A 55820-nucleotide genomic window follows, 5' to 3' on the forward strand; every position below is an offset into this window, starting at 1 on the left:
CGGCGCGGCCGCCTCGGCCGGCGCGTCGCCGCGCGCGGCTGCTTCCGCCGCGCGGATCATCGTGGCGGAAGCCGGGTGCTCGCGCCCGGGCAGGAACACCCAGGCCGGCGGGGTGAGGTAGGGAACCGCGCGGGCGGCGGAGGCGGGCACGCGGAACTCTGCCATCCGCCGCGTCGCCCGGCCGGACAGTGCAGGCCGCGTCCACCCAGGGCGTGGGAACACCACCACGGGCACCATGCCGAAGATGCGCGTCCAGCCCTGCCAGCGGGGGATCTGAACCTGGTTGTCGGCGCCCATCAGCCAGACGAGTCGCGCATAGCGGAAGCGCCGCTGCAGCACGGCCAGCGTCTGGCGGGTGTAGCGGGTGCCGATGCGCGCCTCGATGTCGGTCGGCACGATGCGGGGGTTGCCATCGGCGATCACCGCGGCGGAGGCGAGCCGGTCCAGGAACGCGCCCATGCCGTTGGCCGATTTCAACGGGTTGCCCGGGCTCACCATCAGCCACACGGCCGAGAGGCCGAGCCGCTTCAGCGCGGCGAGCGCGATGTGGCGGTGGCCCTCATGGCCCGGGTTGAACGAGCCACCGAGGATGCCGATCGTCCCGCGCCGGCCGTCGCCCCAGGTCGGGAGGCGGGCGACACGCGGAACGGTCTTGGCCACGGGGGTTGCAGCCGCCATGGCCGCGGGCTGTGCAACCGCCTTGGCGGCGGGAGGCGGCGTTGGCTTCGGTCGTGTCGTCACGCGGCTCGGGATGGGTAGCACTCCACAATTTGCCGGCGCACCCTAGAGCAGCACCCGACCCGATGGAACCGGCTTCGGTTTCGTCGGATCCGCGTCTGCGGCCAGTTCAGAACGGGGAGAGCGACCAGGGCCTCGCCTGCCGCTCGATCCGGGGCGCCCTGTCGGCCACGGGCTGCTGCCCGCCATAGGGGTTGGTCACCGTCCAGCAATCGACGTCTGCGAGGCTGCGGGTGCAGAACGGCGTCGGCTGTTCCGCGGGGTCGGTGCGGCAATACTCGCCCCGCCGCTCGACATGGACGATCGAGCAGTCCTTGCCCGTGACGAGGGAGTAGGCGACGTCGAACAGCCCCCGCTCGAACACGACGAGCGAACCGATCGAGGCGCCGGCCATCGCGACGGGCACCGGCGTTCCCCAGATCTTCTCGTTGGCGAACGGCGGCGAGCACGCGGCCAGCCCCCCCGCCATGCCGGCGAGGGCGAGCGCAAGGGAAAGCCGCTTCGGGGTGGTGCGAGCCATGGCGCAGCATACCCCGCCCCTCGCCTAAGGAAGCGTGAAGGCCGCCTCCTTCCCGTTGTTTGCACGGGGTGGCCGCCATCGCTATTCTCCGCCCCCTTTCAGACAGGGCATGACGGTCTGGGACTGCCGGCGGACGGCAGGCTCGATCGCGGCAGCCCGGAGGAGCGCGTTGACCGACATCTTCACCGAGGTCGAGGAGGACCTTCGCCGCGAGAAGGCGAAGCGCCTGTGGGACCGATACGGATGGATCGCGACCACGCTGGTGGTGGCAATCGTTCTCGGCACCGGCGCCTTCCAGGGCTGGCGCTGGTATGAGGCCCGCGAGGCAGCAGCGGCGGCGGACCGCTTCCTTGCCGCCACGCGCGCGGCCGAGGCGAACGACACCGAGGGCGCCCTCGCCGGCCTCGCCCCGCTCGCCTCGTCGGGCCCAGGCGGCTATCGGCTGCTCGCGCGGATGCAGGAGGCGGGCCTCCGCGCCCGCGCCGGCGAGCGCGAGGCCGCCATCAGGCTGTGGGAGGGGATCGCCGCCGATGCAGCGACGCCCTCGCCCTACCGTGACCTCGCCGTGCTGCTCTCGGTGCTGCACAGCATCGATGTCGGCGACGCGGCGGCGATGACCGCCCGCCTCGTGCCGCTCGACCGGCCCGACGGGGCCTTCCGCTACTCCGCGCGCGAGCTGCTGGCCGCGATCGCGGTGAAGCAGGGCGAACGCGAGAGGGCGATCACCATCCTGCGCGGCCTTGCGGCCGCGGAGGACGCCCCGAACGCGTTGCGCAGCCGCGCGGCGGAGACGCTGGGCGCCCTTGGCAGCCCGGCGCCGGCGGGAAGCTAGCGGGATGGCCGGAATCCCGCGCAGCCCCTCGCGCCGCCTCGCGCTCACGATGCTGCCCCTCTCCCTGGGCGGCTGCTCCGTCTGGGATGGCATCTTCGGCGAGAGCAAGAAGCCCCTGCCCGGCGAGCGGCGCTCCGTGCTGCCGGGCGAGACGGCACTCGAGGCCGACCCCTCCATCGCCAATGTGGAGATCGCCCTGCCGCCGCCGGCCCGCAACGCCGACTGGCCGGTGGCAGGCGGCAGTGCTTCGAACGTGATGGGGCACCTCGAGGCAGCCGACCAGCTTTCGGTGGTGTGGCGCACGGGGATCGGCGCCGGTGCGACCTCGCGCCGGCGGCTGATGGCCCCACCCGTTGCCATGGACGGCCGCGTCTACGTCGCCGATGCCGATGCCCGCGTCACCGCGCTCGACCTCGCCAGCGGCGCAACCATCTGGCGCACCAGCGCGCGGCCCGAGAACGCCTCCGGCCCCCTGCTCGGCGCCGGGGTCGCGACCGATGGCAGGCGCGTCTATGTCGCGACCGGCATGGCGGAGGTGGTCGCCCTCGATGTCGGCACCGGGGCGGTGCTGTGGCGGAAGGCGCTGCCCGGGCCCTCGCGCGGCGCGATCACGGTGGCGGAGAACCGCGTCATCGTCCTCTGCATCGAGGGCCAGGTGCTGGCGCTGTCGCCCGAGGACGGCACGCAGGGATGGCAGTATCGCGGGCCGTCGGAGGCAACCACGCTGCTTGCCGCCCCCGCGCCCGCCGTCGACCAGGGCCTCGTTCTCGCCGGTTTCGGCAATGGCGACGTGGTGGCGATCAGGCTCGACACCGGCCGCATCGCCTGGGCGGAGGCGCTCGCAGGCGGGCGCGGCAGGCCATCGATCGCCGATCTCGCCGCGGTGCGCGGCAGGCCGGCGATCGACCGTGGCCGCGGCATCGTCACCGGTGCGGGCGCGGTGACGATGGCGCTCGACATGCGCTCGGGCAGGCGGATCTGGGAGCGTGAGCTCGCTGGCCGCGAAAGCCCGTGGGTGGCCGGCGACTGGGTGTTCATGATCAGCGCGGCCGAGGACATCGTCTGCCTCAGCCGGGCCGATGGACGCGCGCGCTGGGTGACGCCGCTGCCCCGCTTCCGCGACGAGCAGCGCCGCCGCGACCAGATCCTCTGGACCGGCCCCGTGCTGATCGGCGACCGCCTGGTCGCTGCCGGATCGCTCGGCCAGGCGATCGCCGTCTCGCCCTACACGGGCGAGATCATCGGCCGCCAGCGCCTGCCCGATGGCGTGAGCGTGCCTCCGATCGTCGCCGCCGGCACGCTGCTGGTGCTGACCGACGATGCGACCATCGTGGCGCTTCGCTGAGCCGATGACGCCCACCATCGTCATCGTCGGCCGGCCCAATGTCGGCAAGTCGACGCTGTTCAACAGGCTGGCCCGCCGCCGCCTCGCGATCGTGCACGACAAGCCCGGCGTGACGCGCGACCGCAAGGAGGCGCCCGCCGTCATCGGCAGCCGCGACGTGACGCTGATCGATACCGCCGGCCTCGAGGAGGCGCCGCCCGACACGATCGCCGCGCGGATGACGACGGGCAGCGAGCGCGCCGTCGACCTCGCCGACCTCGTTCTGTTCGTGATCGATGGCCGCGCCGGCCTCACGCCATCGGACGAGCATTTCGCCGCCTGGCTGCGGCGGAAGGGCAGGCCCGTGATCCTCGTCGTCAACAAGGCGGAGGGAAAGGGCGGGGCTGGCGGCGTGTCGGATGCGTTCTCCCTCGGCCTCGGCGACCCGATCCCCGTCTCGGCAGAGCATGGCGAGGGGTTCGGTGACCTGCACGAGGCGGTGGAAGCCGCCCTCGGCCCAGCGCCCGAGACCGACGAGGCCGAGACGGAGGGCGAGGCGGGAACCGAACGGCCGCTCAGGCTCGCCATCATCGGCCGGCCCAACGCGGGCAAGTCCACCCTCGTGAACCGCCTGCTCGGCGAGGAGCGGATGTTGACGGGGCCGGAGCCGGGCATCACCCGCGATTCCATCGCGACCCCCTGGCGCGATGCCGAGGGACGGCTCGTGCGGCTGGTCGACACGGCGGGGTTGCGCAAGCGCGCGCGGGTGGTCGACAGCCTCGAGAAGATGTCGACCGGCGAGACGGTCCAGGCGCTGAAGGAGGCCGAGATCGTCGTCCTCGTGCTCGATGCGCTCGCCCCGATGGAGGGGCAGGACCTGTCGATCGCGACGCTGGCCGAACGCGAGGGGCGTGCCATCGTGCTCGCGCTCAACAAGTGGGACCTCGTTCCGGCCAAGGAACGTGATGCCGCAAGGCGCGTGCTGACCGACCGGCTGCAGACCTCGCTCGCCCAGCTCAAAGGCATTCCGATCGTGACGCTCTCCGCCCTCTCGGGCATGGGCGTCGAGAAGCTGATGCCGGCGGTGTGGAAGACCTACGCGGCGTGGAACACCCGGATCGCGACGGGCGCGCTGAACCGCTGGTTCGAGGGGGCCACCACGCGCCACCCCCCGCCCCTGGTCGAGGGGCGACGCCTCAAGCTGCGCTACATCACCCAGGCCAAGGCACGGCCGCCGACCTTCGTGATCTTCGGGACGCGCAGCGAGCAACTGCCCGATGGGTACGCGCGGTACCTGCTGAACTCGATCCGCGACGATTTCGACCTCCAGGGCGTGCCGATCCGGCTGAACCTGCGCGGCACCAAGAACCCCTACGCCGACGGCGACGGCGGCGGCTGAGCCCTGCCACCCGCATCGCCGGCGATGCGCGATGGGATCGGGGGGCTTGAAACCTCACGACGCCGAGAGCATCTGCCCTCGATCTCGAAGCCCGCGCCAAGCGGGCAGGGTGGCAATCTGGGAATTGGAGGCTTGTCGTGAAGGTTCTTTCCATCGTCGCCGCAGCCGCGGCGACGTTCGTGCTTTCGGCTGAGCCGGCCCTGGCCGGCCGCGACCTCGATCAGATCAAGCAGCGTGGCACGGTCCGCTGCGGCGTGCAGGGCCCGTCGAACCCCGGCTTCGGCGTGCCGGACAGCCAGGGCCGCTGGGGCGGCTTCAACGTCGAGATCTGCCGCGCGATCGCGATCACGATCTTCAACGATCCCGCGAAGGTCGAGTTCGTGCCGGTGACGACGCAGAGCCGCTTCCCGGCTCTCTCGGCCGGCGAGGTGGACGTGCTGTCCAACAACACGACCTGGACGCTGACGCGCGACACCAACGTGAACCGCTTCAACTTCCCGGCCATCGTATTCTACGACGGCCAGGCGATCATGATCCCCCGGCGCCTGAACGTCGCGAGCGCGCGCCAGCTCGACGGCGCGACGGTGTGCGTGCAGCCCGGCACCACGACCGAGCTGAACATCGCCGACTTCTTCCGTGCCAACAACCTGCGCTTCACGCCGGTGGTGATCGCCGATCTCGACGAGCTCCGCCGCGCCTATGACAGCGGCCGCTGCGACGTGTTCACCAACGACTTCGCCGCACTCGCCGCCCAGCGCACGCTGCTCACCCGCCCCGCCGACCACGTGATCCTGCCCGAGCGCCTCTCCAAGGAGCCGCTCGCCGTCACGATCCGCCAGGGCGACGAGGAGCTGACCAACCTGGTGGCCTGGACCGTCTTCGCCCTGATCGATGCCGAGGAAATGGGCATCACCCAGGCGAATGTTGAGCAGCTCGCCGGCTCGTCGACCGACCCGCGCATCCGTCGCCTCCTCGGCGTCGAGGGCAACATGGGCGAGAGCATCGGTGCGGCGCGCGGCGACTATGCCCGCACCATCATCCGCAGCTTCGGCAACTACGGCGAGATCTTCGAGCGCCACATCGGCGTGAACACGCCGCTCGCCCTCGAGCGCGGCCAGAACGCCATCTGGACGCGCGGCGGGCTGCTCTACGCTCCGCCGGCGCGCTGACCGGCACGGCTGGACGGGGGGCCGCGGCGCGGCCCCCCGTTTGCTTGTCCGCCCTGGCATGACCACCCTCACCGCACGCTCCGCCGCCCCCCCCGCCCTGCAGGAGCGCCTGCTGTCGCGCGGGGTGCTGATCCAGGGTGGGCTCCTCCTCTTCGTCGTCTGGCTCGGCTGGTCGATCGTCGGCAACGCCCAGACCAACATGGCCGCGCGCGGCCTGCAGTTCGGCTTCGGCTTCCTCGACCGGCCCGCCGGCATTCCGATCGGCGAGGCGATGGTCGCCTACACGCCCGCCAACACCTATGCACGGGCGCTGTTCGTCGGCCTCCTGAACACGCTGCGCGTCGCGATCGTCGGCTGCATCCTCTGCACCATCCTCGGCGTGCTGCTCGGCGTCGCGCGGCTCTCGTCGAACCCGCTGCTGCGCGTGCTCGTCGGCGGCTACATCGAGGTCATCCGCAACACCCCGCTCGTGCTGCAGCTCGTGTTCTGGCATGCGATCGTGCTGCAGATGCCGCCGGTGCGCCAGGCGCTGAGCCCGCTGCCCGGGGTGTTCCTGAGCCAGCGCGGCATGAAGATTCCCGGGCTGATCGTCGACACGACGTTCTGGGTCATGCTCGCCACCCTCGCCGCCGGCATCGTCGGCTGGATCATGCTGGTCCGGCATGAGCGCGCCCGCCAGGCAGCGACCGGCGAGCGGCGCTCGACCCTCGCCAAGGGCCTCGGCCTCGTCATCGTGCTGCCGGGCGCCGTCACCGCCGCCCTCGGCGGCATCGCCATCGAGTGGCCGGAGCTCAGGGGCTTCAACTTCCAGGGCGGGCTGACGATGTCGCCCGAGTTCGTGGCGCTGCTCGTCGGCCTCACCGTCTACACCTCCGCCTTCGTGGCCGAGATCGTGCGCGGCGGCATCCAGAGCGTGGCGAAGGGCCAGTGGGAGGCGGCGCACGCGCTCGGCCTCGGGCCGGGGCGGATCATGCGCCTCGTCATCCTGCCGCAGGCGCTGCGCGTGATCATCCCGCCGCAGACCTCGCAGTACCTGAACCTGACCAAGAACTCCTCGCTCGCCGTCGTCATCGGCTACCCCGACCTCGTCTCGATCGCCAACACCTCGATCAACCAGACGGGCCAGGCGGTCGAGGTCATCACCATCTTCATGACGGTCTACCTGCTGATCAGCCTCGTCACCTCGGCGGGGATGAACGCCTACAACCGCTCCGTCGCGCTCAGGGAGCGGTGAGGATGGACAGGATCGCCCCCGCGCTGCCCTCCTTCGCCGTGCGCGCCGCGGGCTTTGCGCGCGCCTGCGTCTCCGGGCCGGTCAACATCGGCATCACGGTCGCGGTGATCGCGCTGCTCGCCTGGGCGGTGCCGCCCTTCGTGCAGTGGGCGGTCATCGACGCGACGTTCTCTGGCAACGCGCAGGCGTGCCGCGCCGCGGGCGGCGCCTGCTGGGCCTTCATCCGGGAGAAGTTCTGGTTCTCGGTGTTCGGCCTCTACCCGTACGAGGAGCGGTGGCGGCCCGCCCTCATGCTGGTGATGCTCGTGGCCCTGGTGGTCGTGAGCACCTTCCGGCAGTTCTGGAACCGCAACCTGCTGATCGCGTGGGCGGTCGCCGCACCGGCGATGCTCCTGCTGATGGCCGGCGGCGTGCTCGGCCTCACCCCGGTCGCGACCAGGCTCTGGGGTGGCATGGCGGTGTCGGGGCTGATCGCGGTGTTCGGGCTCGCCACCGGCTATCCGCTTGCGATCCTGCTCGCACTCGGCCGGCGGAGCGACCTGCCGTTGGTGCGCTGGTTCTCGACGGCGCTGATCGAGGTGGTGCGCGGCGTGCCGCTGATCAGCCTGCTGTTCATGGCAGCGATCATGCTGCCGCTGTTCCTGCCGCAGGGCGTGTCGCTTGATCGGCTGGTCAGGATCATCCTCGCCTACACGATCTTCTCGGCCGCCTACATGGCGGAGGTGATCCGCGGCGGGCTGCAGGCGATGCCGCGCGGGCAGTACGAGGCGGCGGAGGCGATCGGCCTGTCCTACGGGCAGCGGATGCGGCTCGTGATCCTGCCGCAGGCGCTGACCATCACCATCCCGGCGCAGGTCAACACCTTCATCGGCCTGTTCAAGGACACGACCCTGGTCGTGGTGATCGGCGTGTTCGACTTCTTCACCACGCTGCGCGCCGCCCTCGGCGACCCGCAATGGCTCGGCTTCCCGACGGAGGCCTATCTCTACGCGGCGTTCGTCTACTTCGTGCTCTGCTTCACGATGAGCCGCTACTCGATGCGGCTCGAGAAGTCGTTCAAGCCCGAAGGGGCGCGCTGAGCCCGTAGAAGGCGAGCGCATCCGCCGCCGCCGCCGCGAGATCGAAGCGCGGGGCGTAGCCTGTCGCGCCCGCCAGCCGTGAGATGTCGAGGGCGGGGCGGCTGAACGGGACGTGGGTGATGACGTTCGCCGCCTCGCCTTGGGCAGCGACGCGCCAGCGGAACCCGGGCTTCACGGCGGCAAGGGCTTCGCAGAAATCGGCTGCGCTGGTCGCGACACCGCTGCCGAGGTTGAACACGGCGTGTGAGAGCGCGGGCGCGTCGAGCAGGCCGATCAGCCCGGCCGCGACGTCGCGCACATAGATGTGGTCGCCGCGCGTCGGCGTATTCAGCACCGCCTCGCGCCCCGCCACGGCGGCGACGAGCGCCGCGTGGTGCGGCGAGAGCGTGTCGCGCAGTCCCGTGTCGCGCTCCCACGGCCCGAACACCGAGCCGAGGCGTGCTGCGGCAAAGGAAAGGCCGTTGACGAGGGCAAGCCGCGCGAGCGCCTGTTCGGCGGCGAGCTTGGTGATGCCGTAGAGCATCACCGGCCGCGGCCAGGTGCCATCCTCGGTGAACGGGGGCGCACCCTCCGGCTGCTGGCCGTACACCGCGACGGAGGAGGGATAGACGAAGCGCGCGATGCCATGCGCCAGGGCCGCGCGCTGCACCGCGAGCGCGCCCTGCAGGTTCACCGCGACGATGGTCTCGGCATCGGTCTTCTCGCGCGCGGGCCCAGCCGTAATCACGGCCGCATGCAGCACGCGCGTGACGGGTGCAGCAGCGAAGCCGGAGATGAGATCGGACTCGGAACGGATATCGCCCTGCACAGGAACGATCCGCCCAGGCAACGCCGCGAAGCGCGCGGTGGCATCCGCCGGCACGGCGGCGCGGTCGAACGCCACCACGGTGCCGCCGCGCGCGAGCAGCGCCTCTGTCACGGCAAGTCCCACGAAGCCGCAGGCGCCGGTGATCAGCGTGACATCAGACACCGATGATCTCCCCGGTCCGCATCTCCGACGGCAGGCAGAGGGGAAACAGCTTCGCCGCCACCTCGGCCGGCGTCGGCACGGTCATGGGGTCCTCGCCAGGCATGGCGGCGGCGCGCATGCGGGTGCGCACGATTCCGGGGTCGAACACGTTGGCCTTGGCTGGCGAGGTCGCGAGTTCCTGCGCCCAGGTGACGACGAGATGCTCGAGTGCGGCCTTCGACGCGCCATACGGCCCCCAATAGGCCTTCGGCCGTGCCGCGCGGCCCGAGGTGACGAATACCGCGCGGCCGGCATCGGAGGCGCGCAGCAGGGGTTCGGTCGTGCGCATCAGGTGCCAGTTGGCGGTGAGGTTCACCGCCAGCACGTCCGCCCAGTCCTTCGCCGGCAGGTGGGTGATCGGCCCGAGGCGGCCAAGCACGCCGGCATTGCCGATGACGATGTCGAGCCGCCCGAAGCGCTGCGCGATCGTCGGCCCCAGCATGTCGACGTCATCGCCCTTCTTGAGGTCGAGCGGCACGAGGCTCGCAGGCAGGCCGCCCGCGGCGCGGATCGCATCGTCGGTCTCCTCGAGCCCGCCGGCGTTGCGGCCCGTGGCGACGACCTGCGCGCCTGCGGCCCCGAGCGCGATGGCGATCGCAGCACCAAGGCCGCGCGAGGCGCCCGTGACGAGCGCCACGCGCCCCGTCAGCTCCTTGCCCATCATCCTTCGGCGAGCAGCGAGAGCTGGCGGTCGTTGGTGGGGGAGGCGAAGTCGGTCAACGGGATCGGGTATTCGCCGGTGAAGCAGGCATCGCAGTATTGCGGGCGATCCGGGTTGCGTCCCTCGGCGCCGACGGCGCGGTAGAGCCCGTCGATCGAGATGAAGGCGAGGCTGTCCACCCCGATGATCCGCGCCATCGCAGCGACGTCGTTGCGCGCGGCCAACAGCTTGTCGCGCTCCGGTGTGTCGATGCCGTAGAAGCAGGAATGCGTCGTCGGCGGCGAGGAGATGCGCATGTGCACCTCCGCCGCACCGGCCGCGCGCACCATCTCGACGATCTTGCGGCTCGTGGTGCCGCGCACGATCGAGTCATCAACCAGAACGACGCGCTTGCCCTCGATCAGCGCGCGGTTGGCGCTGTGCTTCAGCTTCACGCCGAGGTTGCGGATGCTGTCGGTCGGCTCGATGAAGGTTCGGCCGACGTAATGGTTGCGGATGATGCCGAGCTCGAACGGCAGCCCCGCTTCCGCCGCGTAGCCGATCGCCGCCGGCACGCCGCTGTCGGGCACGGGCACCACGACATCGGCCGCAGGGTGGCTCTCGCGGGCAAGCTCCGCGCCGATGCGCTTCCTTACGTCGTACACCGGCGTTCCCTCGACCACGCTGTCGGGGCGGGCGAAGTAGATGTACTCGAAGATGCAGAAGCGCGAGGGTTGCTTCGCCCAGGGCTTGATGCTGCGCACGCCGCTGTCGTCGATCACCACGATCTCGCCAGGCTCGACATCGCGCACGAACTCGGCGCCGACGATGTCGAGCGCGCAGGTCTCCGACGCAAGCACCCAGCCGCCATCCTTCGCCGGCGTCGGCAGCCGGCCGAGGATCAGCGGGCGAACGCCGAACGGATCGCGCACGCCGATCAGCGCCTCGGCCGTCAGTGCAACCAGGCTGTAGGCGCCCTGCACCTGCTTCAGCGCGTCGATCAGCCGATCCACCACGGTCGAGTAGAGGCTGATGGCGATGAGGTGGACGAACACCTCGCTGTCGGTCGTCGACTGGAACAGGCAGCCGCGGCGCACCAGGGCGCGGCGAAGCTGGGTGGCGTTGGTGAGGTTGCCGTTATGCCCGACCGCGAGCCCGCCGAACTCGAAATCGGCGTAGAGCGGCTGGACGTTGCGCAGCACCGTGTCGCCTGTCGTCGCATAGCGGTTGTGCCCGATCGCGGCACGGCCGGGCAGCGAGGCGATCACACGCGCATCGGAGAAATTGTCGCCGACGAGGCCGAGGCCACGATGGTTGAAGAACCGCTCGCCATCGAAGCTGACGATGCCGGCCGCCTCCTGCCCGCGATGCTGGAGCGCGTGCAGCCCAAGCGCCGTGACCGCCGCGGCGTCGGTCGCCGTCCAGACACCGAAGACGCCGCATTCCTCGTGCGGATGGTCGCCGTCAGGGTGCTCGAACTCGTGGTCAGGACGCATCGCCATCAGCCACCCCTTCCCAGCCTCCCGCCTCAGCGGCCCACCTCAGCGGGTGGTGTTCAGCAACCTGTCCAGGTCCCGTCGCTCCTCGGGCCTGTAGCCTTCGCTCCGCTCCGCCGGGCGCGCTGGCGCCGGGCGGAGCAGCTGGTCGACCGGTGGGCGCTGCCCCTGCGCGGGCGGGGCCGGCAGAAGCCCGGGCGGCAGCCGTGCGACGATCCACGCAGCGCCAGGCTCGGCGAAGCGCACGCTCTGTGCCTCGCGAAGCCAATCGGGCCACCGCGCCTTGTCCCCTGCCAGGAACGCGAGCGCAATATAAGCGAAACACACGAGCACGGCACCCCGCACGAGGCCGAACAGCAGGCCGAGCGTCCGGTCGATGCTACCCGCCGCACTGTCCTGCACGCGGTCAGCCAACAGCCGCGCGACGATCGACAGCAGGATCAGGACGACAAGGAAGATGGCCCCGCCGGCCGCCAGGTTCGAGACCAGCCCCGGGTCAAGCCAGGCATGCAGGTAGGGCGCACCAAGCTGGTACAGGGCGAGGGCGGCGATGGCGGCCCCGATCCACGCGCCGATGCCGAGCACCTCGCGCACGAAGCCCCGCAGCATCGCAAGCAGGCCAGAGATCAGCACAACGCCAAGCACGGCGAGGTCAAGCCAGAGGCTGTTGGTCACGGCAGTCCCGGTCCCCCCGGACGGAGAAGGTCGCCGCCTTCTACCCTGCCCGCCCCCCCTGCGCCATGGGGCTGGGCGCCATGGCCCCGGCAGGAAGGGCGGGCTTGCTGCGCCGCACGGTTTCGCCAGCGATCCGCGTCACGAGGTCGGCGAGGTGGCCGACCTCCCAGGCGGCGAGCCCGTCGGGGATGGCGAGCCCCTTGCCGCGCGAGGCAGGCCGGCGCGGCAGGGCGGCCGCGGTGAAGCCGAGCTTGGCGGCCTCCTTCAACCGCGCCTCGGCCTGCGCCACCATCCGCACCTCGCCCGAGAGCCCGACCTCGCCGAAGAACACCATCGCGGCATCGGTCGGCCGGTCGGTCGCGGCGGAGGCAAGGGCTGCGGCGACCGCGAGATCAGCGGCGGGCTCGGTGATGCGCAAGCCCCCGGCGACGTTGAGGTAGACGTCGGCTCCCGCGAGCGAGAGGCCGCAGCGGGTTTCGAGCACGGCCAGCAGCATGGAAAGCCTGCCCGAGTCCCAGCCGATCACCGCCCGGCGCGGGCTTCCGCCCGGGCTTGGCGAGAGCAGCGCCTGCACCTCGACCAGCACGGGCCGCGTTCCCTCCACCCCCGCGAACACGGCGGAGCCGGAGACGTTCCCCCGACGCTCGGCCAGGAACAGGGCGGAGGGATTGGCGACCTCGATCAGCCCGCGCTCGGTCATCTCGAACACGCCGATCTCGTCGGTCGCGCCGAAGCGGTTCTTCACGCCGCGCAGGATGCGGAAGGCGTGCCCGCGCTCACCCTCGAAGTAGAGGACGGCATCGACCATGTGCTCGAGCACGCGGGGGCCGGCGAGCGCCCCTTCCTTGGTGACGTGGCCGACAAGCACGAGCGCGAAGCCGCGCGACTTGGCGAGGCGGATGAGCTCTGCCGCGCAGGCGCGCACCTGCGCGACCGTGCCGGGGGCGCTGTCGAGCGTATCCAGCCACATCGTCTGGATCGAATCGATCACCACGAGTGCGACGTCACGCTCGGCTTCCAGCGAGGCGACGATGTCGCGCAGTGCCGTCGCGGCGGCGAGGCCGAGCGGCGCGTCCGCCAACCCGAGGCGCAGCGCGCGAAGCCGCACCTGCTCGATCGCCTCCTCGCCGGAGATGTAGAGGACGCGCAAGCCTCCCATGGCGAGCTTCGCGGCGGCCTGGAGCAGGATGGTGCTCTTGCCGATGCCGGGATCGCCGCCGACCAGGATGACGGAGGCAGCGACCAGCCCGCCGCCGAGCACGCGGTCGAACTCCGGGATGCCGAAGGGCACGCGCGGCGGCGGCGTGCTCTCGCCCTTCAGCGGCACGAAGGCGACGCGCCTTCCGCCGACGCCTGCCTTGGCGATCGGCCCTGGGCGTGCCTCGACCGTCTCCTCGACGATGCTGTTCCAGGCGTTGCAGGATTCGCACTTGCCGGCCCATTTCGGCGTCACGGCGCCGCAGGACTGGCAGACATAGCGGGCGGAGGGACGTGCCATCGGCCGACGATAGGCGCCGCGCCCGTGGTCGCGGAAGGGCGGATCAGGTGTACCTGGCCAAGCCCAGTCGCACTGTGATCGGCGAGGTCACGAAACAGTCGAAATAATCGCCGACCGGGGGATACCAGCCCTTCTTCGCTGCGACGTCATCGCCTTCCGCGTTCTGCCTCCAGGCCTTGCCCTTCCAGCTGATGCGCTTGCCACCGGTCATCCATTTCTGCGTCCTGGAATGCAGCAGGTCGTGGAACTTCCCCATCGGACAGCAGAGGTTGGTCCAGGCATCGACCGCATAGACCGGCCCGGCATCATGCACGGTGTCCTTGAGCGAGGCGATCGTCCTGCCTTCGAGCGCGGCGACGGCGGCAGGTGGGCCGATGACGGCCCAGCCATGGTCACCAGGCGGTGCGAGGCTTGCAACCGCGATATCGGAAACGGGCGTCGGTCGCCCAAGTTTCTCCCAGGCCGCGAAGGCGGCGACGGACGCGAGTTCACCGCAATTGCCGGCGCCAACGGCCAGGCGGATCAGCTCCTCGCCATACTTGATCGGGCTGTCGCCAAGGGCTTCCGCTTCGAAGGATCGAAGGAACGCCTGCCCGGCGATCGTGCGTCGCAGTTCGAACACCGCATCGCGCCCGGTCTCGTCAGCTGACGCGATCATCGTGTCGATGTGGGCATGGTCCTTATCGAGCACGATCTTGTTCACCGACTTGGCGGGACCGGGGTTCTTGTCCTCGGAGGCGCCCACCCAGTCGGCGCGCTTCTTCCCGCCTGTGTAGAACTTCCGCGCCTCTTCGAACGCGTGGCCTGCAACTTCCGAGTATGCCATGGCGCGCCTCGTTCTCGGGTCGACCCGCGCAACCGTAGCGCAGGGAAGATCAGCGCCGCACCTCCATCCTGATCGGGCCCTCGGTGCTGCCCGTCACGAACTGGTCGACATAGGGGTTGCCGCTGTCGCGGATCGCGGCCGCCGGGCCCTTCCACACGATCGATCCCTTGTGGATCATCGCCACCGTGTCGGCGATGCGCTGGGCGGACGCCATGTCGTGGGTGATCGAGAACGCGGTGGCGCCAAGGCGCTTCACCTGGGCGACGATGAGGTCGTCGATGATCGCACCCATGATGGGGTCGAGCCCCGTCGTCGGCTCATCGAAGAACACGATGTCGGGCTGTGCCGCGATGGCGCGCGCAAGCGCGACGCGCTTCTGCATGCCGCCCGACAGCTCCGACGGCGAAAGCTCGGCCACATCGGCGCCGAGGCCCACCTGGGCGAGGATCTCGACCGCGCGCGGCTTGGCCTCGCGGCGGCTGATGCGGCGCTTGGCGATCAGCCCGAAGCACACGTTCTCCCAGACCGGCAGGCTGTCGAACAGCGCAGCCCCCTGGAACAGCATGCCGATGTGGCCGTTCACCGCGTCACGCTCCGCCCGGCCCATCGACAGAACGTCGCGCCCGTCGATCTCGATCGTTCCGGCATCGGGCGTGATCAGGCCGAGGATGCACTTGATCAGGACGCTCTTGCCCGAGCCAGATCCGCCGATCACGACGATCGAGCTTCCCGCCGGAACATCAAGGTCCAGCTTGTCCAGCACGACCTTCGGCCCGAAGGCCTTGGAGAGGCCGCGGATGCGGATCTTCGGCGGGGGTTCCACGCTCGTCATCGCGCGAAGAACAGCTCGGTGATCACGTAGTTGAACACCAGGATGAGGATGGAGGCCGACACCACCGCGTTGGTCGTCGCGGCCCCCACGCCCTGCGCCCCGCCCTTGCTGTGATAGCCCTGGAAGCAGCCCATCAGCGCGATCACGAAGCCGAACACGGCTGCCTTGACGAGGCCCGAGAACACGTCCTCGAACTTCAGGAATTCCCACGTGCGCGTCATGTAGGCGCCAGCGTTGAAGTCGAGCTTGAACACGCCGACGATGAAGCCGCCCATCACGCCCAGGATGTCGGCCACCACCACGAGCATCGGCAGCACCAGCGTGGCGGCGACCAGGCGCGGCACCACGAGGTACTTCATCGGGTTGGTGGACAGCGTCGTCAGCGCGTCGATCTGGTCGGTCACGCGCATCGTGCCGATCTCGGCCGCGATCGCAGCCCCGATGCGGCCCGCCACCATCAGCCCGGCGAGGACGGGGCCAAGCTCACGCGTGATCGAGAGGACGACGACGGTCGCCACCGCCCCTTCGGCCGAGAACCGCGCGAAGCCGGTGTAGGATTGCAGCGCCAGCACCATGCCGGAGAAGATCGCGGTCAGCGCCACCACCGGCAGCGAGAAATACCCGATCTCGAGCATCTGCCGCCCGAGCAGGCGCGGATAGAAGGGCGGGCGCACGCAATGGCCGAGGGCCGAGACGGCGAACAGCACGACCTGCCCCGCCGTGGCGAGCACGGAGAACAGGCCGGCACCGATGCTGCCAATGAAACCGAGGACAGCGCCCATCACGCCAGCGGCCGGACCGGACCGTAGGCGCGGCCATAGCGGGCGCCGAGCGAGGTCAGCACCTCATACCCGTTCGTGCCGGCGAGCTCGGCCACGGCATCGGGCGGCAGTTCCGGCCCGAGCAGGCGGAGCGTCCGGCCCGGCGCGAGGTCGGGGTGGTCGGTCACATCGAATGTCAGCAGATCCATCGAGACGCGGCCCGCCATGGGAACAGGGCGGCCGCGGGCATACGCGACCCCGCGGCCAGAGAGCGCGCGAAGGTAGCCATCGGCATAGCCCGCCGCAACCGTTGCAATCAGGCTCGGCCGCGCAGCCCGCCAGGTGGCGTTGTAGCCCACGCTCTCCCCCGCCCCGATCTCGCGCACCTGCAGGACGGGGGCATCGAGCGCGACCGTGCAGCGCAGCGGGTTCGGCGCCCCAGGTGTCGGGTTGAGGCCGTAGAGCGCTGCCCCCGGCCGGGCGAGATCGGACGCGCCCAGCGCGCCCAGGAAGATGCCTGAGCTGTTGGCGAGGCTCGCCGGCACCTCCGGCAACATCGCGCGCGCGGCGGCGAAGCGGGCAACCTGCCCGGCATTCAGCGGATCGTCGGCCACTTCCGAGGAGACGAAATGCGTCATCACGTAGCGGAGGTCGATGCCGTCGAGCAGCGCGCGGTCGTTGGCAAGCTGCGTCACCTCGGCCGGGGAGAGGCCGAGGCGGCTCATCCCCGTGTCGATGTGCAGCAGCGCGGGCAGCCGCCCGCCGGCCGCGCGCGCCGCGTCCCGCCAGCGCGCGAGCTGGCCGAGATCATTCAGCACCGGAACGATCCGCGCGCGGATGAACTCGCCCTCGCTCCCCCCGGTCACGCCGTTCAGCTCGGCAATCATCACGTCATCGGGCAGCAGCGGGCGCAGCGCCAGCGCCTCCGACAGGTGCGCGACGAACACATGCCGGCAGCCCTCCGCCACGAGCCGCGGCGCGACGGCGGCGGCGCCAAGCCCGTAGGCATCGGCCTTCAGGACGGCAGCGACGGGGCCTGACGGATGGCGCGCGCGAAGGTCGTGCCAGTTGGCGGCGATCGCGTCGAGGTCGATGGTCAGCGTGGCCGCACCATGTCGCGACGCTTCAGTCCGCGTCATGCGCGCCGTGTTCGCGGTCGAGGTCGGCGAAGCGGGTGAACTCGCCCTCGAAGAACAGGTCTTCCTTGCCGGTTGGCCCGTGGCGCTGCTTGGCGATGATGAGCTCGGCGATGTTGTGCACCTTCTCCATCTCGCGCTGCCACTTGTCGAGCGCGGTCTGGTACTTGTCCTCGCTGTCGAAGGCCATCTGCTTCGGCTGGCGCTGCGAGAGGTAGTATTCGTCACGGTAGAGGAACATCACCACGTCGGCGTCCTGCTCGATCGTGCCCGACTCGCGCAGGTCCGACAGCAGGGGCCGCTTGTCCTCGCGCCCCTCGACGGCACGCGACAACTGGGACAGGGCGAGGACGGGAACCGCGAGCTCCTTCGCGATCGCCTTCAGGCTCTGCGTGATCTGGCTGATCTCGAGCACCCGGTTCTCCGGGCGCGTTCCCGCCGCGGGGCGGAGAAGCTGCAGATAGTCGATGATGATGAGCGAGAGGCCGTGCGTGCGCTTCAGCCGCCGGCAGCGCGTGCGCAGCCCGCTGATCGTCAGCGCGGGCGTGTCGTCGATGTAGATCGGGTAGCTCGCGAGGGCGCGGCTCACCTCGACGAAGCGCTGGAAGTCACGCTCATCCAGCACACCGCGGCGGATGCGGTCACCCGAGATGCGCGACTGTTCGGCGAGAAGGCGCGTCGCCAACTGTTCCGACGACATTTCGAGCGAGAACAGAGCCACCGTGCCGGCAGGCTTCGATGCACCCGCCGCGCGCTGCGCCTCGGCGAGCGCCTTGGCGGCACCGAAGGCAAGGCAGGTCGCGAGCGCGGATTTTCCCATGCCGGGGCGGCCGGCGAGGATGAGCAGGTCCGACGGGTGCAGCCCGCCCAGCCGCTTGTCGACCGCCTTCAACCCGGTCTCGAGGCCGGACACGCCGCCGCCCGACTGGTAGGCGCGTTCGGCCACCTCGATCGCCTGCGCGAGCGCCTTCTCGAAGGTGACGAAGCCGCCTTCGGACGGGCCCTTTGCGGCAAGCTCGAACAGCGACTGTTCCGCGGCTTCCACCTGGCCTGGCGCGTCGAGCCCCTCGGCATCGCCGAAGGCGCGGTTCACCACCTCCTCGCCGATATCGACGAGCTGGCGACGCAGCCAGCAATCATGCACCACGCGGCCGTACTCGGCCGCGTTGACGATGCCGATCATCGCCGAGACGAGCTGCGCGAGATAGGCGGTGCCGCCGACCTCCTCGAGCGCATCGGCCGCTTCGAGATCAGCCTTCAGCGTCACGGCATTGGCTAGCTGGCCACGCTCGATCCGCCGCGCGACCGCGGCATAGATGCGCCCGTGGACCGGATCGGCGAAGTGTTCGGCGGCGAGGAATTCCGAGACGCGCTCATACGCCTTGTTGTTGGCGAGCAGCGCGCCGAGCAGCGCCTGCTCCGCCTCCAGGTTCGCCGGCGGCGCGCGCAAGCCCAGCCCGAGCAGCGCATCGTCGGCGCGCGGGCGTGTCCGTGTCTCGGCGCTCAATGCCATGAGGTCGATGATCTCCCGAAGCCTTGTCCCGATGCTTGGGGAGACCGTAGCAGACGCAGGCCGGGAAAGTTACTCACACCCCTGTGGAAGTCGGGGATGCCGTGAACGCCCGCGTCGCATGCTCTGCCTCGGCGATGTAGTCGCGCGTCAACGGCACGGCATCGGGCCGGTGCGCGAGCTGCGCCTGCCACACCATGTGACCCTGGCGGCGGAAGGCGAGCTCGCAGGCGACGAGATAGAACTCCCACATGCGGCAGAATTTCTCGTCGTAGAGAGCGGCCACGGCATCGCGGTTGCGCGCGAAACGCTCGCGCCAGTGCCTGATCGTCAGGGCGTAGTGCAGCCTGAGGACCTCGATGTCGGTCACAAGCAGGCCCGACCGCTCGATGCCGGGCAGAACCTCCGACAGTGCCGGCGAGTAGCCGCCGGGAAAGATGTACTTCCTGAGCCACGCATTGGTGATGCCGGGGCCGTCCGGCCGGCCGATGGCGTGCACCAGCGCCACGCCATCGTCCGCGAGCGTGCGCGAGATCGTTGCGAAGAACGTGTCGTACTGCACGATGCCGACATGCTCGAACATGCCGACGGAAACGATACGGTCGAACGTCTCGGTGATGGATCGATAATCGCGGAGCAGGAAGCGCACGCGCCCGTCAAGCCCGGCCGCGGCGGCGCGCGCGTTGCTCTCGCGGTGCTGTTCCTCCGACAGCGTGACGCCGGTGACATCGGCGCCAAATTCCTCCGCCAGCGTGAGTGCGAGTCCGCCCCAGCCCGAGCCGATGTCGAGCACGCGCAGCCCGGGCCGGTCGAGCCGGAGCTTGGCCGCGATGTGGCGCTTCTTGGCCACCTGCGCCTCATCGAGCGTCTCCTGCCCGGTCGGGAAGTACGCGCAGGAGTACTGCCGGTCCCGGTCGAGGAAGAGGCTGTAGAGCCTCCCCGAAAGGTCGTAGTGGTGCGCGACGTTGGCCTTCGCGCGCTGCGCGGGGTTGCGCTGCTGCAGGCGCCGGAACCAGGTCGACGCCTGTTCCGCCACGCGCATCAGGGGGTGGACGTTGCCCGCGGCGAGGTTCTGCATCAGGAGGTCGAGCAGGTCGAACAGCGTCGTGCCGCCGATCGTGTCGATGCCGCCATCCATCCAGGCCTCGCCGAACGCGAGGGAGGGGTTCAGCGCGACGCGGCGCGCGGTGGCGTCATCACGGATCCGGATGGCGGCGTGCGGCCCGGAAGCGGCACCGCCATAGCGGCTCTCGCGGCCATCGGGCCACGTGACCTCGAGCGTTCCCGCAGCGACGATGCGGGCAAAGATGCGGTCGAGCAGCCTCACCACTCGCTCCCCCGATCCCGCGCGGTGTTCGCTCGCCGCGCAGCGTCATCGGGGGAGGATAATCAGCGCCGCGGTGTGACGCCAAGCAGAACGATCAGGTCAGACCTCGGGCTGGTCACCCGTGCCGGCGGGGGTGCCTTCGGCGCCTTCCTCGAACATCTCGAGGGCGGGCGCCTCCTCCTCCTCGTCGGCCGCGCCCGTGACGCGCTCGCCGCGCGCCTGCTTCTCGGCTTCCTCGGGGCTGCGCGCGACGTTCACCGTCACGGCGATCACCACCTCCGGGTGCAGCACCACCTTCACGCCGGAGAGGCCGAGCATCTTGATCGGCAGATCGAGGATGACCTGCTGCCGCGTCACGCTGAGGCCTGCCGCGGTCGTCGCCTCGGCGATGTCACGGGCGCTGACGCTGCCGTAGAGCTGCCCGCCCTCGCCCGCCTGGCGGATCATCACCACCGAGAGGCCCGCGACGCGCTCTGCCACGCGCTCGGCTTCCTCGCGGCGCTTGAGGTTCTGCGCCTCGAGCTGCACGCGGCTTTCCTCGAACCGCGAGCGGTTCTCCTTGGTGGCGCGGATGGCCTTCATCTGCGGCAGGAGGAAGTTGCGGGCATAGCCCGGCTTCACCTTCACCACCTCGCCCATCTGGCCGAGCTTCTCGACACGCTGCAGCAGGATCACGTCCATCGTGGTTCTCCGACCTCAATCCTCAGGGGGCGATTGCCCCGGTCGCGGCCCACGCGTGAGCGCGCGGCGCCGCAGGTTCAGTACGAACTCGGCCAGCCCAAGCCCCGCGAGCGCGAGCCCGACGGGCAGCAGGAAGATGGCAAGCCCCACATAGGCAAGCCCGAGCAGGAGCGACCGCGCCTTCTGCCCCACCGTGACGACATGCACGACCGCAAGTCCCTGCAACACCAGTGGCACGGCGAGCATCATCGCGAGAGAGGAGGCGACGAAGCCCGCCTCCCCACCCGCGAAGCCGGCCAGCAGCGCCGGCACCACCGCGACCGGCGCGTACCAGAGCGGCAGCGTCGCCACCGACCAGCGCACCGGCGGCACGGCCAGCAGCCCGCGCCGGAGCATGAAGGTCTGCGCGGCCGAGGCGTTGGCGACCGTCACGATCGCGAACCAGATGGCGAAGGCGAGCGGCTTGATCCGCACCACCGTCGCGACAAGCTCCGCCGTGCCGATCTCGGGTGTCGCACCCATCCGCGCGAGCGCTTCCTCGACCACCCGCGTCAGCGCACCCGAAAGCCCGCCGGGCTGATCGGCCAGCGCGAACTCCGCCGCGAGCAGCATCGCCGCAGGCCACAACGCCAGCAGCGCGAAGGGCACCCCGAGCGACGGTGTGGCCGCGCCGCGCATCGCCAATCCCGAGAACAGCACGGCCGGCAGGCCGAACAGCAGCACGAAGGCCCCCGTCGCGGCTGGCCCGCCGGAGACGATCGTCACCAGCGCACCGACGCCGCAGGCCGCTCCCGCTGCCGCCGCACCCCAGCCGAAGGCCACCGCGTAGAGTGGCAAAGGCGCCAGCCAGAACAGCACCCCGCCGAACGGCAGGCCGCGCACGGCCGCCAGCGCGAACAGGGCGGAGATGATCCCCCCTGCCAGCGACGCCGTCATGCGCGTGTTCATGCCCACTGCCGTTCCACATTCCGGATCCGGCCCGGCGCGCGCGCCGGGCCATTCCCCTCAGGTCCGGATGACGTAGGGCAGGAGGCCAAGGAACCGCGCACGCTTGATCGCGACAGCGAGCGCACGCTGCTTCTTGCCCGACACGGCCGTGATGCGGCTCGGCACGATCTTGCCGCGCTCGCTGATGTAGCGCGAGAGCAGGCGCACGTCCTTGTAGTCGATCTTGGGCGCGCTTGGCCCGCTGAACGGGCAGGACTTGCGGCGCCGGTAGAACGGCCGGCGCGCGCCAACCGCTGTGCGGCGGCTCGCCGGAACGATGTCTGCGTTGTCTTCCATCGGTGTCAGCCCCCCATCTCGCCACGCGGTGCCCGGTCAGCACCCCGGTCAGCACCCCGGTCTGGCCGGTCCCCGCCGAAGCCGCCCCGATCGCCGCCGAAGCCGCCGCGGTCACCACCGAAGCCACCGCGGTCGCCACCGAAGCCGCCGCGGTCACCACGGTCGCCGAAGCCGCTGCGCGGCGGGCGCGGGCCACGGTCACCACCGAACCGGCCACCGCCACCGCCAGGCCCGCGGCTCTCGCGGTCATCACGGCCCTTGTTGGTGAGGATCGCGGACGGACCCTCCTCCAGTTCCTCGACCGCGACGGTCAGGAAGCGAAGAACATCCTCGTTCAGGCGGAGCAGGCGCTCCATCTCGGTGATGGCGGGCGGCGGCGCCTCGATGTTGAGGAGAACGTAGTGGCCCTTCCGGTTCTTCTTGATCCGGTAGGCGAGGGAGCGGAGCCCCCAGTACTCGTTCTTCTTAACCGCGCCGCCAAGCTCGGCAACGGTGGCGGCGATCTGTTCGCCGAGCGCATCGACCTGCTGCGTCGTGACATCGCTGCGCGCGATGACCACGCACTCGTACAATGGCATGTATTGCCCCTCCGGCTTCTCTCAGCCCGGCGTGGCGGGACGATCCCGGCACAAACAGGCATAGCCGGCCACGCGCCTCGCGGCCGGCAGGGAACGGCGGGGTTATACAGAAGAGGGCGGCGGATGCAACAACGGCGGCCGCAATCCTCCCCCGCGCATGGGCCTGCCATCCAAGGGCCTCGCCCTGATCTCCCTCTCCCGCATGGGCGGGAAAGGGCCGGGCTGAGGGCGGGGGGCAGCGATACGGGCGTCCGGCCTGTGAGGTGTCCGTCGCACCATGCTCCCCTCACCCAACCCCTCTCCCCCCGCAGTCGGGGGGAGAAGGAGGATCGACGCTCGCGCACGCCGAGCGCGCCACCGCGAGCTTCCTTGACAATCGGGCCAGCGCACGCCTACCACGCCGGCCCGGCCGTCACACGCCTGCAATCCCCACGCCTTCAACGAGAACCGGAAGAGACACCCCGATGCCCGTGCGCGCCTTCGTGTTCCCCGGCCAGGGCAGCCAGGCCGTCGGAATGGGCCGCGCTCTCGCCGACGCCTTCCCCGTCGCCCGCGAGGTGTTCGGCGAGGTCGACGAGGCGCTGAAGCAGAAGCTCTCCGCCCTGATGTTCGAGGGTTCCCCGGAGACGCTGACGCTGACCGAGAACGCCCAGCCGGCGCTGATGGCGCACTCCATCGCCACGCTGCGCGTGCTGGCCCGCGAGGGTGGTCTCGCGCTGCCTGACGCCGCGATCCTCGTTGCCGGCCACTCGCTAGGCGAATACAGCGCGCTGGCCGCCGCCGGCGCCTTCGACCTCGCCACCTGCGCGCGGCTGCTCAGGCTCCGCGGCCAGGCGATGCAGAAGGCCGTGCCGCCCGGCGAAGGGGCCATGGCCGCCCTGCTCGGCGCCGAGCTCGACCAGGCGGAGGACCTCTGCGCCGAAGCCGCCGAGGGGCCCGAGGGGCGCGAGGTGATCGAGCCCGCCAACGACAATGGCGGCGGCCAGGTGGTGATCAGCGGGGCGACGGCCGCGATCGACCGTGCCATCGCACTCGCCCCCGCCCAGGGCATCAAACGGGCGATCAAGCTTCCCGTCTCCGCCCCGTTCCACTGCGCGCTGATGGCGCCGGCCGCCGACGCGATGGCCGATGCGCTCGCCAGGGCCGAGCTTCGGTCTCCCATCGTGCCGGTCATCGCCAACGTCACCGCCGCCAAGGCGACCGGCCCTGACGAGATCCGCGCCCTCCTCGTCCGCCAGGTGACGGCTGTGGTGCGGTGGCGGGAAAGTGTCGTGGCGATGCGGGCGATGGGCGTGGACAGCATCGTCGAGCTCGGCACGGGCAAGGTGCTCGCCGGCCTCGTGAAGCGTATCGACAAGGACATGGCAGCGACCTCGCTCGGCACGCCCGAGGAGATCGAGGCCTTCCTGAAGGCGATCTGAGGGTGAACGCGATGTTCAGGCTCGACGGCAAGGCAGCGCTGGTGACCGGTGCATCAGGCGGGATCGGCTCCGCGATCGCGCGCGCGCTGCATGCGCAGGGGGCCATCGTCGGCCTCTCCGGCACGCGCGAGCCAGCGCTCGCCGCCCTGGCGGCGGAGCTTGGCGAGCGTGCGCATGTGCTGCCCGCCAACCTCGCCGACCCCGCCGCCCCCGATGCGCTGGTCGCGGCCGCGGATTCCGCGATGGGCGGCCTTGCCATCCTCGTCAACAACGCCGGCTTCACGCGCGACGGGCTCGCGCTGCGCATGAAGGACGAGGACTGGCAGGCGGTTCTCGACGTCGACCTGACCGCCGCGTTCCGGCTCTCGCGCGCGGCGCTGAAGGGCATGCTGCGCCGCCGGGCTGGGCGGATCGTCTCGATCTCCTCGATCGTGGGCGTCACCGGCAACCCGGGCCAGGCGAACTACGCCGCCGCCAAGGCCGGGCTCATCGGCATGTCGAAGGCGCTCGCCGCCGAGGTCGCCGCCCGCGGGGTGACGGTGAACTGCATCGCCCCCGGCTTCATCGCAACACCGATGACCGATGCGCTGACCGACGAGCAGAAGACGGCCCTGTCCACGCGCATTCCGCTCGGCCGACTCGGCACGCCGGCCGACATCGCGGCAGCGACCGTCTACCTCGCCTCCGACGAGGCGGGCTGGATCACCGGCAGCGTGATGCACGTCAATGGCGGGATGGCGATGCTATGATCGCTCCTGGCATCGCCCCCCGCGGCCCCGCGGGAACCTTCGCCGGAACCGGCGGCTTTCCAAGCCCGTTCCCACATGTTATGGCGCCCGGAATCCTGCCTGGGGGGACGTGATCGCGGCGCCGCATCGCGCGCCCCGTTCCTCCGGACGGGTCGCACGCTCCCAAGCTCACGCCAAGCCCGAACAACCGATCCGACCGCAGGAGACCACGCCATGACCGATACCGCCGACATCACGAAGCAGGTGAAGGAAATCGTCGTCGAGCATCTCGGCGTCGAGGAGGCCAAGGTCACCGAGACCGCGTCCTTCATCGATGACCTCGGCGCCGACAGCCTCGACACGGTCGAGCTCGTCATGGCCTTCGAGGAGAAGTTCGGCATCGAGATCCCCGATGACGCCGCCGAGAAGATCACGACCGTGAAGGACGCGATCGACTATATCCAGAAGCAGGAGACGGCCTGACGCGACAACGCCGGGTCACCCGCGCATGCGCCGCGTCGTCGTCACCGGGATGGGGGTGGCCACCCCCCTCGGCATCGGGGTCGAACATGTCTGGAAGCGCCTGCTTGCCGGCGACAGCGGCATCGGCGCGATCCAGTCATTCGACGTGAAGGATTTGCCGGCCAAGATCGCCGGCCAGGTTCCCACCGGCACCAAGGCCGACGGGAAGCTCGACCTCAACGAGTGGATCCCGCCCAAGGACCAGCGGAAGATGGACCGCTTCATCCAGCTCGCGCTCGTCGCGGCGGACGAGGCGGTGGCCGATTCGGGCTGGAAGGCCGAGACCGACGAGGATGCGTGGTCGACCGGGGTGATGATCGGGTCGGGCATCGGGGGCCTGCAGACGATTTTCGAGGCGTCGCAGATGATCATCGAGGGCAAGACGCGGCGCCTGTCGCCGTTCTTCATCCCCTCGGCGCTGATCAACCTCGCCTCCGGCCACGTCTCGATCAGGCACGGCTTCAAGGGGCCGAACCACGCCGTCGTCACCGCCTGCGCGACGGGCGTGCACGCGATCGGCGATGCCGCGCGGCTGATCATCATGGGCGATGCCGACGTGATGGTCGCCGGCGGCTCCGAGGCGGCTGTGTGCGAGCTCGGCATGGCCGGGTTCTGCGCCTCCCGCGCTCTCTCGACCGGATTCAACGACACGCCGACCAGGGCCTCGCGGCCCTGGGACAAGGACCGCGACGGCTTCGTCATGGGCGAGGGTGCGGGCGTTGTCGTGCTCGAGGAGTATGAGCACGCGAAGAAGCGTGGCGCGAAAATCTACGCCGAGTTCTCCGGCTACGGGCTGTCGGGCGACGCCTACCACATCACCGCGCCGGCGGAGGGCCATGACGGTGCCTTCCGCGCCATGAAGGCTGCGATGAAGAACGGCGGCGTGACGACGGAGCAGATCGCCTACATCAACGCCCACGGCACCTCGACCCCGCTCGGCGACGACCTGGAGCTCCAGGCGGTCGAGCGGCTGTTCGGCGATGCCGCGCGCGGTATCGCGATGTCCTCCACCAAGTCCGCCACCGGCCACCTGCTTGGGGCCGCGGGAGCGATCGAGGCGGTGTTCTCCATCCTCGCGGTGCGCGACAACGTCGCCCCGCCGACGCTGAACCTCGACACGCCCTCGACCGAGAGCGTGATCGACCGCGTCGCGCATACCGCACAGGAGCGGACGATCGACATCGCGCTGTCGAACAGCTTCGGCTTCGGCGGCACCAACGCCTCGATCCTGTTCCGCAAGTTGAATTGAGATGGAGGCTGGCGCCGAAGCCCCGGCCGCTCGGCCGCGGCGTCGGGGCCTCCGTGCCCTTGCCGTGCTCGCCGTGCTGCTGGTCGCCATCGGCGGCGGCGCATGGCTCGCCTGGAGCTGGGCGGTCGGGCAGATCGACGCAGGCGGGCCGCTCGCCGCCGAGAAGGCCGTCGTGATCCCGCGCGGCGCCGCCAGCGGCACGATCGCCGAACGCCTCGAAGCGGAAGGCGTGATCAGCGACCAGCGCCTGTTCCTGCTGGGCCTCGCGCTCGACCGCACGGGCCCGGCGCTCAGGGCAGGCGAGTTCGCCTTCCCCGCCGGCACCTCCATCCGCCAGGCGATCGGAATCCTGCGCACGGGCCGCACGGTGCAGCGGCGGCTGACCATCCCCGAGGGGCTCACCGTCGCACAGACGCTCGCCCTGATAGAGGCGGCCGAGGGGCTCACGGGCGGCATCGACACCGCGCCGGCCGAAGGCTCGCTCCTGCCCGAGACCTGGGCCTATTCCTGGGGCGACACGCGCGCCTCGCTGGTCCGCCGCATGGACGAGGCGATGGACCGTGCGCTCGCCGAGGCCTGGGCCGCCCGCGCCGCGGACCTGCCGATCACCTCGGCCCGCGAGGCGCTGATCCTCGCCAGCATCATCGAGAAGGAAACGGCGGTGGCGGAGGAGCGCGGCAGGGTGGCGGGCGTGTTCGCCAACCGCCTCCGCCGCAACATGCCGCTGCAATCGGACCCGACGGTGATCTATGCGGCCTCAGGTGGGGCGGGGTTCCTCGACCGCCCGATCAGCCGTGCCGACCTAGACCGCGACCACCCGATGAACACCTACCGCAACCGCGGCCTGCCGCCGCAGCCGATCGCCTCGCCAGGCCGGGCGAGCCTGATGGCCGCCGTGCGACCCGAGCGAACCGACGCGCTGTACTTCGTCGCCGACGGAACCGGCGGGCATGTCTTTTCCCGCACGCTCGAGGAACACAACCGCGCCGTCGCCCGCTGGCGGCAGATCGAGCGCGAGCGGGGATTGCGCTCGAATTAGGGTCGGTCAGCCGGCGCCTTCCCCTTCTGCGTGCCGAGCAACCCCGTCGCCCAGGGCGCTGGCAGAAGCCCGACGAGGCGCGCGGCGGCGGCCATCCACCACGGAAAGGCCACGCGCTGGCGGCCGGCCAGCATCCCCCGCAGCATGATCGCCGCCGCACGGTCGGCGTCCATCAGCCCTGGCATCGGGAAGGCGTTCGAGGCCGTCATCGGCGTGCGCACGTAGCCGGGGCAGATCGAGGTCAGAACGATGCCCTCGCCCCGCCACACCGGCGCGGTGGCGACCGCCCAGGCATCGACCGCCGCCTTGGCCGCGCAATAGGCCGGCGCGCCCGGCGCCGGCACGAAGGCCGCGATCGAGGCGACGACGCCGATCCGCCCGCGCACCCCGCCCGGGCCCGCCGCCTGCCCCCTCATCGCCGCCGCAGCGGGCAAGGCCGTGTTCAACACGCCATCGACATTGGTCGCCAGGATCGCGCGCGCCTGCGCGGCACTCTCCGCCACCCCGGCCCCGGTGCCGGCCGAGATGCCGGCATTGGCGAGAACGAGGTCGAGCGGCGCGGCACCGGCGATCCAGCCCTCCATCGCCGCGGCGTCGCACACATCGATCACCGCGATCGCGGCCTCCGCCCCACGCTCGCGCACCGCATCGGCGACGAGGCCGAGGCGCGCTGCATCGCGCCCGCCGAGGAACAGCGTCACGCCGGGCCGCGCGCAGGCGAGCGCGAAGGCAGCCCCGAGGCCGGATGAGGCCCCGGTGATGAGCACGCGGGAAGGGGACGAATCGACCATGGATTTCGAGGATACCCGGCTTTCGAGGAGACGCGGTGGGGTCTATAACGCGCGCCAATGCCCTCACCGTCGTCCGTTCCCCCAACCCCCAGCCCCCTCTCCCGCGAGCTCGCGTCCATGACCGGCTTCGCCCGCGACCGCGGCGAGGGCAGCGGCATCGCCTGGGTCTGGGAGGTGAAGAGCGTCAACGGCCGCGGCCTCGACGTGCGCTTCCGGATGCCGCCCGGCTGGGACGGCATCGAGGCCGGGCTTCGCGACGCGGCGCAGAAGGCGCTCAAGCGCGGCAGCGTCAGCGCGGGCCTCGCCGTCCGCAACGACCAGGCCGCCAACCGCCCGAGCCTTGACCGCGCCGCACTCGATGCCGCGATCGCGCTCGTCGCCGAGGTGCAGGCGCTTCTGCCAGGCGCGCCATCACCACCCGCCACGGCGCTGCTCGCGCTCCCCGGCGTCATGCTGCAAGCCGCCGAGGAGGAGCCTGACGAGGCGCTGCTCGCCGCCCGCGCCGCCGCCGTCACGGCAAGCTTCGGCCGTGCGCTCGCCGCCCTCGATGCCTCGCGCCGTGACGAGGGGGCGCGCATCGGCGCGGTGCTCGCGGCCAAGCTCGACGAGATCGACACGCTCGTCGCCGCCGCCGAGGCCGATGCCGCGACGCAGCCGGCCGCCGTGCGGGACCGCCTCGCTGCATCGCTGCGCGCGCTGGCGGACCAGACGCCCGCGCTGACGGAGGAAAGGATCGCGGCGGAAGCGGCCCTGCTCGCCTCCCGCGCCGATGTGCGGGAGGAGCTCGACAGGCTGCATGCGCACATCGCCGCGGCGCGCGCGCTGCTGGCCGAGGGAACGCTGGTCGGGCGGCGGCTCGACTTCCTGACGCAGGAGTTCAACCGCGAGGCCAATACGCTGTGCAGCAAGGCGGCGAGCCGCACGCTGACGGCAACGGGGCTCGCGCTGAAGGCGGCGATCGAGCAGTTCCGCGAGCAGGTGCAGAACCTTGAGTGAGGCCGCCACCGAAACGATCGCGCGGCGCGGGCTTCTCCTCGTCCTGTCCTCGCCGTCGGGCGGGGGCAAGACCTCGGTCGGCCGCGCGCTGCGTGAGGCCGACACGAACCTGCATCTTTCCGTGTCGCTCACCACCCGCGCCGCGCGGCCTGGCGAGGCCGATGGCGTCGATTATCATTTCGTCGACGAGCCGACCTTCCTGCGCGCGATCGAGGCCAACGCGATGGTCGAGCATGCGCAGGTGTACGCGCACCGCTACGGCACGCCGCGCGCCCCCGTCGCCCAGGCGCTCGACCGTGGCCACGACATGCTGTTCGACATCGACTGGCAGGGCACGCAGCAATTGCGCGCCGCCCTGCCCGGCGATGTCGTGTCGATCTACCTGCTGCCGCCGGGAATGGACGAGCTCGCGCGGAGGCTGGCCGCCCGCGCGCAGGACGATGCCGCCGTGGTCGCGCGCCGGATGGCGCAGGCGGCGTCGGAGATCACGCACTGGAACGAGTATGACTACGTGCTCGTGAACAGCGACTTCGACGCGACGGTCGCGGCCGCCCGCGCCATTCTGGCTGCGGAACGGCTACGCCGGTCGCGACGGACCGGCCTCGCCCCCTTCGTCGCGGCGCTGCTCGGCGGCTGAGGCGAGCCGCAGGAACTCCCCGAGGTTCAGCGTCTCCGCCCGCCGCGTGCCGTCGATCCCTGCCGCTTCGAGCAGCGCATCGGATTGCCCGAGCGATTTCAGCGAACTCCTCAGCATCTTCCGCCGCTGCCCGAACGCCGCCGCCGTGACGCGGCTGAGCGCGCGCAGGCGGGATGGCGGAAGCTGTTCCGTTCGCGGCACGATCCTGATGACGGCCGACCACACCTTGGGCGGCGGCGTGAAGGCGGCGGGGGGAATGCGCATCACGATGCGCGCCTCGGCCACGGCGGCGGCGAGCACGGCGAGGCGGCCATAGGCCTCGGTTCCCGGGGCCGCGACGATGCGCTCGGCCACCTCCTGCTGGAACATCAGCGTCATGCTCTCGAACGATGCCGCCTCGCCGAGCCAGCGGACGAGCAGTGCCGTGCCGACATTGTAGGGAAGGTTGGCCACGATCACGCGCGGAGCCGGCACCAGCGCGGCAAGGTCGGCCCCCATCGCATCCGCCGCGATCACGCGCAATCGGCCGGGATAGGCCTCAGCCAGCGGCGCCAGCGCCGCGACGGCGCGTGAGTCGAGCTCGATCGCCGTCACGTCGGCCGCGTCGGTGGCGAGCAGGGCGCGGGTGAGCCCGCCGGGGCCTGGGCCGATCTCGATCACGTGCCGACCGGCAAGTTCGCCCGCCTCGCGCGCGATGCGCGCGGTGAGGTTCATGTCGAGCAGGAAATGCTGGCCGAGCGACTTCCGCGCATCGAGCCCGGCTGCCGCGATCACCGCGCGCAGCGGCGCCAGCGAAGGGCTCACGCCGCCACGCGTGATCCCCGCCGCCCGGCGATCTCGGCCGCCATCACCAGCGCCGCGATCAGGCTCGTCGGGTCGGCCCGTCCGGTGCCGGCGATGCCATAGGCGGTGCCGTGGTCGGGCGAGGTGCGCACGATCGAGAGGCCGAGCGTGACGTTCACCGCATTGGCGAAGTCGAGCGCCTTGATCGGGATGAGGGCCTGGTCGTGATACATGCAGAGGGCTGCGTCATAGGTCGCGCGCGCGGCGGCATGGAACAGGCTGTCGCCCGGGTGCGGGCCGGTGGCGGCGATGCCGTCGGCCCGAAGCTGCGCGACGGCAGGGGCGATGATGTCGATCTCCTCGCGCCCGACCGTGCCGCTTTCGCCCGCATGCGGGTTGAGGCCGGCGATGGCGAGCCTGGGCGCGGCAAGCCCGAAATCCGCCGCGAGCGCCCCGGCCGTGATGCGCCCTGCCTCGACGATCGCCTCTGTCGTGAGCGCGCGCGGCACGTCGGCGAGCGGGATATGCACCGTCACCGGCACGACGCGGAGCATCGGCCCTGCCAGCATCATCACGGGCGTGCCGCCGCCGGCCAGGTCCTTCAGCCACATCGTGTGCCCGGTATGGCCGATCCCGGCATCGAGCAGGGTCGTCTTGGCGAGCGGGTTCGTCACCACCGCCGCCGCCGCACCGCTGCGGGCCAGCGCGACCGCACGCTCGACCGAGGCGACGATGGCGGGCGCATGCCGCGCATCGGCCCGCCCCGGCATCACGGGCGCGGCGAGCCGTTCCGGCAGTACCGGCAGGGCGCGGGAGAACACGGCGGCGGCCTCGGCCAACGTCTCGACGGAGCGCACGGGAACGGCACGGCCAAGCGTGGCGGCGAGTGCCGCGAAATGGTCAGGGTCGCCGAGCACGGCGAAGGGATGCGCCATGCGGAGCGACTCCCACGCGGCGAGGGTGACCTCCGGGCCAATGCCGGCCGGGTCCCCCATCGTGACCGCGAGCGGAGCCAGGATCTGGCCGACCATCAGGAGCGGACGTCGATGTCGGCGCGCCGGCGCAGGTCACGCATCATCTGTCGCGACAGCAGGTCGGCCCGCTCGCGCTGGATGCCGGCAGCGATGGCCTGGGGGTTCAGCACCGCGAGGTTCTCCGTCCGCCTGCTGCACAGGATGAGCACGGCGATGCCATCGGGCGCGATCAGCGGCCGTGTCGGCACGCCGGGGCGAAGCTCGTCCAGGATGGCGCGGATCGGCCCCTGCTGCTGCTCGAGCCGGAGCTCCTGGCCAGGGTCTGCGGGGCGGGAGGAGCGGAGCTGGCGGGCCGCCTCCTCCATGGCCGAGCAGGACTTCACCGTCTCGCCGATGCGCTGGGCGTTCTGCAGCTGCACGATCTGCTGCTGCGTCGGCGCCTGGGGGTTCAGCGGCTGGTCGAAGGGCAGGAACACCTGGCGGATCGAAAGCAGCGTCGCCATGTCGCGGCCGACCTCGCGCCGCTGCCGCAGCGTGACGATCGTGAGCCCGCCCGCGGTGCGGATCGGGTTCGAGACCGCACCGGGTGGCATCTGCGTCACCACCGCCTCGACCTCGGGCTCGAGCTGGCCGAGCCTGACCCAGCCGAGGTCGCCGCCCTCCTCGCCGCTCTGCGCCTGGCTGAACTGGGCAGCGACGGCGGGGAACGGGGCGCCGGCGCGAAGCTGGTCGATCAGGCTCGAGGCGGTGCGCTGCGCCTCGGCTTCCTGGCTCGCATCGTCGATCGCGATGAACACCTCGCCGACGAGGAACTCGGGCTGGCCGGTCGCGGCCTCGGAGGCGCGCATCCGCTCGCGCACCTCGTCCTCGGTGATCTGCGCCTGCTGGCCGAGCTGGGCGCGGACGAGCTTGGCCCAGCCGAGCTGGGCGCGGATCTGGGAATAGAGCGCGCGGATGTCGATGCCCTGGCGCGCGAGGCTTGCGCGCAAGCCTCCCGCCGACATGCCGTTCTGCGCCTCCAGCCGTGCCACCGCGTCGGCGATCTCCCGGTCGGTCACGCCGACGCGGCGGCGCAGCGCCTCCTGCTGGCGCAGCTTCTCGTCGATGAGCAGGCGCCTGACCTGCGGAGTGATGCGGTCGAGCACGGCCGGCGACAGCGGCAGGCCGGCCGTGATGGCGAACAGGCGGCGGCGCGATTCGAGGTCGAACAGCGTGATGACCTCGCCGTTGACGATCGCGACGATGCCGGCCCCTGGCGCCTGGGCCATCTGCACCATGGGGGCGGCCGGCGCGGGCGTGGCCTGCGGCAGCACCGCCTGCGCAGCCGGCCAGGGCCAAGCTGCAACCGGGGTTGCAACCGGGGCGGCGAGAAGGACGGCCAGAAGGCCTGGAGCGAGCGTCAGCCTCATCGGTATTCCCTAGCCCTGGGCGCCACGCCCCGCAATGCCCCTCGGCCAAGGGGGGGATCAGAAGGCCGAGAAGCCGAAATCCCCAACCGTCTTGAACACCAGGCGGAAGATGATGTCGGTGCCGCGATCAGCCTGTTCGGTCGAGGAGAAGCGCCGCTGGTAGACAGCCTGGAAGGCGAAGCATTCGTCCTCGTAGGTCAGGCCGCCGAAGCTCGACACCATCTGCTCCTGCAGCAGGTCTCGGCGCGCCCCGATGCGGCCCGACCAGTTGCCGATGAGCCGGCCGCCGATCGAGGCTGCGATCTCGCGGCGGGTATCCGGCTGCAGCGCATCGGGCTGGGCCGGGCTCTCGAGGTAGGAGACCGTGAGGTTGCGCCCGGCGTACGAGAAGGTGGCCGACACATCCGCCACCCTTGTGGTGAAGCTCTCGCGGTCGAGCCGGGTACGGTAGCTCAGCGTCACGTACTCGATCGGCGAGACCGAGAGCCGCGCGACATAGTCGGACTGCTTGTCCTCGAGGCCCGAGCCGGCCGGGAACAGGTCATCCGCCCTGCCGCGGAAGGCCTGGCCGAACAGGCCGTCGATGCTCGCCCCGCCGATGTAGTAGGCGCCCCGCACCCCGACATTCACGCGCGTGCCGCCATCGAGCCTGTCGCGGCCGGGGAAGCGGTTGAAGCCGAACAGGTTATCGGCGCTGAACTCGAGATCGACGCTGTCCTCGTTCGGAAAGGCCGGGTCCTGCCCGGTGTTGGGCCCCACCACGGTCTGGACGATCGGCTCGATCAGCTGCGCCCCGCCCCAGCCGGTACGGATCAGCGGCCAGCGCCAGGTCAACGCCGCCTGCGGATGGGCGCGGCCCTTCGTGCCCTCGGTGCCGCCCGGCGTCGGCGTCGCCGCGGTATCACCGCCGACATTGTAGCCGACGAGGTCGAGATTGCCCTCAACGGTCCAGATGTCACCGATCGCACCCGTCATCGGCAGCGACCAGGTGGCGCGCGAGGCAAGCCGGCGGGTATCGGTGCCGCTGCGGCGGGTGGTGGCGAAGGCGCCGAGATCGGTGCGGAGTTGCCCGCCGAGGCGGTCACGCCCCGGCATGTACTCGACATAGCCGCGCGGCAGGACGGTCGGGATGAAGCGGCTTTCGTCATTCGCGCGCAGGCCCTGGAAGAAGAGGCTGTCGACGCGGCCGTAGAAGGTCCTGCCGAACGCCTCGGCGAAGGGCTGGGTGACGAGTGCGGCGGAACTGTCGGCATTCGCCACGCGGTAGCGGCGAAGATAGGTCTCGTCGGACGACCGCTGCGCGTTCCACCCCGCCCGCCAGGTCTCGTTGATCGAGAACCGGCCGGTCGAGAAGATGTGCCCGCGCGCCTCGCTCTCGCGGTCGACCGTGCCGCTGCCGCGGACGGTGAAGAAGCCGCTGTTGAAGCGGCGGCGATACTCGCCGAACAGGATGGCGTTCTGGTCGGTCGTGACCATCGGCGCGAAGGTCGCGTCCGACTGCCCGTCGATCACCCAGTAGTAGGGCTGGCGGAAGAACGTGCCGAGGTAGGAGGAGCTGCCGAAATCGGGGAACAGGAAGCCCGACTGGCGCTTCACCGACGGGTCTGCGTGCGAGAAATAGGGCACGTAGGCGACCGGCACGCCGGCGATCTGCATCGTCGCGTCATAGTACTCGATCGTCTTCTCCTGCTCGTCGTGCACCACGCGATCGGCCCTGATCTGCCAGAGCGGCGGTCGCTGGGGGTCGGTCGGGCAGGCTTCGCAGGTCGAGTAGACGCCACGGCGCATGTCGGTGAAGCGGCCGTCGCTGCGGCGCGCGCCGCTGGCGGCGAAGCGCCCGCCCTCGGCGAGCAGGGCGCGGATGTCGCGCGCGACGCCCTCGCGCAGGTCGTCCGTCAGCTCCGCCTCCTCGGCGAAAAGCACGCGGCCGTCCGCCTCGAGGATCGCGACGTCGCCCTTGGCATAGACGCGGTTGTTCGTGCGGTCGAAGCGGATCTCGCGCGCCCGCAGCACGCGTCCGCCCTGCCAGGCCTCGACACCGCCCGACGCGATCACGGTATTCGTCCGCTCGTCGTACTGAAGCTCGCCTGCCGTGAAGGTCACGGGCTGGCGCGCCTCTGGCCGCGACTCTGGACGCTGCTGCTGGGGCTGCTGCTGCGCCTGCTGGGCGACGGCGGTGGCAGCGGCGGCGAGCAGGAGCGCTGTTCCGGCCAGCAAGGCACTGCGGCGCATCAACCGTCCTCGAGATGCAGCAGCATCGCGACCGCCAATGCGAGGCCGACACCCGCCGGCGTCCAGGCCGCGAGCGTGACCGGGATGGCGCCCGACCCGCCGAATTCGCCGACGACCTTGGTCAGGATGAACAGCGCCACGCCGGCCGCGACCCCCGCGGCAATGGTCAGCCCGACGCCGCCGCGGCGCGAGGGCCGCATCGAGAACCCTGCCGCGACCAGCACCATCACGCCGGCCAGCAGCGGCAGCGCGAGCAGTGCCTGGAACCGCAATCGGTGCTTGAGCGAGGAGAAGCCGGCCTGTTCCAGGACGGCAATGAACCGCGGCAGCGCCCAGAAGCTCAGCGTATCGGGCGGGGCGAGACTTTCCTGCAGCCGCGCGACCGTCAGGTCGGTCGGGATCGCGAGATCGGCGATCGGCTCGCGCGGCCGCTCGACCGCGACGGAGGAGGCGTTGCGCAGCATCCACCGCCCCGGCTCCAGCGTCGCCCGCTCGGCCTCGATCCGGCCCTGGAACCTGTCATCGCCGGAGAGCCGGAATACCGACACGGAGGAGAGGCGAAGCTCTCCCCCCGCAAGCTCGACCCGCCCGCCGCGGAGGATCACCCAGCCGCCCTGAACCTCCGCATCGGGCTGGCGCACCCAGAGCCCGCCGCCGGCAAGCCCGAACGCCCCCGCCCCGCCGCGCAGCAATGCGGTGTCGAGCCGCTCGGCGCGCGCCAGCATGATCGCCGAGACGGGCGAGAGCGCCATTGTCGCGAACAGGCCGAGCCCGACGCCGAGCAGCACCGGCACGGCGAGGAACTGCCACGCCGACACGCCGGCCGCGCGCGCGACGATCAGCTCGGAGCTCCGCGTCAGCCGCCAGAAGGCGAGCAGCCCGCCGAGCAGGATGGCGAAGGGCAGGATCTCGATCGCGAGGAACGGCATCTTCAGCAGCGTGATGCCGGCCAGGTCGCCGAACCCGACCTCGGCACGGCCCGACGCGCGGCGCATCAGTTCGATCACGTCGAACAGCGCGACGATCGCCAGCAGCCCGCCGAGCACGGCCAGCGCCGAGGTGAAGAAGATGCGCCCGACATAGGCCGAGAGAACGCGGGTGATGCGCATCGTGCTCAGGCCACCATCGCCGCTCAGGCCCCCGCCGTCGCGCCGCCCTGCACCGGCCCGCCATCGATCGCGGCAGCACCAGGTGCGCGATGCGAAGGTGGGCGCAGCAGCAGCGCGGTCGCCGCGATGCCCGGCAGGATCGCGTGCGCCCAGATCAGCGGCAGCAGCGAAAGTCTGCTCGCCGCCATGCTGCCGATGGCAAGGCCGAGTGCAACGAGGGCAGCACCGACCGCGACGGCAGCGAGCACCCGCCCGGTCCTGCCCTGACGGCTGAACCCGCCACCAAGCAGGATCACGAGCCCGACGGCGGCGAGCGAGAGCGTGAACAGCGGCCCCGACAGGCGCTGGTGCCCCTCGACGGTGAAGCGCGCCCTGTCACGGTCGCTCACCCGCTCCGCCGGGTCGGGGCTCAGCAGTTCGAACACGCCGCGCTCGCGTGCATCGCGATAGCGCACCTCGTCACGCTCCGCCGGTGCGGCGAGGGTCAGCGTGTTCTCGGCGAAGGTGAGGATGCGGAGCCGGCCCGTGCGCTCGTCAAGCTCCTGGCGCGTGCCGTTCTCGAGCGTCACCTGCGGCAGGTCGCCGGCCAGCACGAGGCGGCCCCGCTCCGCCAGGATGGTCGCCGGCGCTCCGGCATCGCGCGCGTCATGCACCATGATGCCGTGGAACGTGCCTGCCTTGTCGCGGGTGCGCACATACACCGTGAGGCCATCGCCGAGCGTGTTGAACACGCCCTCCTGGATCAGCACCGCGGCCATGCGGTTGCGGATCTCGAACTGGTATTCGCGGAACGCGCGGTAGCTCTCGGGCACCACCCAGAGGTTCATCGTCCAGCCAACCAGCGCGGCGGCGCCGGCAAGTGCGAGCGCGGGCTTGGCGAGAGCGATCTGGCTCATGCCGGCAGCGCGCATCACCACGATCTCGCGGTCGCTCTCAAGGCGCGAGTAGACGGCGAGGATGACGATGAAGGTCGCGATCGGCAGGATGATCGCGACGAAGTTCGGCAGCATGAACAGCGTCAGCTCGAAGAACACCAGCAGCGACAGGCCGCGGTTCAACACGAGCTCGATGAAGCGGAGCGACTGGGTGAGCCAGATCAGCATCGCGAGCCCGGCCGTGACGGCCAGCAGCGCAAGTGCCAGCTGCCGCAGCACGTAGAGGAAGAGGCGGCTCATCCGCTCGTGCGCATCACGGCAGCGTCACGACCTTGCCCGGGTTCATCAGGTTCCCGGGATCGATCGTCCGCTTGATCGCGCGCATCAGGTCAAGCTCCGGCCCCTCCCGCCAGGCGGCGAGCGTCCTGGCCTTGAGGCGGCCGACGCCATGCTCGGCGCTGAAGCTGCCGCCCAAGCTGCGCACCACGCCGTTCACCGCCGCCGCCACCTCGTCCCACCGCTTCAGGAAGGCCGCGCCATCGGCGCCCTCCGGCACCGAGAGGTTGAAGTGGATGTTGCCGTCCCCGACATGGCCGAAGGCGCAGACGCGGATGCCCGGAATCAGCGCGCGGCACGCGGCGGAGGCATCGGCGATCAGCGCCGGCACGCGGCTGACGGGCACCGACACGTCGTTCTTGATCGAGGCCCCCTCGCGCTTCTGCGCCTCGGAATGCTCCTCGCGCAGGCGCCACAGCGCGGCACGCTGCGCATCGCTTTCGGCGATCACGGCATCGCGCACGAGGCCATCCGCCATCGCCGCCTCGAGAACCGCCTCGATGCCTTGTCGCAACGAGGCGTCGGGCCGCGGCGAGGACAGTTCGATCAGGCAGTAATGCTCGTGCGGGTCGGCCAGCGGGGCGGCGCTGCCGGGGATGTGGCGGTACACGAGCTCGAGCCCGAAGCGCATCATGTACTCGAAGGCGGTGAGCGAGGCGCCGTCATGCCGCTGGAACCGGTTCAGCAGCGCGAGTGCCGCATCGACGCTCTCGACCGCGACAAAGGCGACCTGCGTGTCGCGCTGGCGCGGGTACAGTTTCAGCACGGCCTTGGTGATGATGCCGAGCGTGCCTTCGGCGCCGATGAACAGGTGGCGCAGGCAATAGCCGGTGTTGTCCTTGCGCAGCCGCCGCAGCATGTCGAGCACCTGGCCATCGGGCAGCACCACTTCGAGACCGAGCACCATGTCGCGTGCATTGCCGTAGCGGAGCGTGGTGTTGCCGCCAGCGTTGGTGCCGAGATTGCCGCCGATCTGCGCCGTGCCCTCCGCACCGAGCGAGAGCGGGAACAGGCACTCGACATCCGCCGCCGCCTTCTGCACGGCGGCGAGTACCGCGCCCGCCTCGACCGTCATCGTCATGTCGGCCGGGTCGACCTCGATGATGCGGTTCATGCGCGAGACCGAGATCACGACCTCGTCACCGGTCTCGTGCGGTACCGAGGCGCCGACCATCGAGGTGTTGCCCGCCTGCGGCACCATGCGCACGCCCGCCTCGGCGCAGAGGCGCACGGCTTCGGCGCATTCGGCCGTGGTGGCGGGGCGGAGGATGGCGGGCGAGCGGCCGGTCCAGAGCCCGCGCCACTCCATCAGGTAGCCACCCATCTCGGCCGGGTCGGTGATCATGCCCTTGTCGCCGAGCACGGCGCGGAGCCGTTCGGCAAGCGCGGGCGTGAATCCATGCTGCGCGGTGGCGGAAGCCTGGATCGTGGTGTCCGACATGGTGTCTGGCATCGTGTCGCTCTCCTCGGCGAAGCGAGGCTTGCCCCCTTGGCCGGGGCGGGTCAACCGCTGGACAGCGTTCAGCGGGGCGCCGACGCCCGCTTCAACCGGTCCCTCAGCGCGGCGCGGCCGCGCGTTTCAACCTATCATTGATGGCCAAACCAAGGCCGCGCGCGGGAACCGCCATCGCCGCGATCCGCGAGAGCCCCCGCGCACGGCCCTCGGCGTCGAGGAAGCGCAGGCCCGCGAACAGGCGCGCGGCAGCCTCCGCGAGATCGCCCGCCTCGGACAGGTTGAACGTGAGCGGTGCGGGCGGTGCTGCCGCGGTCGCGGTCGCGGGGCCGAAGGCAAGAAGCGCCTCATCCTCCCCCGCCTCGGTCGCATCGAGGCGCACGGGCAGCACGGGGGCGTAGTGCGACAGCAGGAGCCCGGGCGAGCGCAGCGTGCGCGCGCCCTCCGCCGTCGCCTGGTCCATCGGCTGAGCGATGGGGCCAAGGATCGCCTCGATCGCCTCGACCGTCGCCCCTCCCGGCCGCAGCAGCACCGGCACGCGGCCCGTGAGGTCAAGCACGCTCGATTCGACGCCGACCTCGGCCGGCCCGGCATCGAGGATCGCGTCGATCCGGCCCGCGAGGCCGTCGGCGACATGCGCGGCCGTCGTCGGGCTCACCTCGCCGCTGCGGTTGGCCGAGGGCGCTGCGATCGGCACGCCCGCAGCGCCGATCAGCGCCCGCGCGACGGGGTGGGCCGGCACGCGCAGCGCCAGCGTGTCGAGCCCGGCGCGGGCGAGCAGCGCGATCGGGCAGTGCGGCCGGCATGGCAGAACGAGGGTGAGCGGCCCTGGCCACAGCGCCGCGGCGAGGCGTTCGGCCCGCGCATCGGGCAGGCAGAGGCGGAACGCCGCCGCGGCATCGGTGGTGTGGACGATCAGGGGGTTGAAATGCGGCCTGCCCTTGGCTGCGAAGATCGCCGCGACCGCTGCCTCGTTCGTCGCATCGGCACCGAGGCCGTAGACAGTTTCCGTCGGGAAGGCGACCAGCTTTCCTGCGGCAAGCAGGGCGGCGGCGGCCGCCACGCCGGCCTCGTCGGCGGCGAGACGCTCGGTCACACGCGGCCCCTGCACAGGAAGTCGGGGTTCACCCAGCCTGGCTTGCCATAGCTGAGCGGCGCGCCGGCATCGTCCCTCACGCTGCCGCCGGCTGCCTCCACCACGGCCTGCGGGGCGGCGGTGTCCCACTCCATCGTCGTGCCGAAGCGGGGGTAGAGATCGGCCGCCCCCTCGGCGACGCGGCAGAACTTCACGGCTGACCCGAGATTGGCGAGCCGCGCGATGCGATGCGCGCCGAGGAAAGCAGCGATTCGCGGGTCACCGGCATAGTGGCGCGAGGCGAGCACGACGGCGCCATCCTCCGGCACGCGGCGGGCGGTGATGCCTCGCCGTCCCGCGCCATCCTCCTTCCACGCGCCGAGGCCGATCGCCCCGCCGAACAGCTCGCCGCTCGCCGGGATCGCGACGGCGCCGAGCACCGCGCGACCATCGCGCACCAGGCCGACATTCACCGTGAACTCAGGCCTGCCGGCAGCGAACTCGCGCGTGCCGTCGAGCGGATCGACGAGCCAGAACAGCGGCGATGGCGCGCAGATGCGCCCCGACGCCACCTCCTCCTCCGCCACCACGGGGATGTCGGGGGTCGCTGCCCTGAGGCCGGCGGTGATCAGCGCCTCGGCGGCACGGTCGGCCTCCGTCACGGGCGAGTCGTCGTGTTTCGTTTCGACGGCGCAGCCGCGCGCGCGGATCGCCATGATCGCGGCGGCAGCCTCGCGCGCGAGGCCGGCTGCGAGATCGAGCAGGGCAGCGGCATCGAGGCGAGAAGCGTGATCGGCGTGCATCCTCGTGCTCTACCCCCCCGCGGGGCTGATGGCAAAGCCGCCGCCCCGCCGCTACAGTCGGGGCATTCCGGCTTGCCTCCCGGCACGGCCCGCCACCAGGCCCAAGCAGCAACAAGGTCCCCCCGATGCCAGAGATCACTTTCGCCAAGCCCTCCGTGCCGAAAGCAGGCGCGCTCGCCGTCCTCGTTCCCGAGGATGGGATGGACGCAGCCCTTGCAGGGCTCGATGCGGCAACGGAGGGTGCCGTCTCGCGCGGAGCCGCGGCGGCGAGCTTCAAGGGTCGCAAGGGGCAGAGCTGCGTCATCCTCGCCCCCGCAGGCACGGGGCTCTCGCGCGTCGTTCTCGTTGGCCTCGGCAAGGCCGCCGATGTCACGCGCCACGGCGTCGAGGAAGCGGGCGGCACGGCGGCGGCGGCACTGGCCAACGATGCTGCCGCCGCGCTCGACGCGCGCGGCGCCTGCGTCCCGCCCATCGGCACGCACGGGGCCGTCGATGCAGCACTTGGCGCGACGCTCCGCAGCTACCGGTTCGACAAGTACCGCACCAAGGAGAAGGCCGAGGACAAGCCCAAGCTCGCCAAGCTCGTGGTGATGACGGACGACGCCGCCGCGGCGAAGGCGGCGTGGCCCGCCGCCAAGGCCGTGGCCGACGGCGTGTTCCTCGCCCGCGACCTCGTCAGCGAGCCGCCGAACGTGCTGACGCCGGCAGAGATGGCCGATCGCTGCGTCGCGCTCAAATCGCTCGGCCTCCAGGTCGAGGTGTTCGGGCCGAAGGAGATGAAGAAGCTCGGCTTCGGCGCGCTGCTCGGCGTCGCCATGGGCTCGGCGAACGAGCCGCGCATGGTGGTGATGCAGTGGAACGGCGGCAGCAGCGGGGGGGGCCGCACGGCGAAGGCGCGGAAAGGGGCGAAGACGGCGACGAAGCCGCTCGCCTTCATCGGCAAGGGTGTCACGTTCGACACCGGCGGCATCTCGATCAAGCCGGCCGGCGGCATGGAGGACATGAAGTGGGACATGGCCGGCGCTGGCACCGTCATCGGCCTCATGGCCGCGCTGGCGGGGCGGAAGGCGAAGGTCGATGCGATCGGCCTCGTCGGCCTGGTCGAGAACATGCCGTCGGGCACAGCCCAGCGGCCCGGTGACGTTGTCACGACCGCTTCGGGCCAGACGGTGGAGGTGCTGAATACCGACGCCGAGGGTCGCCTCGTGCTGGCCGATGTCATGTGGTACTGCAAGCAGCGCTTCGACCCCGCCTTCATGATCGACCTCGCAACGCTCACGGGTGCGATCATCGTCGCCCTCGGCCACGAGCATGCGGGCCTGTTCGCGAACGACGATGCGCTGGCGCAGACGCTGATCGCATCGGGCAAGGCAACGGGCGAAACGGTCTGGCGCATGCCGCTCGGCGATGCCTACGACAAGTTGCTGAAATCCGACATCGCCGACATGAAGAACATCGGCGGGCGGCCCGGCGGGTCAATCACGGCCGCGCAGTTCATCCAGCGCTTCGTCGATGGCTGCCCCTGGGCGCATCTCGACATCGCCGGCACCGCCTGGCACGGCAAGGACAAGCCGACCATCCCGAAGGGAGCGACCGCGTTCGGCGTGCGGCTGCTCGACACGCTGGTGGCCGAGCATCACGAGCCCGCAAAGGGCTGACACCACGGTGGCGGGAGCGCGCGAGGCTCGGATGATCACCGTTCGCTTCCGCAGGCGCATGCCCGAGAAGGGCGCGCGCGCCGTTCTCGCGGGCGCCGAGGCAGGCCCGGGCTTCGGCATCGCCGGCTTCATGGGCAAGGCAGGCGAGGCGCTCGCCCAGCACGATGGTGCCGGGCGGCGTTTCATCCTTGCCGGGCTCGGCGACACGGCGACGGCACGCTCTGTGCGCGAGGCAGCGGGGCTTGCCACCTCCCACGCGCTGGCCGAGGACCGGCTCGCGATCGACGCCCGCGCGCTGCCCGCGGCGCTTGCGGCGGAAGCTGCCGTGGGGGCCGCGCTGCGGGCCTGGCGGTTTTCCCGCGCGCCTGAGCCAAAGGGGGATGACGAGGCGCCGATGCGGCTTGCGCGCGTCGACATCGTCGTTGCCGACAAGCGCCAGGCCGGTGCCGTATGGGACATGCTGCGCCCCGGCGTCGAGGGTGCGCTGTTTGCCCGCGAGCTGGTGACCGAGCCCGGGAATGTTCTCACCCCGCATCGTTTTGCCGCGCGGCTGCGTGAGCTCGAGGCGCATGGCCTTGCCGTCGAGGTGATGGGGCGTCGGGCGCTGCGCGAGGCAGGCTTCGGCGCAATGCTCGGCGTCGCGCAAGGCTCGGCGGAACCGCCGGCGGTGGTGGTGCTGCGCTGGAAGGGCAAGTTCGAGGCCCCACCGGTCGCCTTCGTCGGCAAGGGCATCACCTTCGACACGGGCGGCATCAGCATCAAGCCGGCAGCGGGCATGTGGGACATGCGGGCCGACATGGCCGGCGCTGCTGCCTGTGCGGGGGCGATGCTCGCCCTCGCGCTGCGTCGCTCGCCCTGCCCGGCCGTTGCGGTGCTCGGGCTTGCCGAGAACGCGATCGGCGCCGAGGCGCAACGGCCTTCGGATGTCGTGCGGGCTGTCGACGGCACGACGATCGAGGTGATCGACACCGACGCCGAGGGTCGCCTCGTGCTGGCTGATTGCCTGGCGTGGACGGCGAAACGTTTCAAGCCGCGCGCGATGATCGACCTCGCGACGCTGACGGGCTCCATCGTCACTGCCCTCGGCCATCACCGTGCCGGCCTGTTCGCGACCGATGCCGCACTCGCCGCGCAGGCCGCGGCGGCAGGAGAGGCGGTGGACGAGCCACTCTGGCCGATGCCACTCGACGAGGGCTACGAGGAGGCGATCCGGAGCGACATCGCCGACCTGCGCAACTGCTCGCCTGAGCGGATGCAGCCCGATGCCTGCCACGCCGCTGCGTTCCTGAAACATTTCGCTGGCGACGTGAAATGGGCGCATCTCGACATCGCCGGCGTCGAGGCGCGGGAGGAGGACGAGGCACTTGGCCCGCGCGGGGCGACCGGGTTCGGCGCCAGGCTGCTCGACCGCCTCGTCTCGCTCCGCTTCGAGACGCCGGACGACTGAAGGCATGCCCGAGCGCGGAGCGCGGAGCTGATGCCCGAGCGGGGTTTCTATCACCTGACGCGAACGCCGATGGAGACGGCGCTGCCGAAGCTGCTCGGGCGCGTGCTTGCGGCCAAGGCGCGCGCCGTCGTGCGCATCGGCGCGCCGGAACGTGTCGAGCCGCTCTCCACCGCGCTGTGGCTCTCGAGCGAGCCTGACTGGCTGCCGCATGGTCATGCGGGAACCGGGAACGCCGACCGCCAGCCCATCTGGCTCACCACCGCCGCCGAGAACCCGAACGCGGCGACGCACCTCTTCCTCGTCGATGGCGCCGAGGCGGGCGAGGTGGAGGGCTTCGCGCGCGTGTTCGACCTGTTCGACGGCGGCGACGAGACGGCCGTTGCCGCGGCGCGCCGCCGCTGGGCCACAGCGAAGGCAGCGGGCGACACGCTCACCTACTGGCAGCAGACCGATCGCGGCTGGGAGAAAAAGGCCGGGTGATCAGGCAGGAACGAGAACCGCCCCGACATCCGCCCGCGGCGCGGCGGCCACCGCCTGGCGCAAGGCGGCATCATCGGCGAACGGTCCTTCGGGCAGCACGAAGCCCTCGCACTCCACCGCCACGCTGTGCGTCGTGAACGGCCATGGATCGATCGCGATCCGTTCCGGATCATCACCGATCGCGGTCATCGCCAGTGCGCCCATCCCGCGCGCATCGGGCACCTCCGCCACGCTGCGCGAGCCGGACAGCCCGTGGCAGATGATCAGCGACATCAGGTCCCACGCCAGGATCAGCGCGCGGTTGCGGGCGATCGCCTCGGGCTGCACGGCGTCGGCCCAGGCGGGCTCGGCGCCCAGCGAGGCGATCAGCCGCGCCTGGCGCTTCGTTTCCTGCGCGTTGAACGCCTCGACCGCCGCCGCATCGGCGCTGCCGGGCGGTGAGTTGCCGAAGCGGGTGTAGATGCCGACGCCGTGCAGCGAGACCAGCAACGCAGGGTAGCGCCCGAGCGAGGCCTCTGCCCTGTCCACCCCCTCTGCCCACAGCACCGTGTGAGCGGTGCGAGGGAGTGCCGTGAAGTTCCACGGCAGGCCCGTGGCGGGATCGCGCGTGGGCGATGCCTCCCACGGCAGCCAGCCGATGTCGTGCTGTTCGGCCGCCAGCCACATCGCCTCGCGGGGCGTGACGCTGCCGAAACGCTGGTTGCCCCAGGCCCGCGCGAGCTGGCCGCTGATCCAGGCATGCGCCGGCTGCGGCACGGCGATGGTGGGGCGGCCAGGAATGCGGCGGAACAGCATCGCAAGATCCTCCGGATAGGGGGCCTCACTCCATCCTGATGCCGGTCAACTCGACCAGCTGCTGCCAGCGCGCCACCTCTGCCCGCTGGAACGCGGCGAAGGGAACCGGCCCGAGCGGTGCGGCAGCGAAGCCGAGGCCGCGCAACCGCTCGCCCATCGCAGGCTCCGCCACGATGGCGAGGAAGCCTTCCGACAGTCTTGCCACGATCGGCGCTGGCGTTCCCGCCGGTGCCCAGATGCCGAACCACGCATCGACCGACACGCCGGGCGCGCCGGCTTCGTCGAACGTCGGCACGTCGGGCGCCTCGGCCAGGCGCTGCGGCGCGCCGATGGCGAGCGCGCGCAGCTTCCCGTCACGCACCAGGGCAACGACCTGCGGCCAGGTGGAGATGAAGTAGTCGACCACGCCAGCGACCGTATCGGTCGTGGCCTGCGCGCCGCCACGATAGGGAACGTGCGTCGCATCCATGCGGAACCGCCGCGCGAGGCTTTCGGCAATCACGTGGCTGGCAGAGCCGACGGAGGAGGAGGCATAGGTGACCTTGCCGCCGTTGGTGCCCTTGGCGACGAGCTCGGCAAGCGTCCTGGCCGGATGGTTCGCCGGCACGACGAGCGCGTGATGCACCGAGGCGAGCCGCGCGACAGGCGCGAAGCTGTCGACCGCGTGATAGGGCAGGCTCCGCGCCATCGCCTGGTTCGAGGCGTGCGTCTGGTTGTTGCCGAGTGCCAGCGTGTAGCCATCGGGCGCTGCCTGGGCCACCGCCTGGGTGCCGACGATCGCACCGCCGCCCGGCCGGTTCTCGACCACCACGGACGCGCCGTTCCAGAGCTCTGACAGCCGCTGCGCCAGGGCGCGGCCGAGCACGTCGGTGCTGCCGCCGGGCGGATAGGCGATGACGATGCGGATCGGGCGCGAGGGATAGGCCTCCTGCGCAGACGCTGGCAGGGCAGCGGCCGCTGGCGCGGCGGCAAGCAGTGTACGGCGTGTGATCATGGTTGGTCCTCCCCTCCCTTGCGCTACGGGGTCATGGGCACAGCGTCAAGCTCAGAGGTCGAGGACGAGCTCGCCCGCGCCGCGCGAGACGCAGGCCATCATCACGCGGGATCGCTTCGCGGCCGAGAGGCAAAGGTCGCGGTGGAGCACGGTGCCGGCCAGCACCTGCACGGTGCAGGTGCCACAGGCCCCGCCCTCGCAGCTTGCCTCGGGCGCGATGCCCGCCTCGCGCAGCACGGCGAGCAGCGAGCGGTTGGCGGGAACGGCAAGCACCTCGCCGCTTCGGGCGAGACGCACGGTGAACGCCTCCCCGGCCGCGGCTGCTTCGGGTGCCAGGCCGAGGAAGGTCTCGCTGTGCACCGCCTCATCGGGCCAGTGCGCGGTCGCATCCCTGAAGGCGGCGAGCATGCGGGCAGGGCCGCAGCAATAGGCATGGGTGCCGGGCGCGGCATCGGCGAAGAGGGCGGCGAGGTCGAGCCTTCGCGCTCCGAACCAGGTGACGAGGCGGTCGCCGGCCAGCGCGCGCGCTTCCGCCAGCAGCGGCGCCTCGGCGGCACTGCGGGCGCAGAAATGCAGCGTCACGTCGGCAAGCGCGGGCAGCATGGAGAGGAAGGGCGTGATGCCGATGCCGCCGGCGACCATGACGTGCCGCGCGGCACCGTCTGCCACGCCGAAGCCGTGCTGCGGATGCGTGGCATGGAGCCGCGCGCCGACGGGAAGCTCATGCAGGATTGTCGAGCCATGGCCCTCGCGCAGCACCGCGATGTCCCACGCCTCGGCGCGCGCAGGGTCCGACGCGATGGAGTAGGCGCGCCTCGTACCATCGGGCAGCGTCAACAGCGTGTGCGCGCCACCGCGGAAGGGGGGCAGCGTGTCGCGCCTGGCGTGCCTCACCGTCAGCACCCGCACGCGCGCCGTGACCATCCGCGCGGCGGCGACGACCACGGGCATCAGCACGCGCACCAGCGAGGCCCTACGCAGGAACGATGCTGTCGCCGGGCCTGATCGTTCCGCCCTCGATGATCCGGCAGTTGAGGCCGGAGCGGTTCGTCAGCGGCCCGAACAGCGGCTTGCCGAGAAGCTCGTCGAGGTATTTGCATGGAACGTTCAGCCGCCCCCCGTAGAGAAGCACGGAGCCGACGCGGAACTGCCGCCCGACGAGGTGGTTCAGCGGCACCTCGCGCACGAGCAGGTTCCGACGCGTCTCCTCGGGTGCCAGGTCGATGTCGTGGTCGCGCTTGAGCGCGGCGAGCGTCTCTTCCTCGATCAGCGTCACCTGGCGGTCGGCGTGCGGCTTGTTGCTGTAGGTGCCGCGGCCGTTGGCGTAACGATCACCCTCGATGCCGTGGCCGGCGACGAGCGACGCGGCGTCAAGCTGCTCCATCTCGACCGAGGCAGCCTCGGCGATGAAGATCGAGAGCAGCGTGCCCTGGAACAGAAGTGCCATGCGTGGTTTCCCTGGTTCAGCCGGGCGTGATGCCCTGCATCAGCGGCGCCCATTTCGCGGCCTCTGCCGCGATCAGCGTGCGGAACGCGGCGCCGTCGCCGGCGAGCGCGACGGTGCCCTGGGCCAACAGCCGCTCGCGCAGTTCGGGCGCTGCCACTGCCGCGCCGAAGGCCTGCGAGAGCCGCGCAAGCACAGGCGCGGGCGTCGCGGCGGGGGCAGCGATGCCGCTGATCGAGCCGTTCTCGAGCCCTGCGAGCCCGGCTTCGGCCGCCGTCGGCACCTCGGGCAGCAGGCTGATCCGCTGGGGCGCGCACACGGCCAGCGCACGCAGCGTTCCCGCCCGCACATGGCCTGCGATCACGGGCGTCGCCTCTGCCGTCATCGACACCTGGCCGGCAAGCACCGCCTGCACGCTCGCCGCCCCTGAGCGGAAATGCACGTCGAGCAGCTCGGCACCCGTGAGGTGGCTCAGCAGGATGCGCGTCTGGTGCGGGCTCGATCCTGCGCCTGCCGTGCCGAAGCTGAAGCGCTCCTTCTCGCGCTTCGCCTCGGCGATGACGGCGGCGAGGGTCGCACCCGGCACGACGGGGTGGGCCACGAGCACGTGCGGCGTCGAGGCCGCGAGCGCGACGGGGGCAAGGTCCTTCACCGGGTCGAACGGCATGCGCGGATAGATGACGGGGTTCACGGCCGCCATCGCGCCGGTGAGCATCAGCAGCGTGTAGCCATCAGCCGGTGCACGCGCGACGAACTCGCCGGCGATGTTGCCGCCCGCGCCCGCGCGGTTCTCCACCACCACGGGCTGGCCCAGCTCCGCCGCCGCACGCTCGGCCACGATACGCGCGACAATGTCGGTGATGCCGCCGGCGCCGAAGGGAACGACGAGCCGCACCGCGCGCGCCGGGAAATCCTGCGCCAGGGCCGGCCCCCGCGCGGGAAGAGCCAGCAGCAGCGGAGCGGCCAGCATCGACCGTCGCGTCACACCCATCATGCCAAGGCTCCCCACCCGATTGTTGCGGGGCCAGCCTGCGCGGTGGGCGGCGCGTGTCAAGCCGCCGTGCTCGCCTCTTCGAGGGCGGCCTGCGCCTCGAGCCACACTTCCTCTGCCGCCGCCGTCTCGCGCGCGATCGCGGTGAGCCGCGCGTTGGCGAGCGCGATCTCGACCGCCTTGCCCGCCCCGGAATAGAGCCGGGGGTTGGCGAGCTTCGACTCGATCGCCGCACGCTCCTCGTTCAGCTTCGCGATCGTCTTCTCCGCGTCCTGCGCGCGGCGGCGAAGGGGGGCGAGGGCTGCGCGGGCCACCGCGCGCGCCTTGCGGTCACCGGCCTTGTCGCCCGCCTCACCCTTGGCCGAGGGCGGCCGGGCGCGTTCGGCGAGCCAGGCGCGGTAGTCGTCGAGGTCGCCGTCGAAGGGCTGTGCCGTGCCGTCCGACACGAGCCAGAGACGATCCGCGACCAGATCGACGAGGTGAGGATCGTGGGTGATCAGGATCACCGCGCCCTGGTAGTCGGACAAGGCACGCACCAGCGCCTCGCGCGCATCGATGTCGAGATGGTTCGTCGGCTCGTCGAGGATCAGCAGCTGCGGCGCGTCGCGCGTGGCCAGTGCCAGCAGCAGCCGCGCCTTCTCGCCGCCCGACAGCGCACCTACCTTCGTATCGGCACGGTCGGCATCGAGGCCGAAGCGGGCGAGTTGGCTGCGCACCTGGCCCGGCGTCGCGCGTGGCAACGCGCGCGCCATGTGCAGGATCGGCGTGTCGGAGAGGATGAGGTCATCCTCCTGGTGCTGCGCGAAGAACCCCACCGTCAGCCGCGGCGTGCGGAACACGTGGCCCGTCGCGGAATCGAGCCTGCCGGCGATCAGCTTGGCGAGCGTCGACTTGCCGTTGCCGTTGCGGCCCAACAGCGCGATGCGGTCATCCTGGTCGATGCGGAAGGAGAGGTTGCGCAGGATCGGCGCCCCGCCATAGCCCACCGCCGCGCCATCGACCGTCACGATCGGCGGGCTCAGCGCCACGGGCTCGGGGAAGGCGAAGCGTGTGGGCGTATCCTCGACCACCGCCTCGATCACCGGCAGCTTGGCGATCGCCTTCAGCTTGCTCTGCGCCTGGCGGGCCTTCGAGGCCTTGGCGCGGAACCGGTCGACGAAGTCCTGCAGGTGCGCGCGCTGCAATGCGATCTTGCCCGCCTCGGCGGCCATCTGCTCGGCGCGTTCGGTGCGGATGCGCACGAAGCTGTCGAACCCGCCCGGGTAGACATTGATCTTGCCGCGATCGAGATGGGCGATGGCGTGGACGGTGTTGTCGAGCAGCGTGCGGTCATGGCTGACGATGATCGCCGCCCCCGGGAACCGCGTCAGCCAGGCCTCGAGCCAGATCGTCGCCTCGAGGTCGAGGTGGTTGGTGGGCTCGTCCAGCAGCAGGAGGTCAGGCTCCATGAACAGCGCGGCGGCAAGTGCCACGCGCATCCGCCAACCGCCGGAGAAGGAGCCGACGGGCTTTGCCTGCGCCTCGGCGTCGAAGCCAAGGCCAGCGAGGATGGTCGCTGCCCGCGCCGGGGCCGCATCGGCGCCGATGGTGCGCAGCCGGTCGTGGATCTCGCCCAGGCGCTCCGGCTCGGCGGTTTCCGCTTCGGCGAGAAGCCGCGTGCGCTCGACATCGGCAGCAAGAACGGTCTCGACCAGCGAGGCATCGCCCCCCGGCGCCTCCTGCGACACCTTGCCCATGCGGATGCGCGGGGAGATGGACATCGTGCCGCCATCGAGCGCCAGATCGCCCGACAGCGCCTTGAGCAGCGTCGACTTGCCCGCGCCGTTGCGGCCGACGAGGCCGATGCGGCGGCCGGCGTCGAGCGTCATGTCGGCCTGGTCGAGAAGGGTGCGGCCGGCGATGCGGATCGTGGCGCCGCGGAGGGTGAGGATGGTCATGGGAGGGGTCTAGCGCCCCGGGCACCCCAAGCGGAAGGGGGGCCGGGCTTTTCCTTTTGCCGGTTTCCTTTTCGCGGCACCTGCCGTAGATGCGCGCCACCGAACGGAACCAAGGGGACCACGCCATGGCCATCGAGCGCACCTTCAGCATCATCAAGCCTGACGCCACGCGGCGGAACCTCACCGGCAAGGTCAACGCCGTATTCGAGGATGCGGGGCTTCGCATCGTCGCCCAGAAGCGCATCCACATGACCGAGGCGCAAGCCAAGGCCTTCTACGCCGTGCACGCCGCCCGCCCGTTCTACAACGACCTCGTGTCGTTCATGATCTCTGGCCCTGTCGTGGTGCAGGTGCTCGAGGGCGAGAACGCGGTGGCACGCAATCGCGAGCTGATGGGTGCGACCAACCCCGCCAACGCGGCCGAGGGCACGATCCGCAAGCTGTTCGCTGAGAGCATCGAGGCCAACAGCGTGCACGGCTCCGACAGCGCGGAGAACGCAGCGACCGAGATCGCCTATTTCTTTGCCGGCTCCGAGATCGTCGGCTGAGAGGCCATTCGCGAATTCTACTGCCGATGATTCTCTTGGGCCGTCTGGCTTCGCTCCCTGCGCTCCGGTGCTCACGGGTTCAGCCCGCTGTGCGCCGGTTCTCGGGAGCATCGCCATCCAGCTCACGGCAACTCCCAGTGCCGGAGGGGGGTGCAGCCAGCCGCGCCCCCCTCCCGACCGCCATTCACACTTTGTCAGCGTCCCTCGCATAACCCTTTCCTGATCGCGCGGTCCGCGCGACGGTGATGGAGCATGCGAACGGATGGGTGACACAGGAAGAAATGAGCAGGCGCGGCTTGCCGCCGTCCGCCAGCTCGGCCTGCTCGATACCGCCCCCGAGGAGCGGTTCGACGTCTTCACCCGGCTTGCCAGCTCGATCTTCGATGCACCGATCTCGACGCTCTCGCTCGTCGACCAGGACCGCGTCTGGTTCAAGTCGACGCGCGGCCTCTCGCCGGGCGTGACGGAGGTGCCACGCGGCATCGCAGCCTGCGCGCACGTGATCGTCACGCCGGACCACGTGATGGTCGTGCCCGATGCGCGCAACGACCCTCGGCTGGCCACCAGCCCACTCGTCACCGGGCCGCTTGGCGTGCGCTTCTACGCCGGCGCGCCGCTGTTCGGACCGGGCGGGGAAGCCGTCGGCTCCCTCTGCGTGATCGATACCGAGCCGCGCGCAATCGATCCCCGCCTCATCATGGCGCTGCGCGAACTCGCCACGGGAGTGAGCGCCGCTCTCCGCGTGCACGAGCTCTCGGCGATCGCCTTCAAGGACACGCTCACCGGCCTCGGCAACCGGCGGATGTTCGAGGACAGCCTCGCCGTCACGATCGACGCCGCCGCCGACAGCGGCGACGCCGTCGGCCTGCTGCTGATCGACCTTGACCGGTTCCGGGCGATCAACGACGTGCTCGGCCATCCCGGGGGCGATGCCGTGCTGCGCGAGGCGGCGGGGCGCATCGCCGCGTCGCTCCAGCCAGGCGACATCGCGGTGCGGATGGGCGGCGACGAGTTCGCCGTGATCATGCCGCGCTGCACCGTGGCAGCGGAACGCGACATCGCAGCCTCGGCCGGGGCGATCATCGGCGCAATCAACGCAACGCCGATCCTGTTCGAGGGCCAGCGCGCGACGATGCTGGCCACGGGCGGCACCGCCGTGGTGCGGCCCTCCCATGCGATGATGGGTGAGCCGCGCGCCTGGCTCGAACGGGCGGCCGACGTTGCCCTCTACAACGCGAAGAAGACCGCGCGCGGCGGCATCTCCGCCTATGCCACCGGGCTCGAGAGCGGCATCGGCTCGAAGCGAACCCTGAGCGCTGATCTGCGCGCCGCGCTTGCGGCAGGCGGGGCGGACCTTTCCGTCGTGCTGCAACCGGTGTGCGACACGCACACGCGCGGCGTCCGGTCGTTCGAGGCGCTGCTGCGCTGGAATCATCACGACCACGGCCGCATCTCCCCGGCCGATTTCATCCCCGTCGCGGAACGGACAGGGATCGCTGCGGAGCTCGATGCCTGGGTGCTCGAGACCGTCTGCCGCATCCGTGCCGGCTGGCCCGCGGATGCACCGCCGATCGCGGTGAACGTGACGCCCGCCACCATGATCGCCGGCAGTTTCGTCGCCGTGGTGCAGGAGGCGCTGGCGCGCCACCACCTGCACCCATCGGCGATCATGCTCGAACTGACCGAGCGGATGTTCGTCGACGATCCGACGGCGGCGCAATCGGTCGCCGAGGCGCTGCGGGCGTACGGGATCAAGCTCGCGCTCGACGATTTCGGGGCGGGCCACGCCTCCTTCGCCTCGCTCAGGAACCTGCCCTTCGACATCGTGAAGCTCGACCAGGTGCTGACCATCGGCATCGAAGGCGATGGGGAGGAGGGCGATCGCGCCCGCGCCGTGCTGGCCGGCGCGGTCTCCATCGCCCATGCCGTCGGTGCGACCGTGACCGCCGAGGGGGTCGAGACGGAAACGCAGTTCCGCCTGCTCAAGGAAGCGGGGTGCGATGCGATGCAGGGCTGGCTGTTCGGCCGCCCGGCGCCGGCCGGCGCCTGGATGCCGGGGCTGCGGCTCGTCACGACCCAGCCCGACTTGCCGGGGGCTGCCCTGAAGGGGGCGGCGTAAAGGAGGCTGACTGAGGGAGGGGACCCTCCCGACGTCGCGTCAGATCAGGAAGATCGCCATCAGGATCAGCAGCACGATGATGCCCGCGACCGAATAGGTCGTGAAGTTGACGAAGCCGCCGAGCATCGCCTCGCGGTCCTTCAGGAAACCAGGGTCGACCACCGTCTCGCCCGCTGCGCTGCTGCCGTACTCGGCCATGTTCTCAACCCATCGCGTTGTTGTGACGCTGTTCTAGTCGCCGTCACCGCCAGGCGGCAAGGGGTTGGCGAGGATCGCCCCGGCCGGTGCCGGCTGGCCCGCCTCGCCGCGTGCAAGCGCTGCCAGCGCTGCCGGGTAGAGACGGTGCTCCGCCGCGAGAACGCGGGCGGCGAGCGCGTCCTCGGTGTCGCCGGGCAGGACCGGCACGGCCGCCTGGGCGAGGATGGGGCCCTGATCCATCACCTCCGTCACGCGGTGGACGGTGCAGCCATGCAGCTTGACCCCCGCCGCCAGTGCGCGGGCATGGGTGTCGAGGCCGGGGAAGGCAGGCAGCAGCGAGGGGTGGATGTTGATCATCCGGCCCGCCCAGGCACCGACCAGGACCGGCGTGAGAAGCCGCATGTAGCCGGCGAGGCAGACCAACGCCACGCCAGCCCCTGTCAGCACGGCATGCAGCGCCCGCTCATGCGCGGCCCTGTCGCGCCCGAAATCGCGATGTGGGATCGCCATCGTCGGCACGCCCGCGGCAGCGGCGATGGCAAGCCCGGGGGCGTCGGCCACGTTCGCGAGGACGAGCGCGATGCGCGCCGGATAGTCGGGCCCGGCGGCGGCCTCGATCAGCGCGGCCATGTTGCTGCCGCGGCCGCTGATCAGCACCGCGACCGGAACACGCGCCGCCATGCTCAGCGGAACCAGTCGTCCGGTGGGTCGATCGTGACGGCGGCCTCCGCGGCACCAGGGGCGATGCCCGGCGCGATCCGGCCGATCGTGAACACCCGCTCGCCTGCCGCCTCGAGCATCGCGGTCGCGGCCTTTGCCTTGTCGGCGGCGACCACGAGCGCCATGCCGATGCCGCAGTTGAACACCCGCAGCATCTCCTCGGCCGACACCTCGCCGGTGCGGGCAAGCCAGCCGAACACGGGCGGCGGCGTCCACGCCCCGGCATCCAGTTCGGCGACGGTCCCCGGCGGCAGCACGCGCGGCAGGTTGCCCGGAAGCCCCCCGCCGGTGATGTGTGCCGCTGCCTTCAGCAGCCCCGCGCGATGGGCGGCCAGCACGGGCTTGACGTAGATCCGCGTCGGCGTGAGCAGGGCTTCGCCCAGTGTCTGGCCGGCGGCGAAGGGGGCTGGGCTGCCCCAGCCAGCATGCCCGGCCGCGGCAATCCGGCGGACGAGGGAGTAGCCGTTGGAGTGAACGCCCGAGGAGGCGAGGCCGAGCACGAGGTCGCCCGCCCCGATATCGGGGGCCGGCAGCAGCGAGCCGCGCTCGGCGGCGCCCACCGCGAAGCCGGCCAGATCGTAGTCGCCACTCGCATAGAGGCCGGGCATCTCGGCGGTCTCGCCGCCGACGAGCGCACAGCCTGCCTGCCGGCACCCCTCGGCGATGCCGGCGATCACGGTGGCGGCCTGCTCGACCGCGAGGCTGCCGGTGGCGAAATAGTCGAGGAAGAACAGCGGCTCCGCCCCCTGGACCACCAGGTCGTTCACGCACATCGCGACGAGGTCGATGCCGACGGTGGCATGCCGCCCGGTGTCGATCGCGAGCTTGAGCTTGGTGCCGACCCCATCGGTGGTGGCGACCAGCACGGGGTCGGTGAAGCCGGCGGCACGGAGGTCGAACAGGGCGCCGAAGCCGCCAAGCCCTCCCATCGTGCCGACCCGCGCGGTTGCACGGGCCAGCGGCGCGATGCGGTGGACGAGGGCATCGCCTGCCGCGATGTCGACGCCGGCGTCTCGGTAGGTCAGGCTGGCGATGGTGGCCTCCGATCGGCTAAGGGGTCGGGTCAGCAAACCCCGGGGGAATGGCGCGTGACAATAGAGGGCCGTGTCGCAGAAATCAGCCGCCGATCGGCACTCGGGTTCGCAGGGCTGATGCTCGCGGCTCTGGCCGCCCCTCTGGCCCCTCTGCCGGCATGGGGACAGGGCGGCAGCGGCTTCGTCGTGCGGGGCATCGCGGCAGAGGCCGCCGCCGAGACCGCGACGGCCGCCCGCGAACGGGCCATCGCCGGGGGCTTGCGCTCCGCCTGGGCGGCGCTTCTCGCCCGCGAGGCGCCAGGCGAGCAGGCACGCCTCGGCGCGATCAGCGCAGAGGAGCTCGAGCGGCTGGTCGAGAGCTACGAGGTCGAGAACGAGCGTGTCGGGGCGCAGCGCTATGCAGCGACGCTGACCGTCGCCTTCCGGCCCGAGCCCGTGCGCAGGCTGCTCGCCGCGCGCCCTGCCTCCGGCCCCT

55 protein-coding genes (1 of these 55 running past the window's edge) are annotated in these 55820 nt (G+C 71.1%); 19 read left to right on the top strand and 36 right to left on the bottom strand.

Annotated features, from left to right (window positions below; all coding sequences use genetic code 11):
* Together Q0C38_RS10550 and Q0C38_RS10555 are read right to left on the bottom strand one after the other, a co-directional pair.
* Positions 1-660: nicotinate-nucleotide adenylyltransferase (locus tag Q0C38_RS10550; RefSeq protein WP_291297047.1), on the bottom strand; the 660-nt coding region annotated here is incomplete at its 3' end.
* A 187-nt stretch (positions 661-847) separates the two neighbouring features.
* Positions 848-1258 carry a hypothetical protein gene (locus Q0C38_RS10555; protein WP_291297048.1) on the bottom strand — a complete coding sequence of 137 codons (411 nt, stop codon included), beginning with the start codon at positions 1256-1258 and terminating at the stop codon, positions 848-850.
* 109 nt (positions 1259-1367) lie between these two features.
* Here Q0C38_RS10555 and Q0C38_RS10560 point away from each other — a divergent pair, with 109 nt between their 5' ends.
* The 6 genes from Q0C38_RS10560 (at position 1368) to Q0C38_RS10585 (ending at position 8295) form a co-directional block, all read left to right on the top strand.
* Positions 1368-2090: a tetratricopeptide repeat protein gene (locus tag Q0C38_RS10560; RefSeq protein ID WP_291297049.1), complete on the top strand. Its 723-nt coding sequence runs from the start codon at positions 1368-1370 to the stop codon at positions 2088-2090.
* Between the two features lie 4 nt (positions 2091-2094).
* The gene (locus tag Q0C38_RS10565; RefSeq protein WP_291297050.1) at positions 2095-3435 is read left to right on the top strand and encodes a PQQ-binding-like beta-propeller repeat protein; all 1341 of its coding nucleotides are present in this window, start codon (positions 2095-2097) and stop codon (positions 3433-3435) included.
* Between the two features lie 4 nt (positions 3436-3439).
* Positions 3440-4813, top strand: coding sequence for a ribosome biogenesis GTPase Der (gene der / locus Q0C38_RS10570; protein ID WP_291297051.1), 1374 nt, complete (start codon positions 3440-3442; stop codon positions 4811-4813).
* A gap of 137 nt (positions 4814-4950) precedes the next feature.
* Positions 4951-5982, top strand: coding sequence for an amino acid ABC transporter substrate-binding protein (locus Q0C38_RS10575; RefSeq protein WP_291297052.1), 1032 nt, complete (start codon positions 4951-4953; stop codon positions 5980-5982).
* A 58-nt stretch (positions 5983-6040) separates the two neighbouring features.
* Complete coding sequence (locus Q0C38_RS10580) at positions 6041-7216, top strand: amino acid ABC transporter permease (RefSeq protein WP_291297053.1); 1176 nt, start codon at positions 6041-6043, stop codon at positions 7214-7216.
* A 2-nt stretch (positions 7217-7218) separates the two neighbouring features.
* A complete protein-coding gene (locus Q0C38_RS10585) occupies positions 7219-8295 on the top strand; it encodes an amino acid ABC transporter permease (protein ID WP_291297054.1) in 1077 nt (358 codons plus the stop codon).
* On the opposite strand, the gene Q0C38_RS10590 is transcribed toward Q0C38_RS10585, so the two are convergent.
* From Q0C38_RS10590 to rpsF, 15 genes are all read right to left on the bottom strand, one after another.
* Positions 8273-9265: an NAD(P)-dependent oxidoreductase gene (locus Q0C38_RS10590; protein ID WP_291297055.1), complete on the bottom strand. Its 993-nt coding sequence runs from the start codon at positions 9263-9265 to the stop codon at positions 8273-8275. The genes Q0C38_RS10585 and Q0C38_RS10590 overlap by 23 nt on opposite strands.
* Entirely contained in the window at positions 9258-9965 is a 708-nt protein-coding gene (locus tag Q0C38_RS10595) for an SDR family NAD(P)-dependent oxidoreductase (protein WP_291297056.1), read from the bottom strand. Before Q0C38_RS10595 ends, Q0C38_RS10590 begins: the two co-directional genes overlap by 8 nt.
* Positions 9965-11446: an amidophosphoribosyltransferase gene (gene purF / locus Q0C38_RS10600; protein WP_291297057.1), complete on the bottom strand. Its 1482-nt coding sequence runs from the start codon at positions 11444-11446 to the stop codon at positions 9965-9967. Before purF ends, Q0C38_RS10595 begins: the two co-directional genes overlap by 1 nt.
* A gap of 39 nt (positions 11447-11485) precedes the next feature.
* Positions 11486-12115, bottom strand: coding sequence for a CvpA family protein (locus Q0C38_RS10605; protein WP_291297058.1), 630 nt, complete (start codon positions 12113-12115; stop codon positions 11486-11488).
* A 40-nt stretch (positions 12116-12155) separates the two neighbouring features.
* On the bottom strand, positions 12156-13613 hold the full coding sequence (gene radA, locus Q0C38_RS10610; RefSeq protein ID WP_291297059.1) for a DNA repair protein RadA: 1458 nt from the start codon (positions 13611-13613) through the stop codon (positions 12156-12158).
* A 43-nt stretch (positions 13614-13656) separates the two neighbouring features.
* Positions 13657-14439, bottom strand: coding sequence for a hypothetical protein (locus tag Q0C38_RS10615; RefSeq protein ID WP_291297060.1), 783 nt, complete (start codon positions 14437-14439; stop codon positions 13657-13659).
* Positions 14440-14488: 49 nt separating this feature from the next.
* On the bottom strand, positions 14489-15271 hold the full coding sequence (locus tag Q0C38_RS10620) for an ABC transporter ATP-binding protein (RefSeq protein ID WP_291297061.1): 783 nt from the start codon (positions 15269-15271) through the stop codon (positions 14489-14491).
* A complete protein-coding gene (locus Q0C38_RS10625; RefSeq protein ID WP_291297062.1) occupies positions 15268-16053 on the bottom strand; it encodes an ABC transporter permease in 786 nt (261 codons plus the stop codon). Before Q0C38_RS10625 ends, Q0C38_RS10620 begins: the two co-directional genes overlap by 4 nt.
* On the bottom strand, positions 16053-17171 hold the full coding sequence (gene alr / locus Q0C38_RS10630) for an alanine racemase (protein ID WP_291297063.1): 1119 nt from the start codon (positions 17169-17171) through the stop codon (positions 16053-16055). The genes Q0C38_RS10625 and alr overlap by 1 nt, the downstream gene beginning before the upstream one ends.
* Complete coding sequence (locus tag Q0C38_RS10635) at positions 17158-18681, bottom strand: replicative DNA helicase (protein ID WP_291297064.1); 1524 nt, start codon at positions 18679-18681, stop codon at positions 17158-17160. Before Q0C38_RS10635 ends, alr begins: the two co-directional genes overlap by 14 nt.
* A gap of 73 nt (positions 18682-18754) precedes the next feature.
* Positions 18755-20008 carry a cyclopropane-fatty-acyl-phospholipid synthase family protein gene (locus Q0C38_RS10640; RefSeq protein WP_291297065.1) on the bottom strand — a complete coding sequence of 418 codons (1254 nt, stop codon included), beginning with the start codon at positions 20006-20008 and terminating at the stop codon, positions 18755-18757.
* Positions 20009-20104: 96 nt separating this feature from the next.
* Positions 20105-20686 (bottom strand): 50S ribosomal protein L9, encoded by a 582-nt coding sequence (rplI, locus tag Q0C38_RS10645; RefSeq protein WP_291297066.1) that lies wholly within the window; start codon positions 20684-20686, stop codon positions 20105-20107.
* A 15-nt stretch (positions 20687-20701) separates the two neighbouring features.
* Positions 20702-21622 (bottom strand): DUF2232 domain-containing protein, encoded by a 921-nt coding sequence (locus Q0C38_RS10650; RefSeq protein WP_291297067.1) that lies wholly within the window; start codon positions 21620-21622, stop codon positions 20702-20704.
* Positions 21623-21691: 69 nt separating this feature from the next.
* Positions 21692-21970 carry a 30S ribosomal protein S18 gene (gene rpsR / locus Q0C38_RS10655; protein WP_291297068.1) on the bottom strand — a complete coding sequence of 93 codons (279 nt, stop codon included), beginning with the start codon at positions 21968-21970 and terminating at the stop codon, positions 21692-21694.
* A gap of 5 nt (positions 21971-21975) precedes the next feature.
* A complete protein-coding gene (gene rpsF, locus Q0C38_RS10660) occupies positions 21976-22548 on the bottom strand; it encodes a 30S ribosomal protein S6 (protein WP_291297069.1) in 573 nt (190 codons plus the stop codon).
* Between the two features lie 464 nt (positions 22549-23012).
* Here rpsF and fabD point away from each other — a divergent pair, with 464 nt between their 5' ends.
* The 5 genes from fabD to mltG all read left to right on the top strand — a co-directional run bounded on the left by fabD (position 23013) and on the right by mltG (position 27507).
* Positions 23013-23969: an ACP S-malonyltransferase gene (gene fabD / locus Q0C38_RS10665; protein ID WP_291297070.1), complete on the top strand. Its 957-nt coding sequence runs from the start codon at positions 23013-23015 to the stop codon at positions 23967-23969.
* 11 nt (positions 23970-23980) lie between these two features.
* Entirely contained in the window at positions 23981-24718 is a 738-nt protein-coding gene (gene fabG / locus Q0C38_RS10670) for a 3-oxoacyl-[acyl-carrier-protein] reductase (protein WP_291297169.1), read from the top strand.
* A gap of 213 nt (positions 24719-24931) precedes the next feature.
* Positions 24932-25180, top strand: a complete 249-nt coding sequence (locus Q0C38_RS10675; protein ID WP_291297071.1) for an acyl carrier protein — start codon at positions 24932-24934, stop codon at positions 25178-25180.
* A gap of 25 nt (positions 25181-25205) precedes the next feature.
* Positions 25206-26468 carry a beta-ketoacyl-ACP synthase II gene (fabF, locus tag Q0C38_RS10680; RefSeq protein ID WP_291297072.1) on the top strand — a complete coding sequence of 421 codons (1263 nt, stop codon included), beginning with the start codon at positions 25206-25208 and terminating at the stop codon, positions 26466-26468.
* Between the two features lies 1 nt (position 26469).
* Complete coding sequence (gene mltG, locus Q0C38_RS10685; RefSeq protein WP_291297073.1) at positions 26470-27507, top strand: endolytic transglycosylase MltG; 1038 nt, start codon at positions 26470-26472, stop codon at positions 27505-27507.
* On the opposite strand, the gene Q0C38_RS10690 is transcribed toward mltG, so the two are convergent.
* On the bottom strand, positions 27504-28298 hold the full coding sequence (locus Q0C38_RS10690; protein WP_291297074.1) for an SDR family oxidoreductase: 795 nt from the start codon (positions 28296-28298) through the stop codon (positions 27504-27506). The genes mltG and Q0C38_RS10690 overlap by 4 nt on opposite strands.
* Positions 28299-28415: 117 nt before the next feature.
* Between Q0C38_RS10690 and Q0C38_RS10695 the strand changes: the two genes are divergently transcribed.
* Together Q0C38_RS10695 and gmk are read left to right on the top strand one after the other, a co-directional pair.
* Complete coding sequence (locus Q0C38_RS10695) at positions 28416-29294, top strand: YicC/YloC family endoribonuclease (protein WP_291297075.1); 879 nt, start codon at positions 28416-28418, stop codon at positions 29292-29294.
* A complete protein-coding gene (gene gmk / locus Q0C38_RS10700) occupies positions 29287-29931 on the top strand; it encodes a guanylate kinase (protein WP_291297076.1) in 645 nt (214 codons plus the stop codon). The genes Q0C38_RS10695 and gmk overlap by 8 nt, the downstream gene beginning before the upstream one ends.
* Here gmk and rsmA read toward each other — a convergent pair.
* The 9 genes from rsmA to cysQ all read right to left on the bottom strand — a co-directional run bounded on the left by rsmA (position 29872) and on the right by cysQ (position 40980).
* Complete coding sequence (gene rsmA, locus Q0C38_RS10705) at positions 29872-30735, bottom strand: 16S rRNA (adenine(1518)-N(6)/adenine(1519)-N(6))-dimethyltransferase RsmA (RefSeq protein ID WP_291297077.1); 864 nt, start codon at positions 30733-30735, stop codon at positions 29872-29874. The two genes, gmk and rsmA, sit on opposite strands and share 60 nt — an antisense overlap.
* Positions 30732-31745 (bottom strand): 4-hydroxythreonine-4-phosphate dehydrogenase PdxA, encoded by a 1014-nt coding sequence (pdxA, locus tag Q0C38_RS10710; RefSeq protein WP_291297078.1) that lies wholly within the window; start codon positions 31743-31745, stop codon positions 30732-30734. Before pdxA ends, rsmA begins: the two co-directional genes overlap by 4 nt.
* Positions 31745-33097, bottom strand: a complete 1353-nt coding sequence (locus Q0C38_RS10715) for a peptidylprolyl isomerase (protein WP_291297079.1) — start codon at positions 33095-33097, stop codon at positions 31745-31747. The genes pdxA and Q0C38_RS10715 overlap by 1 nt, the downstream gene beginning before the upstream one ends.
* Before the next feature lie 57 nt (positions 33098-33154).
* Positions 33155-35329, bottom strand: coding sequence for an LPS-assembly protein LptD (locus Q0C38_RS10720; protein ID WP_291297080.1), 2175 nt, complete (start codon positions 35327-35329; stop codon positions 33155-33157).
* On the bottom strand, positions 35329-36438 hold the full coding sequence (gene lptG, locus Q0C38_RS10725) for an LPS export ABC transporter permease LptG (protein WP_291297081.1): 1110 nt from the start codon (positions 36436-36438) through the stop codon (positions 35329-35331). Before lptG ends, Q0C38_RS10720 begins: the two co-directional genes overlap by 1 nt.
* 23 nt (positions 36439-36461) lie before the next feature.
* Positions 36462-37613, bottom strand: coding sequence for an LPS export ABC transporter permease LptF (gene lptF / locus Q0C38_RS10730; RefSeq protein WP_291297082.1), 1152 nt, complete (start codon positions 37611-37613; stop codon positions 36462-36464).
* A gap of 13 nt (positions 37614-37626) precedes the next feature.
* The gene (locus tag Q0C38_RS10735) at positions 37627-39102 is read right to left on the bottom strand and encodes an FAD-binding oxidoreductase (protein WP_291297083.1); all 1476 of its coding nucleotides are present in this window, start codon (positions 39100-39102) and stop codon (positions 37627-37629) included.
* A gap of 103 nt (positions 39103-39205) precedes the next feature.
* Complete coding sequence (locus Q0C38_RS10740; RefSeq protein ID WP_291297084.1) at positions 39206-40198, bottom strand: L-threonylcarbamoyladenylate synthase; 993 nt, start codon at positions 40196-40198, stop codon at positions 39206-39208.
* Positions 40195-40980: a 3'(2'),5'-bisphosphate nucleotidase CysQ gene (cysQ, locus tag Q0C38_RS10745; RefSeq protein WP_291297085.1), complete on the bottom strand. Its 786-nt coding sequence runs from the start codon at positions 40978-40980 to the stop codon at positions 40195-40197. Before cysQ ends, Q0C38_RS10740 begins: the two co-directional genes overlap by 4 nt.
* 125 nt (positions 40981-41105) lie before the next feature.
* Between cysQ and Q0C38_RS10750 the strand changes: the two genes are divergently transcribed.
* Genes Q0C38_RS10750 through Q0C38_RS10760 form a run of 3 tightly spaced genes read left to right on the top strand, consistent with a single transcriptional unit; the run spans position 41106 to position 44565 of the window.
* A complete protein-coding gene (locus Q0C38_RS10750; RefSeq protein WP_291297086.1) occupies positions 41106-42638 on the top strand; it encodes a leucyl aminopeptidase in 1533 nt (510 codons plus the stop codon).
* A 31-nt stretch (positions 42639-42669) separates the two neighbouring features.
* On the top strand, positions 42670-44085 hold the full coding sequence (locus Q0C38_RS10755; RefSeq protein WP_291297087.1) for a leucyl aminopeptidase: 1416 nt from the start codon (positions 42670-42672) through the stop codon (positions 44083-44085).
* Positions 44086-44115: 30 nt separating this feature from the next.
* Positions 44116-44565 carry a DNA polymerase III subunit chi gene (locus Q0C38_RS10760; RefSeq protein WP_291297088.1) on the top strand — a complete coding sequence of 150 codons (450 nt, stop codon included), beginning with the start codon at positions 44116-44118 and terminating at the stop codon, positions 44563-44565.
* Here Q0C38_RS10760 and Q0C38_RS10765 read toward each other — a convergent pair whose 3' ends face one another.
* From Q0C38_RS10765 to Q0C38_RS10790, 6 genes are read right to left on the bottom strand one after another with little or no spacing between them, the layout of a single operon-like run.
* Positions 44566-45360, bottom strand: coding sequence for a DUF3891 family protein (locus tag Q0C38_RS10765; protein ID WP_291297089.1), 795 nt, complete (start codon positions 45358-45360; stop codon positions 44566-44568). It lies immediately after the preceding gene.
* 25 nt (positions 45361-45385) lie between these two features.
* Positions 45386-46354 carry a tripartite tricarboxylate transporter substrate binding protein gene (locus Q0C38_RS10770; protein WP_291297090.1) on the bottom strand — a complete coding sequence of 323 codons (969 nt, stop codon included), beginning with the start codon at positions 46352-46354 and terminating at the stop codon, positions 45386-45388.
* Positions 46355-46405: 51 nt separating this feature from the next.
* The gene (locus Q0C38_RS10775) at positions 46406-47305 is read right to left on the bottom strand and encodes a PDR/VanB family oxidoreductase (RefSeq protein WP_291297170.1); all 900 of its coding nucleotides are present in this window, start codon (positions 47303-47305) and stop codon (positions 46406-46408) included.
* 22 nt (positions 47306-47327) lie between these two features.
* Positions 47328-47801 (bottom strand): MOSC domain-containing protein, encoded by a 474-nt coding sequence (locus Q0C38_RS10780; RefSeq protein WP_291297091.1) that lies wholly within the window; start codon positions 47799-47801, stop codon positions 47328-47330.
* Between the two features lie 16 nt (positions 47802-47817).
* The gene (locus Q0C38_RS10785; RefSeq protein ID WP_291297092.1) at positions 47818-48792 is read right to left on the bottom strand and encodes a tripartite tricarboxylate transporter substrate binding protein; all 975 of its coding nucleotides are present in this window, start codon (positions 48790-48792) and stop codon (positions 47818-47820) included.
* Positions 48793-48848: 56 nt separating this feature from the next.
* Positions 48849-50726 carry an ABC-F family ATP-binding cassette domain-containing protein gene (locus Q0C38_RS10790; protein ID WP_291297093.1) on the bottom strand — a complete coding sequence of 626 codons (1878 nt, stop codon included), beginning with the start codon at positions 50724-50726 and terminating at the stop codon, positions 48849-48851.
* Between the two features lie 125 nt (positions 50727-50851).
* Between Q0C38_RS10790 and ndk the strand changes: the two genes are divergently transcribed.
* Both ndk and Q0C38_RS10800 read left to right on the top strand, forming a co-directional pair.
* On the top strand, positions 50852-51274 hold the full coding sequence (gene ndk / locus Q0C38_RS10795) for a nucleoside-diphosphate kinase (protein WP_291297094.1): 423 nt from the start codon (positions 50852-50854) through the stop codon (positions 51272-51274).
* Positions 51275-51536: 262 nt separating this feature from the next.
* Entirely contained in the window at positions 51537-53393 is a 1857-nt protein-coding gene (locus Q0C38_RS10800) for a bifunctional diguanylate cyclase/phosphodiesterase (RefSeq protein ID WP_291297095.1), read from the top strand.
* A 39-nt stretch (positions 53394-53432) separates the two neighbouring features.
* On the opposite strand, the gene Q0C38_RS10805 is transcribed toward Q0C38_RS10800, so the two are convergent.
* From Q0C38_RS10805 to purM, 3 genes are read right to left on the bottom strand one after another with little or no spacing between them, the layout of a single operon-like run.
* Complete coding sequence (locus Q0C38_RS10805; RefSeq protein ID WP_291297096.1) at positions 53433-53591, bottom strand: aa3-type cytochrome c oxidase subunit IV; 159 nt, start codon at positions 53589-53591, stop codon at positions 53433-53435.
* Positions 53592-53624: 33 nt separating this feature from the next.
* Positions 53625-54272, bottom strand: a complete 648-nt coding sequence (gene purN, locus Q0C38_RS10810; RefSeq protein WP_291297097.1) for a phosphoribosylglycinamide formyltransferase — start codon at positions 54270-54272, stop codon at positions 53625-53627.
* Between the two features lie 2 nt (positions 54273-54274).
* A complete protein-coding gene (gene purM, locus Q0C38_RS10815) occupies positions 54275-55381 on the bottom strand; it encodes a phosphoribosylformylglycinamidine cyclo-ligase (protein WP_408870024.1) in 1107 nt (368 codons plus the stop codon).
* An 18-nt stretch (positions 55382-55399) separates the two neighbouring features.
* On the opposite strand from purM, the gene Q0C38_RS10820 reads away from it, so the two are divergent.
* Positions 55400-55820, top strand: partial view of a hypothetical protein gene (locus tag Q0C38_RS10820; protein WP_291297098.1) — the 5' portion only. 245 nt of this gene lie beyond the right edge of the window; 421 of the gene's 666 nt are visible here — the first part of the coding sequence; its start codon is at positions 55400-55402; its stop codon lies beyond the right edge, outside the window.

It is taken from the genome of Elioraea sp., assembly GCF_022842375.1.
Lineage (GTDB): Bacteria > Pseudomonadota > Alphaproteobacteria > Acetobacterales > Acetobacteraceae > Elioraea_A.

Bases quoted from the DNA above. Each gene is read 5' to 3' on its own strand.
- Q0C38_RS10785 (WP_291297092.1), bottom strand. From the start codon at position 48,792: ATGATGGGTGTGACGCGACGGTCGATGCTGGCCGCTCCGCTGCTGCTG.
- Q0C38_RS10690 (WP_291297074.1), bottom strand. From the start codon at position 28,298: ATGGTCGATTCGTCCCCTTCCCGCGTGCTCATCACCGGGGCCTCATCC.
- Q0C38_RS10755 (WP_291297087.1), top strand. From the start codon at position 42,670: ATGATCACCGTTCGCTTCCGCAGGCGCATGCCCGAGAAGGGCGCGCGC.
- Q0C38_RS10615 (WP_291297060.1), bottom strand. From the start codon at position 14,439: ATGGCATACTCGGAAGTTGCAGGCCACGCGTTCGAAGAGGCGCGGAAG.
- fabF (WP_291297072.1), top strand. From the start codon at position 25,206: ATGCGCCGCGTCGTCGTCACCGGGATGGGGGTGGCCACCCCCCTCGGC.
- cysQ (WP_291297085.1), bottom strand. From the start codon at position 40,980: ATGCACGCCGATCACGCTTCTCGCCTCGATGCCGCTGCCCTGCTCGAT.
- lptG (WP_291297081.1), bottom strand. From the start codon at position 36,438: ATGCGCATCACCCGCGTTCTCTCGGCCTATGTCGGGCGCATCTTCTTC.
- Q0C38_RS10555 (WP_291297048.1), bottom strand. From the start codon at position 1,258: ATGGCTCGCACCACCCCGAAGCGGCTTTCCCTTGCGCTCGCCCTCGCC.
- Q0C38_RS10585 (WP_291297054.1), top strand. From the start codon at position 7,219: ATGGACAGGATCGCCCCCGCGCTGCCCTCCTTCGCCGTGCGCGCCGCG.
- fabD (WP_291297070.1), top strand. From the start codon at position 23,013: ATGCCCGTGCGCGCCTTCGTGTTCCCCGGCCAGGGCAGCCAGGCCGTC.
- purF (WP_291297057.1), bottom strand. From the start codon at position 11,446: ATGGCGATGCGTCCTGACCACGAGTTCGAGCACCCTGACGGCGACCAT.
- Q0C38_RS10565 (WP_291297050.1), top strand. From the start codon at position 2,095: ATGGCCGGAATCCCGCGCAGCCCCTCGCGCCGCCTCGCGCTCACGATG.
- Q0C38_RS10775 (WP_291297170.1), bottom strand. From the start codon at position 47,305: ATGCCCGTGGTCGTCGCCGCCGCGCGGATGGTCACGGCGCGCGTGCGG.
- Q0C38_RS10635 (WP_291297064.1), bottom strand. From the start codon at position 18,681: ATGGCATTGAGCGCCGAGACACGGACACGCCCGCGCGCCGACGATGCG.
- Q0C38_RS10735 (WP_291297083.1), bottom strand. From the start codon at position 39,102: ATGCCAGACACCATGTCGGACACCACGATCCAGGCTTCCGCCACCGCG.
- Q0C38_RS10720 (WP_291297080.1), bottom strand. From the start codon at position 35,329: ATGCGCCGCAGTGCCTTGCTGGCCGGAACAGCGCTCCTGCTCGCCGCC.
- pdxA (WP_291297078.1), bottom strand. From the start codon at position 31,745: ATGGTCGGCCAGATCCTGGCTCCGCTCGCGGTCACGATGGGGGACCCG.
- purN (WP_291297097.1), bottom strand. From the start codon at position 54,272: ATGGCGGCGCGTGTTCCGGTCGCGGTGCTGATCAGCGGCCGCGGCAGC.
- ndk (WP_291297094.1), top strand. From the start codon at position 50,852: ATGGCCATCGAGCGCACCTTCAGCATCATCAAGCCTGACGCCACGCGG.
- der (WP_291297051.1), top strand. From the start codon at position 3,440: ATGACGCCCACCATCGTCATCGTCGGCCGGCCCAATGTCGGCAAGTCG.
- fabG (WP_291297169.1), top strand. From the start codon at position 23,981: ATGTTCAGGCTCGACGGCAAGGCAGCGCTGGTGACCGGTGCATCAGGC.
- Q0C38_RS10695 (WP_291297075.1), top strand. From the start codon at position 28,416: ATGACCGGCTTCGCCCGCGACCGCGGCGAGGGCAGCGGCATCGCCTGG.
- Q0C38_RS10780 (WP_291297091.1), bottom strand. From the start codon at position 47,801: ATGGCACTTCTGTTCCAGGGCACGCTGCTCTCGATCTTCATCGCCGAG.
- Q0C38_RS10760 (WP_291297088.1), top strand. From the start codon at position 44,116: ATGCCCGAGCGGGGTTTCTATCACCTGACGCGAACGCCGATGGAGACG.
- Q0C38_RS10770 (WP_291297090.1), bottom strand. From the start codon at position 46,354: ATGATCACACGCCGTACACTGCTTGCCGCCGCGCCAGCGGCCGCTGCC.
- Q0C38_RS10595 (WP_291297056.1), bottom strand. From the start codon at position 9,965: ATGGGCAAGGAGCTGACGGGGCGCGTGGCGCTCGTCACGGGCGCCTCG.
- lptF (WP_291297082.1), bottom strand. From the start codon at position 37,613: ATGAGCCGCCTCTTCCTCTACGTGCTGCGGCAGCTGGCACTTGCGCTG.
- Q0C38_RS10675 (WP_291297071.1), top strand. From the start codon at position 24,932: ATGACCGATACCGCCGACATCACGAAGCAGGTGAAGGAAATCGTCGTC.
- Q0C38_RS10650 (WP_291297067.1), bottom strand. From the start codon at position 21,622: ATGACGGCGTCGCTGGCAGGGGGGATCATCTCCGCCCTGTTCGCGCTG.
- Q0C38_RS10715 (WP_291297079.1), bottom strand. From the start codon at position 33,097: ATGAGGCTGACGCTCGCTCCAGGCCTTCTGGCCGTCCTTCTCGCCGCC.
- Q0C38_RS10560 (WP_291297049.1), top strand. From the start codon at position 1,368: ATGACGGTCTGGGACTGCCGGCGGACGGCAGGCTCGATCGCGGCAGCC.
- radA (WP_291297059.1), bottom strand. From the start codon at position 13,613: ATGGCACGTCCCTCCGCCCGCTATGTCTGCCAGTCCTGCGGCGCCGTG.
- rplI (WP_291297066.1), bottom strand. From the start codon at position 20,686: ATGGACGTGATCCTGCTGCAGCGTGTCGAGAAGCTCGGCCAGATGGGC.
- Q0C38_RS10750 (WP_291297086.1), top strand. From the start codon at position 41,106: ATGCCAGAGATCACTTTCGCCAAGCCCTCCGTGCCGAAAGCAGGCGCG.
- Q0C38_RS10800 (WP_291297095.1), top strand. From the start codon at position 51,537: ATGGGTGACACAGGAAGAAATGAGCAGGCGCGGCTTGCCGCCGTCCGC.
- rpsR (WP_291297068.1), bottom strand. From the start codon at position 21,970: ATGGAAGACAACGCAGACATCGTTCCGGCGAGCCGCCGCACAGCGGTT.
- Q0C38_RS10580 (WP_291297053.1), top strand. From the start codon at position 6,041: ATGACCACCCTCACCGCACGCTCCGCCGCCCCCCCCGCCCTGCAGGAG.
- Q0C38_RS10620 (WP_291297061.1), bottom strand. From the start codon at position 15,271: ATGACGAGCGTGGAACCCCCGCCGAAGATCCGCATCCGCGGCCTCTCC.
- alr (WP_291297063.1), bottom strand. From the start codon at position 17,171: ATGACGCGGACTGAAGCGTCGCGACATGGTGCGGCCACGCTGACCATC.
- Q0C38_RS10790 (WP_291297093.1), bottom strand. From the start codon at position 50,726: ATGACCATCCTCACCCTCCGCGGCGCCACGATCCGCATCGCCGGCCGC.
- Q0C38_RS10625 (WP_291297062.1), bottom strand. From the start codon at position 16,053: ATGGGCGCTGTCCTCGGTTTCATTGGCAGCATCGGTGCCGGCCTGTTC.
- Q0C38_RS10805 (WP_291297096.1), bottom strand. From the start codon at position 53,591: ATGGCCGAGTACGGCAGCAGCGCAGCGGGCGAGACGGTGGTCGACCCT.
- rpsF (WP_291297069.1), bottom strand. From the start codon at position 22,548: ATGCCATTGTACGAGTGCGTGGTCATCGCGCGCAGCGATGTCACGACG.
- Q0C38_RS10765 (WP_291297089.1), bottom strand. From the start codon at position 45,360: ATGCTGTTCCGCCGCATTCCTGGCCGCCCCACCATCGCCGTGCCGCAG.
- mltG (WP_291297073.1), top strand. From the start codon at position 26,470: ATGGAGGCTGGCGCCGAAGCCCCGGCCGCTCGGCCGCGGCGTCGGGGC.